The sequence below is a fragment of the Mesonia sp. K7 genome (assembly GCF_003233725.1).
In the GTDB taxonomy this organism is placed as follows: Bacteria; Bacteroidota; Bacteroidia; order Flavobacteriales; family Flavobacteriaceae; genus Mesonia.
Genome location: NZ_QKQV01000002.1, coordinates 1 through 57,671, shown reverse-complemented (window position 1 = coordinate 57,671; position 57,671 = coordinate 1). Strand labels below are relative to the sequence as shown.

General features: G+C 36.8%; 55 protein-coding genes and 1 tRNA gene (1 of these 56 running past the window's edge). 30 read left to right on the top strand and 26 right to left on the bottom strand.

Features of this window, described 5'->3' with window-relative positions; all coding sequences use genetic code 11:
- The 4 genes from DNG35_RS01695 to DNG35_RS01680 form a co-directional block, all read left to right on the top strand.
- On the top strand, positions 1 to 1,327 hold the 3' portion of the coding sequence (locus DNG35_RS01695) for an ATP-dependent RecD-like DNA helicase (RefSeq protein WP_111126031.1). The gene continues 95 nt to the left of window position 1, outside the view; the window shows 1,327 of its 1,422 coding nt (coding positions 96-1,422); the start codon falls outside the window, past its left edge; the stop codon is at positions 1,325 to 1,327.
- A gap of 119 nt (positions 1,328 to 1,446) precedes the next feature.
- The gene (gene kdsB / locus DNG35_RS01690) at positions 1,447 to 2,193 is read left to right on the top strand and encodes a 3-deoxy-manno-octulosonate cytidylyltransferase (RefSeq protein ID WP_233494432.1); all 747 of its coding nucleotides are present in this window, start codon (positions 1,447 to 1,449) and stop codon (positions 2,191 to 2,193) included.
- A 67-nt stretch (positions 2,194 to 2,260) separates the two neighbouring features.
- Entirely contained in the window at positions 2,261 to 3,691 is a 1,431-nt protein-coding gene (locus DNG35_RS01685; protein WP_111126030.1) for an SDR family oxidoreductase, read from the top strand.
- Between the two features lie 20 nt (positions 3,692 to 3,711).
- Positions 3,712 to 4,227 (top strand): hypothetical protein, encoded by a 516-nt coding sequence (locus tag DNG35_RS01680; RefSeq protein WP_146228820.1) that lies wholly within the window; start codon positions 3,712 to 3,714, stop codon positions 4,225 to 4,227.
- Positions 4,228 to 4,468: 241 nt separating this feature from the next.
- On the opposite strand, the gene DNG35_RS01675 is transcribed toward DNG35_RS01680, so the two are convergent.
- Both DNG35_RS01675 and hpf read right to left on the bottom strand, forming a co-directional pair.
- Positions 4,469 to 5,473 carry a M28 family metallopeptidase gene (locus DNG35_RS01675; protein WP_111126028.1) on the bottom strand — a complete coding sequence of 335 codons (1,005 nt, stop codon included), beginning with the start codon at positions 5,471 to 5,473 and terminating at the stop codon, positions 4,469 to 4,471.
- A gap of 74 nt (positions 5,474 to 5,547) precedes the next feature.
- The gene (gene hpf, locus DNG35_RS01670) at positions 5,548 to 5,853 is read right to left on the bottom strand and encodes a ribosome hibernation-promoting factor, HPF/YfiA family (protein ID WP_111126027.1); all 306 of its coding nucleotides are present in this window, start codon (positions 5,851 to 5,853) and stop codon (positions 5,548 to 5,550) included.
- Positions 5,854 to 6,080: 227 nt separating this feature from the next.
- Here hpf and DNG35_RS01665 point away from each other — a divergent pair, with 227 nt between their 5' ends.
- From DNG35_RS01665 to DNG35_RS01655, 3 genes are all read left to right on the top strand, one after another.
- A complete protein-coding gene (locus tag DNG35_RS01665; protein ID WP_111126026.1) occupies positions 6,081 to 7,352 on the top strand; it encodes an MFS transporter in 1,272 nt (423 codons plus the stop codon).
- The gene (locus tag DNG35_RS01660) at positions 7,345 to 8,454 is read left to right on the top strand and encodes an alkene reductase (protein WP_111126025.1); all 1,110 of its coding nucleotides are present in this window, start codon (positions 7,345 to 7,347) and stop codon (positions 8,452 to 8,454) included. The genes DNG35_RS01665 and DNG35_RS01660 overlap by 8 nt, the downstream gene beginning before the upstream one ends.
- A gap of 89 nt (positions 8,455 to 8,543) precedes the next feature.
- Positions 8,544 to 8,628, top strand: a tRNA-Ser gene (locus tag DNG35_RS01655).
- A 253-nt stretch (positions 8,629 to 8,881) separates the two neighbouring features.
- Here DNG35_RS01655 and DNG35_RS01650 read toward each other — a convergent pair.
- Both DNG35_RS01650 and DNG35_RS12240 read right to left on the bottom strand, forming a co-directional pair.
- A complete protein-coding gene (locus tag DNG35_RS01650; protein WP_111126024.1) occupies positions 8,882 to 9,106 on the bottom strand; it encodes a hypothetical protein in 225 nt (74 codons plus the stop codon).
- A 158-nt stretch (positions 9,107 to 9,264) separates the two neighbouring features.
- Positions 9,265 to 9,438, bottom strand: coding sequence for a hypothetical protein (locus DNG35_RS12240; protein WP_199489081.1), 174 nt, complete (start codon positions 9,436 to 9,438; stop codon positions 9,265 to 9,267).
- Positions 9,439 to 9,768: 330 nt separating this feature from the next.
- Here DNG35_RS12240 and DNG35_RS01645 point away from each other — a divergent pair, with 330 nt between their 5' ends.
- Complete coding sequence (locus DNG35_RS01645) at positions 9,769 to 10,056, top strand: GIY-YIG nuclease family protein (RefSeq protein ID WP_111126023.1); 288 nt, start codon at positions 9,769 to 9,771, stop codon at positions 10,054 to 10,056.
- A gap of 114 nt (positions 10,057 to 10,170) precedes the next feature.
- On the opposite strand, the gene DNG35_RS01640 is transcribed toward DNG35_RS01645, so the two are convergent.
- Positions 10,171 to 10,419 (bottom strand): hypothetical protein, encoded by a 249-nt coding sequence (locus tag DNG35_RS01640; protein WP_111126022.1) that lies wholly within the window; start codon positions 10,417 to 10,419, stop codon positions 10,171 to 10,173.
- 186 nt (positions 10,420 to 10,605) lie between these two features.
- Here DNG35_RS01640 and DNG35_RS01635 point away from each other — a divergent pair, with 186 nt between their 5' ends.
- Positions 10,606 to 11,175, top strand: coding sequence for an RNA polymerase sigma-70 factor (locus DNG35_RS01635; protein ID WP_111126021.1), 570 nt, complete (start codon positions 10,606 to 10,608; stop codon positions 11,173 to 11,175).
- Between the two features lie 50 nt (positions 11,176 to 11,225).
- On the opposite strand, the gene DNG35_RS01630 is transcribed toward DNG35_RS01635, so the two are convergent.
- The 3 genes from DNG35_RS01630 to DNG35_RS01620 all read right to left on the bottom strand — a co-directional run bounded on the left by DNG35_RS01630 (position 11,226) and on the right by DNG35_RS01620 (position 15,176).
- Positions 11,226 to 12,950, bottom strand: a complete 1,725-nt coding sequence (locus DNG35_RS01630) for a T9SS type A sorting domain-containing protein (protein WP_111126020.1) — start codon at positions 12,948 to 12,950, stop codon at positions 11,226 to 11,228.
- A 157-nt stretch (positions 12,951 to 13,107) separates the two neighbouring features.
- Positions 13,108 to 13,806: a response regulator transcription factor gene (locus tag DNG35_RS01625; protein WP_111126019.1), complete on the bottom strand. Its 699-nt coding sequence runs from the start codon at positions 13,804 to 13,806 to the stop codon at positions 13,108 to 13,110.
- Positions 13,803 to 15,176, bottom strand: a complete 1,374-nt coding sequence (locus DNG35_RS01620; protein ID WP_111126018.1) for a sensor histidine kinase KdpD — start codon at positions 15,174 to 15,176, stop codon at positions 13,803 to 13,805. Before DNG35_RS01620 ends, DNG35_RS01625 begins: the two co-directional genes overlap by 4 nt.
- A gap of 206 nt (positions 15,177 to 15,382) precedes the next feature.
- On the opposite strand from DNG35_RS01620, the gene DNG35_RS01615 reads away from it, so the two are divergent.
- From DNG35_RS01615 to DNG35_RS01595, 5 genes are all read left to right on the top strand, one after another.
- A complete protein-coding gene (locus tag DNG35_RS01615; RefSeq protein WP_111126017.1) occupies positions 15,383 to 16,300 on the top strand; it encodes a FecR family protein in 918 nt (305 codons plus the stop codon).
- Between the two features lie 89 nt (positions 16,301 to 16,389).
- Complete coding sequence (locus DNG35_RS01610) at positions 16,390 to 19,884, top strand: SusC/RagA family TonB-linked outer membrane protein (RefSeq protein WP_111126016.1); 3,495 nt, start codon at positions 16,390 to 16,392, stop codon at positions 19,882 to 19,884.
- A 17-nt stretch (positions 19,885 to 19,901) separates the two neighbouring features.
- Positions 19,902 to 21,335: a SusD/RagB family nutrient-binding outer membrane lipoprotein gene (locus tag DNG35_RS01605; RefSeq protein WP_111126015.1), complete on the top strand. Its 1,434-nt coding sequence runs from the start codon at positions 19,902 to 19,904 to the stop codon at positions 21,333 to 21,335.
- A 10-nt stretch (positions 21,336 to 21,345) separates the two neighbouring features.
- A complete protein-coding gene (locus DNG35_RS01600; RefSeq protein WP_111126014.1) occupies positions 21,346 to 22,923 on the top strand; it encodes a calcineurin-like phosphoesterase family protein in 1,578 nt (525 codons plus the stop codon).
- A 39-nt stretch (positions 22,924 to 22,962) separates the two neighbouring features.
- The gene (locus DNG35_RS01595; RefSeq protein ID WP_111126013.1) at positions 22,963 to 23,880 is read left to right on the top strand and encodes a glycerophosphodiester phosphodiesterase family protein; all 918 of its coding nucleotides are present in this window, start codon (positions 22,963 to 22,965) and stop codon (positions 23,878 to 23,880) included.
- Positions 23,881 to 24,706: 826 nt separating this feature from the next.
- Here the strand turns inward: DNG35_RS01595 and DNG35_RS01590 are convergent.
- A complete protein-coding gene (locus DNG35_RS01590; protein WP_111126012.1) occupies positions 24,707 to 25,534 on the bottom strand; it encodes an OmpA family protein in 828 nt (275 codons plus the stop codon).
- Positions 25,535 to 25,716: 182 nt separating this feature from the next.
- Between DNG35_RS01590 and DNG35_RS01585 the strand changes: the two genes are divergently transcribed.
- From DNG35_RS01585 to DNG35_RS01570, 4 genes are all read left to right on the top strand, one after another.
- Positions 25,717 to 26,904 carry an acyloxyacyl hydrolase gene (locus DNG35_RS01585; protein WP_111126011.1) on the top strand — a complete coding sequence of 396 codons (1,188 nt, stop codon included), beginning with the start codon at positions 25,717 to 25,719 and terminating at the stop codon, positions 26,902 to 26,904.
- Between the two features lie 23 nt (positions 26,905 to 26,927).
- Positions 26,928 to 27,593 carry a hypothetical protein gene (locus DNG35_RS01580; protein ID WP_111126010.1) on the top strand — a complete coding sequence of 222 codons (666 nt, stop codon included), beginning with the start codon at positions 26,928 to 26,930 and terminating at the stop codon, positions 27,591 to 27,593.
- Between the two features lie 20 nt (positions 27,594 to 27,613).
- Positions 27,614 to 28,180 carry a carbonic anhydrase gene (locus DNG35_RS01575; protein ID WP_111126009.1) on the top strand — a complete coding sequence of 189 codons (567 nt, stop codon included), beginning with the start codon at positions 27,614 to 27,616 and terminating at the stop codon, positions 28,178 to 28,180.
- A gap of 151 nt (positions 28,181 to 28,331) precedes the next feature.
- The gene (locus DNG35_RS01570) at positions 28,332 to 28,697 is read left to right on the top strand and encodes a DUF6686 family protein (protein WP_111126008.1); all 366 of its coding nucleotides are present in this window, start codon (positions 28,332 to 28,334) and stop codon (positions 28,695 to 28,697) included.
- A gap of 188 nt (positions 28,698 to 28,885) precedes the next feature.
- Here DNG35_RS01570 and DNG35_RS01565 read toward each other — a convergent pair whose 3' ends face one another.
- The 5 genes from DNG35_RS01565 to DNG35_RS01545 form a co-directional block, all read right to left on the bottom strand.
- Positions 28,886 to 29,257 (bottom strand): hypothetical protein, encoded by a 372-nt coding sequence (locus tag DNG35_RS01565; RefSeq protein WP_111126007.1) that lies wholly within the window; start codon positions 29,255 to 29,257, stop codon positions 28,886 to 28,888.
- Positions 29,258 to 29,269: 12 nt separating this feature from the next.
- The gene (locus DNG35_RS01560) at positions 29,270 to 29,815 is read right to left on the bottom strand and encodes a DUF4251 domain-containing protein (protein ID WP_111126006.1); all 546 of its coding nucleotides are present in this window, start codon (positions 29,813 to 29,815) and stop codon (positions 29,270 to 29,272) included.
- Between the two features lie 77 nt (positions 29,816 to 29,892).
- Positions 29,893 to 30,591 (bottom strand): OmpA family protein, encoded by a 699-nt coding sequence (locus tag DNG35_RS01555; protein ID WP_111126005.1) that lies wholly within the window; start codon positions 30,589 to 30,591, stop codon positions 29,893 to 29,895.
- A 30-nt stretch (positions 30,592 to 30,621) separates the two neighbouring features.
- Positions 30,622 to 31,101, bottom strand: a complete 480-nt coding sequence (locus DNG35_RS01550) for a lipocalin family protein (RefSeq protein ID WP_111126004.1) — start codon at positions 31,099 to 31,101, stop codon at positions 30,622 to 30,624.
- 101 nt (positions 31,102 to 31,202) lie between these two features.
- Positions 31,203 to 33,125, bottom strand: a complete 1,923-nt coding sequence (locus tag DNG35_RS01545) for a thiamine pyrophosphate-dependent enzyme (RefSeq protein ID WP_111126207.1) — start codon at positions 33,123 to 33,125, stop codon at positions 31,203 to 31,205.
- Between the two features lie 442 nt (positions 33,126 to 33,567).
- On the opposite strand from DNG35_RS01545, the gene DNG35_RS01540 reads away from it, so the two are divergent.
- The 8 genes from DNG35_RS01540 to DNG35_RS01505 all read left to right on the top strand — a co-directional run bounded on the left by DNG35_RS01540 (position 33,568) and on the right by DNG35_RS01505 (position 42,108).
- A complete protein-coding gene (locus DNG35_RS01540) occupies positions 33,568 to 35,304 on the top strand; it encodes a T9SS type A sorting domain-containing protein (RefSeq protein ID WP_158524861.1) in 1,737 nt (578 codons plus the stop codon).
- 136 nt (positions 35,305 to 35,440) lie between these two features.
- Entirely contained in the window at positions 35,441 to 36,403 is a 963-nt protein-coding gene (locus DNG35_RS01535) for an isopenicillin N synthase family oxygenase (protein ID WP_111126002.1), read from the top strand.
- Positions 36,403 to 36,738 (top strand): translation initiation factor, encoded by a 336-nt coding sequence (locus DNG35_RS01530; protein ID WP_111126001.1) that lies wholly within the window; start codon positions 36,403 to 36,405, stop codon positions 36,736 to 36,738. Before DNG35_RS01535 ends, DNG35_RS01530 begins: the two co-directional genes overlap by 1 nt.
- Positions 36,728 to 37,654 (top strand): DUF1835 domain-containing protein, encoded by a 927-nt coding sequence (locus DNG35_RS01525; RefSeq protein WP_111126000.1) that lies wholly within the window; start codon positions 36,728 to 36,730, stop codon positions 37,652 to 37,654. The genes DNG35_RS01530 and DNG35_RS01525 overlap by 11 nt, the downstream gene beginning before the upstream one ends.
- Positions 37,654 to 38,535, top strand: coding sequence for a nucleoside phosphorylase (locus DNG35_RS01520; protein WP_111125999.1), 882 nt, complete (start codon positions 37,654 to 37,656; stop codon positions 38,533 to 38,535). Before DNG35_RS01525 ends, DNG35_RS01520 begins: the two co-directional genes overlap by 1 nt.
- A 5-nt stretch (positions 38,536 to 38,540) precedes the next feature.
- Complete coding sequence (gene ppk1 / locus DNG35_RS01515) at positions 38,541 to 40,586, top strand: polyphosphate kinase 1 (protein WP_111125998.1); 2,046 nt, start codon at positions 38,541 to 38,543, stop codon at positions 40,584 to 40,586.
- Positions 40,583 to 41,434, top strand: coding sequence for a substrate-binding domain-containing protein (locus DNG35_RS01510; protein WP_111125997.1), 852 nt, complete (start codon positions 40,583 to 40,585; stop codon positions 41,432 to 41,434). Before ppk1 ends, DNG35_RS01510 begins: the two co-directional genes overlap by 4 nt.
- A gap of 62 nt (positions 41,435 to 41,496) precedes the next feature.
- Entirely contained in the window at positions 41,497 to 42,108 is a 612-nt protein-coding gene (locus DNG35_RS01505; RefSeq protein ID WP_111125996.1) for a hypothetical protein, read from the top strand.
- An 11-nt stretch (positions 42,109 to 42,119) separates the two neighbouring features.
- Here the strand turns inward: DNG35_RS01505 and DNG35_RS01500 are convergent, their stop codons facing one another.
- Positions 42,120 to 42,785: a uracil-DNA glycosylase gene (locus DNG35_RS01500; RefSeq protein ID WP_111125995.1), complete on the bottom strand. Its 666-nt coding sequence runs from the start codon at positions 42,783 to 42,785 to the stop codon at positions 42,120 to 42,122.
- A gap of 47 nt (positions 42,786 to 42,832) precedes the next feature.
- Between DNG35_RS01500 and DNG35_RS01495 the strand changes: the two genes are divergently transcribed.
- Both DNG35_RS01495 and DNG35_RS01490 read left to right on the top strand, forming a co-directional pair.
- Positions 42,833 to 45,022 (top strand): DNA mismatch repair protein MutS, encoded by a 2,190-nt coding sequence (locus DNG35_RS01495; RefSeq protein WP_111125994.1) that lies wholly within the window; start codon positions 42,833 to 42,835, stop codon positions 45,020 to 45,022.
- Positions 45,019 to 45,435, top strand: a complete 417-nt coding sequence (locus tag DNG35_RS01490) for a thiol-disulfide oxidoreductase DCC family protein (RefSeq protein ID WP_111125993.1) — start codon at positions 45,019 to 45,021, stop codon at positions 45,433 to 45,435. The genes DNG35_RS01495 and DNG35_RS01490 overlap by 4 nt, the downstream gene beginning before the upstream one ends.
- A 224-nt stretch (positions 45,436 to 45,659) precedes the next feature.
- Here DNG35_RS01490 and DNG35_RS01485 read toward each other — a convergent pair whose 3' ends face one another.
- The 6 genes from DNG35_RS01485 to DNG35_RS01460 all read right to left on the bottom strand — a co-directional run bounded on the left by DNG35_RS01485 (position 45,660) and on the right by DNG35_RS01460 (position 49,992).
- Complete coding sequence (locus DNG35_RS01485) at positions 45,660 to 46,433, bottom strand: sulfite exporter TauE/SafE family protein (protein ID WP_111125992.1); 774 nt, start codon at positions 46,431 to 46,433, stop codon at positions 45,660 to 45,662.
- Between the two features lie 33 nt (positions 46,434 to 46,466).
- Entirely contained in the window at positions 46,467 to 47,531 is a 1,065-nt protein-coding gene (gene arsB, locus DNG35_RS01480) for an ACR3 family arsenite efflux transporter (protein WP_111125991.1), read from the bottom strand.
- Positions 47,528 to 48,160 carry a low molecular weight phosphatase family protein gene (locus tag DNG35_RS01475; RefSeq protein WP_111125990.1) on the bottom strand — a complete coding sequence of 211 codons (633 nt, stop codon included), beginning with the start codon at positions 48,158 to 48,160 and terminating at the stop codon, positions 47,528 to 47,530. The genes arsB and DNG35_RS01475 overlap by 4 nt, the downstream gene beginning before the upstream one ends.
- 18 nt (positions 48,161 to 48,178) lie before the next feature.
- A complete protein-coding gene (locus DNG35_RS01470) occupies positions 48,179 to 48,685 on the bottom strand; it encodes a DUF6428 family protein (protein WP_111125989.1) in 507 nt (168 codons plus the stop codon).
- 41 nt (positions 48,686 to 48,726) lie between these two features.
- Positions 48,727 to 49,059 (bottom strand): helix-turn-helix transcriptional regulator, encoded by a 333-nt coding sequence (locus tag DNG35_RS01465; protein WP_111125988.1) that lies wholly within the window; start codon positions 49,057 to 49,059, stop codon positions 48,727 to 48,729.
- Between the two features lie 213 nt (positions 49,060 to 49,272).
- Positions 49,273 to 49,992, bottom strand: coding sequence for a flavodoxin family protein (locus DNG35_RS01460; RefSeq protein WP_111125987.1), 720 nt, complete (start codon positions 49,990 to 49,992; stop codon positions 49,273 to 49,275).
- Positions 49,993 to 50,203: 211 nt separating this feature from the next.
- On the opposite strand from DNG35_RS01460, the gene DNG35_RS01455 reads away from it, so the two are divergent.
- Complete coding sequence (locus DNG35_RS01455) at positions 50,204 to 50,764, top strand: type 1 glutamine amidotransferase domain-containing protein (protein ID WP_111126206.1); 561 nt, start codon at positions 50,204 to 50,206, stop codon at positions 50,762 to 50,764.
- Between the two features lie 17 nt (positions 50,765 to 50,781).
- Entirely contained in the window at positions 50,782 to 51,036 is a 255-nt protein-coding gene (locus tag DNG35_RS01450; RefSeq protein WP_111125986.1) for a Rho termination factor N-terminal domain-containing protein, read from the top strand.
- A gap of 887 nt (positions 51,037 to 51,923) precedes the next feature.
- On the opposite strand, the gene DNG35_RS01445 is transcribed toward DNG35_RS01450, so the two are convergent.
- The 5 genes from DNG35_RS01445 to aroC all read right to left on the bottom strand — a co-directional run bounded on the left by DNG35_RS01445 (position 51,924) and on the right by aroC (position 57,459).
- Positions 51,924 to 52,415, bottom strand: a complete 492-nt coding sequence (locus DNG35_RS01445; RefSeq protein WP_111125985.1) for a DUF4274 domain-containing protein — start codon at positions 52,413 to 52,415, stop codon at positions 51,924 to 51,926.
- Between the two features lie 159 nt (positions 52,416 to 52,574).
- Positions 52,575 to 53,132: a hypothetical protein gene (locus tag DNG35_RS01440; protein ID WP_111125984.1), complete on the bottom strand. Its 558-nt coding sequence runs from the start codon at positions 53,130 to 53,132 to the stop codon at positions 52,575 to 52,577.
- Positions 53,133 to 53,257: 125 nt separating this feature from the next.
- Positions 53,258 to 55,012, bottom strand: coding sequence for an SLC13 family permease (locus DNG35_RS01435; RefSeq protein ID WP_111125983.1), 1,755 nt, complete (start codon positions 55,010 to 55,012; stop codon positions 53,258 to 53,260).
- A 74-nt stretch (positions 55,013 to 55,086) separates the two neighbouring features.
- Positions 55,087 to 56,391 carry a dicarboxylate/amino acid:cation symporter gene (locus tag DNG35_RS01430; protein ID WP_111125982.1) on the bottom strand — a complete coding sequence of 435 codons (1,305 nt, stop codon included), beginning with the start codon at positions 56,389 to 56,391 and terminating at the stop codon, positions 55,087 to 55,089.
- A 9-nt stretch (positions 56,392 to 56,400) separates the two neighbouring features.
- Positions 56,401 to 57,459, bottom strand: a complete 1,059-nt coding sequence (gene aroC / locus DNG35_RS01425) for a chorismate synthase (RefSeq protein WP_111125981.1) — start codon at positions 57,457 to 57,459, stop codon at positions 56,401 to 56,403.
- Positions 57,460 to 57,671: the final 212 nt, after the last annotated feature.

Below are 57,671 nucleotides of genomic sequence, written 5' to 3'. Positions count from 1 at the left end.
TATTACTGATGATGCTGCTGATAGTATTTTTATCCTCAAAGGTTATGCCGGAACAGGAAAGACAACCATTATTGGTACAATTGTAAAAAACTTAAGTAAACTCAGAAAAACACCTATTCTTATTGCACCAACCGGTAGAGCTGCAAAGGTAATGAGCAATTACTCTAGGTATACTGCATTTACCATTCACAAAAAAATCTATTGGCCCAAAAGCAATAAAGGCGGAACTCCAGATTTTACTTTACAAAACAACAAGCATAAAAATGCTGTTTTTATTGTCGATGAAGCCTCGATGATTTCAGACGGCACTCAAGACACCAAGCTTTTTTCTGATGGTTCGCTCTTAGACGATTTGATCGCCTATGTAAACGCAGGAAGTAACTGCAAACTTATTTTTATTGGTGATACCGCACAATTACCTCCTGTACATCAAAGTTTAAGTCCAGCTTTAGATGATGAGAAATTATCGGTTTATTCCCGAAAGAAAATACAAAGCATCGAACTCAATGAAGTGGTGCGGCAACAAACCGAAAGCAACATTCTTAAAAATGCTACGCTACTGCGCGAAACACTGCAAGCTAACTTTTACGACGATTTTAAATTTGAATTTCTAGGTGGTGATTTTGTACGCTTGGTTGACGGTTATGAAATTCTAGATGCGATAACCGATTCCTATGACCAAAACGGACAAGAAGAAACCTCTATTTTGGTCATGTCCAACAAGCGGGCAAATATCTATAATCAGCAAATTCGCTCACGTATTTTATTTCGTGAAAACGAGTTGGATGTAGGGGATTACCTTATGGTGGTCAAAAATAATTACTTTTGGGTAGATGCAAAAAGCGATGCTGGTTTTATTGCCAACGGAGACCTAATTGAGGTCTTAGAGATTTTTGGTTTTAAAGACTTATACGGCTTTCGTTTTGCCGAAGTAAAGGTGCAAATGGTAGATTACCCAAAAATGAAACCTTTTGAAACTGTATTATTACTTGATACGCTTAGTTCGCAAACCCCTTCGCTTAGTTATGAAGAATCTAACCGACTGTACCAAGAGGTTTTAAAAGATTATGCCGAGATTACTTCTAAATATAAGAAGTTTCTGAAGGTAAAAAACAACAAGTATTTTAATGCTTTGCAGGTGAAGTTTAGTTATGCGATTACTTGTCATAAATCACAAGGTGGCCAATGGAATACGGTTTTTGTAGAACAACCCTACCTAAAAGATGGCATTACGCAAGACTATTTACGTTGGCTGTACACGGCTTGCACACGCGCCAAAGAAAAATTGTACCTGATTGGGTTTAAAGATGATTTTTTTGTGGAGTAAAGTGTCATTCCGAACGAAGTGAAGGAATCTATAAAATTGCAAATAGAATATCTGAAATAAGTTTACCTTGCAGTACGACAGGCTCAATGTCTTCGGGAGGCAAATAAATTTAATAAAATATGAACAAACAGAAACTCAAAATAATTGCGATGATTCCTGCGCGTTACGAAGCATCTCGTTTCCCGGGAAAACTCATGCAAGACCTCAAAGGGAAAACGGTGATCACTAGAACTTATGAAGCTGCCATACATACAAAGTTGTTTGATGAGGTTTACGTGGTGACCGATAGCGATATTATTTTTAATGAGATTACGGCTCAAGGTGGAAAAGCCATCATGAGCAAAAAAGAGCACCAGTGTGGTAGCGATCGCATTGCTGAGGCGGTAGAAAATTTGGATGTAGACATTGTCGTAAACGTACAAGGTGATGAACCTTTTATTGCCAAAGAAGATTTAGAACGCGTGTTAAACGTATTTTATCAAGAAGATGCCCAAAATATCGATTTGGCTTCACTCATGGTAAAAATCACCGACGAAGAAGAAGTCAACAATCCCAATGTGGTAAAAGTCATTACCAACCAAAATGATTATGCCTTGTATTTTTCGCGTTCACGCATTCCTTATCCACGCGAAGAAAATATGAATGTACCTTATTATAGGCATATTGGTATTTATGCTTTTAGGAAGCAAGCGATCTTAGATTTTTACCAGCTGCCGATGCAAGTGTTGGAAGCCTCAGAAAAAATAGAGTGCTTACGCTACCTAGAATATGGTAAGAACATCAAAATGGTAGAGACTAATAATAGAGGAGTAGGCATCGACACCCCAGAAGATATCATCAAGGCCAGAAAACTTTGGAACACCTAAAAACTTTAAGATTTTTTTGTTATTCTAAAATTATCATTTCTTTTAAATTGTAAACAAAAATCAATTTTTGAAAAAAATTCTTCTCACCGGAGCTACAGGCTACATAGGCAAAAGATTATTACCTGCTTTACTGGAAAATAACTATAAGGTCATTTGCTGTACTCGAGATAAATACCGGTTGAAGAAACCTGACAATGATTTTGCCGAGCATATAGAAATTATAGAAGTTGATTTTTTAAAACCAGAAACCCTTAGCGCAATACCAGAAGACATCGATGGGGCTTACTATTTGATGCATTCGATGAGTGGGGCTAAAAATTTTGAAGATTTAGAACAGCAAACCGCTATCAATTTTACAAAAGCTATTTCAAAAACCAATTGCCAGCATGTGATTTACCTCACTGGAATAGTAAACGAAAAGCAACTTTCAAAACACTTAGCTTCTAGACTAAAAGTAGAAGAGGAGTTAACAAAGGGAAATTTTCATTTTACGGCATTAAGGGCAGGGATAATTATAGGTTCGGGAAGTGCTTCTTTTGAGATTATAAGGGATTTAGTAGAAAAATTACCAATCATGATTACGCCTAAGTGGTTGCACACCAAATGTCAACCTATAGGGATTGCTAATGTTTTGGATTTTTTAATCAAGACTTTATTTTGCGAAAAAACCTACGATAAAAATTTTGATATTGCTTCCCCTGATATCTTAACTTACAAAGAAATGTTGTTAGGATATGCAGAAGAAAGAGGTTTAAAGCGTTACATTTATACGTTACCTGTGATGACGCCAAGACTCTCTTCTTATTGGTTGTACTTTATCACCTCAACAACATATCGCTTAGCAGTTGCTTTAGTAGACAGTATGAAAATAGCGGTAGTGGCAAGAGATCAAAAAATTAATGAGTTGCTAGCGGTTCAACCCTTTGGGTATAAAGAAGCTATAAAACGTACCTTATCAAAGATAGAAGCCCATGAAATTGTCTCAAGCTGGCGCGATAGTTTTGTAAGTTCTTTAAGCCATAAAAATTCTTTGGAACAATTTATGGAAGTACCTAAACATGGTTGTTTTGTAGATTTGAAATCTAAAACCTATCAAAACAAACAACAAACCATAGATCGCATCTGGAGTTTAGGAGGCAGGCAAGGATGGTACGCACAACGCCTATGGAAACTTAGAGGATTTATCGATCAAATTTTTGGAGGTGTTGGTCTAAGAAGAGGAAGAACACACCCTACCAAATTGGCTGTAGGAGATGCGCTGGATTTTTGGCGGGTGTTGTATGCCGATAGAGAAGAAGGTAAATTGCTGCTTTTTGCAGAAATGAAACTTCCAGGAGAAGCTTGGTTAGAATTTAAATTAGAGAATAACAAGCTGAGACAAAAAGCAGTTTTTAGACCCAAAGGAATTTTAGGGAGGTTATACTGGTATACCGTATTTCCTTTTCACGGAATCGTTTTTAAAGGATTGGTTAATTACTTAGCAACAGGAAATAAATAATAACTTAAAACAATAATCAAATGAAAAAACTACTTATCTTATTGGTCATGCCATTTATTTTTAATTGCAATGGCACTAAAAAAGTAACTGAAAACGCAAGACCATTATCAGAAAACCTAAAACCGCTTTCAGAATGTTGGAAAAATGCGGTTTGTACTTTTGAGGTGATGGAAAACACGACGATGACAATAGACAGGGATGATGCAAATATCCTTTACCCTAAATTCGAAAAGAAAGAAGGTGTAAAAGTAATCAAGTATCGAGCTGCAGAAAACGAAGACAAAATGCATGTAGATGGTCACTACATCGAAGAAATTTTATTTGAAGTGGGTAATGAGGTAACCGAATTGAATTTAACTGATGCTGATTTAGCAAGCGTAAAAATGCTTTTCGGGAGACATTGTTTCTGTAAAGGAGCAGCGGGCTATTTTGAAGTAAGAAAAGGAAGTTTGGTGATGAAAGATGGTAAACTAACCATCGACATTCAAAACGAACAAGTGCCACAACGCTTAGAAATAGTAACAGGCGCTTTTTAAGTTGAATTGAAAATAAAAACGCAAAAAAGCTGTCTAAAAAGTTAATTTCTGTCAACCTGAACTTGTTTCAGGTTCTCATACTATTTGTAAACCAACAATGGTGAGATTCTGAAATAAACCTGTCTGCCGACAGGCAGGTTCAGAATGACGTTTTTCTAAACTTTTTAAACAGCTTTTTCTGTATCATAGAATTTTTACATGATAAAAAAATCCCCTCGTTTAGAGGGGACTTTTTTGTATGCTATTTTGCTTTATCAACGATAATGCGTTGGTCACGGTTGGCTATTTCCCAAGCGGTATAAAAAATAAGTTGGGTACGTTTTGCCAATAAATCGTAATTAATTTTTTCTGGGGTATCGGTAGGTTTGTGGTAATCGGCATGTACGCCATTAAAATAAAAAATAATTGGGATGTTGTGTTTGGCGAAGTTGTAGTGATCACTTCGGTAATAAAAACGGTTAGGGTCATTATCATCGTTATAAGTATAATCGATGTCTAACTGAACATATTTTTTATTTACTTCTTCCGATAGGTTGTGTAAATCTGTACTTAACTTATCACTTCCGATAAGGTAAATGTAGTCTTCTTTTCCTTCGTGTTTTACATCAATTCTACCAATCATATCGGTATTTAAGTTAGCCACGGTATTTGCTAAAGGAAAAATTGGGTTTTCTACATAAAACTTAGAACCCAACAAGCCTTTTTCCTCACCGGTAACGTGTAAAAACACCACCGATCTTTTGGGTTGATAACCATCTTTTACTGCTTTTTTAAAGGCTTCTGCAATTTCTAATAAAGCAACACTTCCCGAGCCATCATCATCGGCACCATTATATATTTCTTCTCCTTTTTTTCCGACGTGGTCGTAATGTGCCGTCAGAATGACCACTTCATTTGGCAACTCTTTTCCTTTGATAAAACCAATCACATTCTCAGAGTCTTTATACTTATTATTGAAATAAGCAGAAGGGATTTCCTGAAAGTAATCTCCTTCGGCAATAGGCGAGCCTATGGCTTCTTTTTCATAATAGTTTTTTATGTATTGGGCAGCTTTTTTCTGTCCTTCTTCACCAGTGTCCCGACCTTCAAACTCATCAGAGGCAAAGGTGTACAGGTGATCTTTGAGTTCTTGTGAGGTGATGGTATTGGCATAGTTCTCAGGGTTTACTGCAGTTGCAGTAACTGTTTTTTTTGGCGCGTTGCAGGCACAAACAGCAAATGCCGGAATCAATAAAAGGTATTTCATATCCTTAAGGTTTTGTTAGAAATAAAAAAGCGTGTATAAAACACGCTTGTAAAATTAAAATATTATTTGATGTATTAGGTATGTGACATCATTTTTTCTTTTCTTTTTTGTAACTGAGACCTTACTTCACTTACACATTTATTGATGGCTTGATCGAAATTTTCTTGATTGGAAGCGGCAAAAATTAACGGTCCAGGAAGACTTAGTTTTATTTCACAAATTCTTCCTTTTTCGTTGCTAGACGAATTTTCCGTTTTGAAAAAAACCTCAGCAGCAACCAAAAAGTCATACCGCTCTTTGAGTTTATTGAGTTTGTCTTTGGTCATTTCTTCTAAACGACTACTTGCTTTTACGTGTACATAATTAAAATTTACATCCATAGTAATCTGTTTTTATTTTCAATCAATAAGAGTTTAAACTTTTGATCGAATGGTTAATAAATAGGTTAGGTAGAAGTGTTCCGATAGAGTTGGTTTAAATACTTTTATTGAATGATTAAAGTAAACAATTTTTTAATAAAATGCCTAATTTTTTATCATTATATTAAGGAAAATTTTTACTTATAGAAATGTATCTTTGCAAAGCCAAATGATAAACTTTCCCTATTTTGGAAAAAAATGACCCTTACGCTGCGCTCAAATTTCGAGAGTTCAACCTTTTTTTATTAGTTCGTTTTGCGATGGTATTTGCCTGGTCGATGCAGTTTATCGTCATCGAGTGGGAAGTTTACAGCATTACCAAAAATCCACTGTCATTGGGAATTATTGGGTTGATGGAGGTAATCCCAGCGGTTTCGATGGCTTTGTTTGCAGGTCATGTGGTCGATCAGAAAGAAAAGAAAAGCCTTTTGATCAAATGTTTGTTGGGGTTTTCTGTCATTAGCCTAGGCCTATTTCTAATTACCAAACCCGATATCACGAGTACCTTATCAGAAAACACGGTGTTATACACCATCTATGCTTTGGTATTCTGTGGTGGAGTTGTACGTGCTTTTATGGGGCCTACCATCTTTTCGTTGTTTGCGCTTATTGTTCCTAAAAAAGTATACCCCAACGCTGCGATTTGGAGCAGTTCGGTTTGGCAATTAGGAGCCGTAGTTGGCCCTGCTTTAGCAGGCTTTTCCATTCATTGGATTGGGGTCAACTGGACGATGTTCTTTATTTTTGGGTGTTCGCTTACCGCGTTGATTGCGTTATCGCAAATCAAAACCAAACCCATTCTCAACCCCAATAAAGGAGAAAAAGTATTTAAAAGCTTACGCGAAGGCATCAGTTTTGTTTTCAACACGCGCATCATTCTGGGGGTACTTTCCTTAGATATGTTCGCCGTTTTGTTTGGTGGTGCTGTGGCTTTATTACCCATTTTTGCACAGGATATTTTAAAGGTAGGTCCCGAAGGCTTTGGTGTTTTAAGAGCTGCCCCAGCCGTTGGCGCTCTAATTATTATGTTTACCTCGGCCTATTTTCCTTTAAATAAAAAAGCAGGAATGAAGCTTTTTACCGCAGTGTTCTTTTTCGGGGTATCCATTATTGGTTTTGGTTTATCATCTATCTTTTGGCTTTCGGTTTTCTTTTTATTTATGAGCGGTGTGACCGATGGCATTTCGATGATTATACGCCAAACCATTTTACAATTACGTACGCCAGACGAAATGCGGGGTCGTGTCGCTTCCGTCAACTCGATGTTTGTAGGCTCGTCTAACGAACTTGGCGCTTTCGAGAGCGGAGTAACTGCCAAGCTTATGGGAACTGTAAATGCCGTAGTATTCGGAGGAACCATGACTTTGCTGACGGTATTGGGAATAGGTTTTAAATTCCCTAAACTTCGAAATTTAGATTTAGAAACAGACCTTGAAGAAAATAATATCAAAAATGAGTAAACAGCCTTTATTAAAACCTTTCGATCTTAACGGAATCTCTTTAAAAAATAGGGTAGTGATGGCTCCGCTTACGCGAAATCGAGTCGACAATACAGAAATGTTAGTCAGTAAAGATCTACATGGTAAATATTACCAGCAAAGGTATTCTGCAGGTTTAATCATTACCGAAGGCGTAGCGATATCACCAAAGTCGGTAGGTTACAGTCATATCCCGGGAATATTCACTAAAGAACAAACAGAAGCCTGGAAAGAGGTGACAAAAATGGTGCACGACAAGGGAGGGAAGATTTTTATGCAGTTATGGCATGTGGGGAGAAACTCGCACCCCGATTTTCATGACGGTGAATTGCCTTGGGCACCCTCAGCCATCAATCCCAACATTGTGATGCGAACACCCAACGGAAAGCAGCCTACGGTAACCCCTAAAGAAATGACTTTAGCGGATATCAAACAAACCATAGAGGAATATAAAACAGCCGCTGTAAACGCCATGGCTGCAGGCTTCGATGGCGTAGAGATCCATGCGTCCAATGGGTATTTACTACACCAGTTTTTTGTGACCTCTTCCAATCACCGTAACGATATGTATGGCGGTAATGAAGAAAATCGAAGCAGAATTTTGTTTGATATTTTAAAGGAAATCAAAAAAGAAGTTCCGTTACAAAAAGTAGGAGTGAGGCTTAACCCAAGTTTACACGGTATTTTTGGTATCGATTTAAACATAGACACCATCCCGACTTTCGATTACATCATCAAAAAGCTAAATGCCTATGATTTGGCCTATTTGCATTTATCAGAACCCTTTAATGACGTGAGCGAAGTACCTTATGCCATCACCCAAATTGCAGAACGTTACCGTCCGATTTATAAAAGAAATTTGATGATCAATGCCCATTTTGACCAAAAAAAGGGCAATGAAGTGCTTCAAAACAAGCTTGCCGATCTAGTTGCCTACGGGAAAGCTTTTATTTCTAACCCCGATTTGGTCGAGCGTTTTGAAAAAAACATTCCGTTAACCCATTGGGACACAAACACTTTTTATACCCTAGGCAAAAAGGGTTATACCGACTATCCCATTTTGGGGAGAAAAGAAGCGAAGTAAGTGTAAAAAAAGTAACATTTATTTTTCAATAAATTAAAAAGGTTATTATATTTGCACCCGCAACGAGCAATTGTTGCAACGTATTGAAAGGAGAAATGGCAGAGTGGTCGAATGCGGCAGTCTTGAAAACTGTTGAGGGTCACACCTCCGGGGGTTCGAATCCCTCTTTCTCCGCAAAAGAAAACCCACAACAATGTTGTGGGTTTTGTGTTTTCAGAAATGACCTAAGCTTGCTTTAGGTAATGTATGAAAATGCAAAACAGACAAGCGAAGCTTGTTAAGTTTTTATGCTTGCTCAGGATTACTTTCTGGGATCATAGCATATAATCTCTTTCATCACCATGAAACAATTTTTAGATGTGGAATAAAAATAGCCGTACCTCCATAAAAGGAGTACGGCTATTTTACCAAACAGGTATATGTAAACCTATTTAGATTTGTTCTCCTCATCGTAAGGAGATTTCTTGATTCTCTCCTTTTTGCTGTATCCAGCTGGGTCGTTTGCTTCTGGCATCTTTTTAGAATCATTCTTCTCTGGTTTTTTATCCTTGGGCTTAGAGTTGGGTTCTCCTGGATAGTCTTCGTTTTCTATATTTTGCTCATTCTCTAGATCTTTATCTAGTAATGGAGCTCTTTTATTTTTGTCGTTCATAATCTTAAATTTTAAACTGTTTACTTCAATCAAGTTGTCTTATTCTGATCTCCATACTGGTTGATTTTTATCTTTTTGCGGACCTTTAAGGTTTTTAGGATCTAAACTTTCTGGCTTTTTATCTTTCTTATTTTTATCGTTTTCCATATTCATTTATTTTAGGCGCTATCCCTAGGTTGATGTTTTTCTCTGCGCTTCTTTTCTTGGTAGTTGATTTCTTTACTATCGGCCTCATTAGCCTTATGATTGATAGCACTGTCTTCTTTGCTTTTCTTCTCGTCTTGTCCTGTTTTCTTTTCGTCTTGTCCTGGAATTTTATTTTTATCACTCATCATACTATATTTTTAAAGGTTTCCTAAATTTAAGTAATGAATTCTCATTTTTTGTGAAGATTAATACACATTAACAGTGTTTGTTAAACCTATCCTAAAGATCGTTCGGCGTTAATTAGGTTATGTATTGGTTCGCAATGACGTGTTGCCCCACGTCATTACGAGGAATCCCGAGTACTCGGGATGACGAAGTAATCCCATCACGTGTTCCCCCACGTCATTACGAGGAGTGTAACGACGAAGTAATCCCATCATCAACCCCTGGATTGCTTCCCGATTCGTACCTCGCGGTCCCAATGACGTGTTGATAAAAAGTAGTAGCTTTATACTATGAAAACTTCCCATGTTTATATGATGACCAATGCAAGGAATACGGTTATATACATCGGTGTAACTACTCATCTGACACAACGCGTACACCAACATAAGACCAAAAAGTATAAAAGGAGTTTTACGGCAAGGTATAACTGTGATAAATTGGTATATTTTGAAAGGTTTTCTTCGATTGTAGATGCGATAGCAAGAGAAAAACAGCTAAAGGCAGGAAATAGAAAAGCAAAAGAAGCCTTGATTAATAAAGTAAACCCAAATTGGGATGACTTGAGTGAAACCATTTAATTACCTATGCCTAGATTGCTTCTCGCTCGTACCTCGCGTTCGCCCCACGTCATTACGAGGAATCCCGAGTACTCGGGATGACGAAGTAATCCCATCACGTGTTACCTTACGTCATTACGCCTCATTCTCCAAACGGTTGCGTTTGATCTCAAACTCTTCAATCGCTTCGTTGATGATCTCGAAAGAACGCGTGGCTTTTTTCATCACTTTATCCAACTCTTTATCTAGATCGTCTGATTTAATCTCGAATAAATCGACTTCTACTTGGCCTATCTTATTGATTAAACTTTGCTGGGAGTTTTTGATGTCTTCCATTTTGTTTAATACGGCATTCATTTTTTCTATTTTTGCTTGTGTGTCCATAATATGATATGATTGATGATAGGGTAAGTTAATAGATTGCTATTTATCTCTGGTGCATATTTAAATAATTTTAACGCTTCGCTACCTATTTTACAAGTTTAATGCTAAGCTAACCTAAACTTAAAATTGGCTTTTCTGGAATAAAGCAGGGATTTTCTTTTTTTGTAAAAAAGTGAAGAAAGCGAAATGAACCCTGATTTTTCTAGTTTAGAAGATTCTGAATTATTGCAACTGGCTACTGGAAACAGAAAGGCATTTGAAGCAATTTTTGATCGCTATTGGAAGCGTCTATATTCCTATGCCTATAAAATTTACCAAGAAGAAGCGGTTTGTGAGGATATTGTACAGGAGGTTTTTATCAGTCTCTGGGATAAAAATAAAGCTTCTAAAATCTTAAACCTGGAAGCTTACTTATTGAAAGCGGTAAAATATAAAGTGGCCAACCATATACGAAGTTTAAAATTTTCGACCGCACAAATCGAGTACCTCGAAAGCATTCCCGATGAACCCAACCATTCTTTGGAGTACAAGGAATTTGAAAAGGCAATGATGTCCCACATAGAATTGTTGCCCCAAAAATGCAAAGAAGTGTTTAAACTAAGTAGAATAGAGCAGAAGAGCAACAAAGAAATTGCCCAAGCACTCAACCTCTCGGCGCGCACAGTAGAAACCCACATTAGTAATGCGTTGAGCTTTTTGAGAAAGCATGCTGGAGTTTTTGAAATAGGGGTGATAGCTTCCCTTATATGCCTATAATAAAAAAAGGATGGTATCAACGACCACCCTTTTCTCTCTGCTTGTTTTTGTTATTGCTTGATAAGCTTCTTGCTCATTTTATTTCCTTCTGCAGAAGATAAAGTAAGTAGGTAAACTCCTTGTGGCAAAGTAGAAACATCGATACTGTTATTAGACAGAGGTTCTTCTTGAATAAGTCGACCCGTAAAATCATTCAATTGATAATGCGTAAAAGTATGATCTGACGCTATAGTTACTTGATGATTTGCTGGGTTAGGGTATAAACTGAAATTCTGAATTACCCTGGCTTGACTTGTCGAAGCTAATGATTGTGTAGTAAACCTAGAAATGTAAACATCTCTTACTGCAACATTGTTATAATTATCTGTTCCAGAAAATGGGTTTAGGTCTATAGGATTACTTTGGTATGAACCAATAAGTAAAACCTGATCATCTTTGTTGATTTCAAAACCTGTAAAGTCTTCGTTATCACTGTTTCCTAAAATCACATGGTCTTGATAGGCACCAGTAGCGTCCAATTCTAATAAATAGGCATCAAACCCACCAAGAGCAGTGCTATTTGCTGTATTGGCGTTGTCGTTATCAAAGTCTACTGTTCCAGCAAAATTTCCTGAAACCCTAACCGTGTTATTGTGTTCTTTTATTGCGGTGACTTCTTCGAGTCCTACATCATTCCCGCCAACAACATAAGTATAAACATAGTTACCAGAAGTATCCAACACATTCACAAAACCATCGGCATCTCCTAGAGGAGTTATAGAAGAGGTGTTGCTGCTAGGATCAAAATCGGTTACTCCTGTAAAATAACCACCTACATAAACTCCTGAGGTGCCCACATGAATAGTATTTGGAGTGTCATTGGTGATGCTTCCATAAGAATTACCCCATACAAAATCTCCGTTGCTATCGAGTTTAAGTGAAAAGATATCATAACCACCTACAGATGTATGCATGCTAGATGCTGTATTAGAGGGATCTAGGTCGACGGAGCCTTCAAACTGTCCTGTAAGGTAGAAATTATAATTTGCATCAAACTGCATATCGATAATTTTTGTAAAACCAGAACCAGGTAATGTTTTTACCCATACAAATTCTCCATTGTTGTTTAATTTTAGTAAGAAGGCATCAGGGCCATTCGCTCCATTGTTGTTAGCAAATTGAATTTCGTCGCTATTAGGATCAGGATCAAAATCGGCATAGATAAAAGATCCGGCAATATACACATTACCCATATCGTCTACTAAAATGGTTGGTGTATCTTCATTTGCAGCACCTCCAGAAGGGTTACTTACTTGTTTTGCCCAAACAAAATCAGCATTGCTGTCTAATTTGATGGTAAAACTATCTCTACTGGCAATAGGAGATAACTGTTCTAAGGTATATACCCCGGATCCTGGGTCTGCATCAAAAGCATTAGAACCCGCTCCTTGAAAATAACCAGTTAAATAAATATTATCTTCACCGTCGATAGCAATCCCTAAAATTACATCATCTAAATTACCTCCGACACTTTTTACCCAAAGCGGGTTGCCATTGCTGTCGTGTTTGGTAATAAAACCATCGGCATTGCCCCCGACAATATTTACCGTAGAACCTCCCACAGTAATAGAAGTCTGAAATAAACCAACGGTGTATAAGTTGCCCTCACTATCTTGTGCGGTATCATATACCACATCTAGACCTTGGCCCCCAAAGACAGAGCCTGAATAATATTGTTGCGCCATACTCATACTGGCACAACACATCAATAAAAGAAAGAGTTTCATTTTTTTCATAAGTTTTGTTTTTATTATTAACTATTTGGTAATTGTTTGTAGATCGAAACTTATTTTCTCGATGGTTATAAAAATAAAAGATATGTTATAATAAAAGACTCACTTCCTTTGCGTTAACTTTACGTTAACCTAAAACTATAGAACAGATTTAAGCTTATTATTCTACAATAAACTCAAGACCAATCCCTCTGATGCTGTTGATAGCAATGCTTTGGTCTTCCTTAAAATATTTTCTAATTCTACTGATAAAGACATCCATGCTTCGGCCCGTAAAAAAGTCGGTTTTATTCCAATTTTTTTGAAGAATCTCTTCTCGAGGAATAAGGCTGTTTTTATGGAGGTATAAAAAGTAGATGAGATCTGTTTCTTTTTGAGTGAGTTTGTAGGTCTGTGTTGGCGATTGAAGTTCTAACTGGTGGGGCATAAAGGTATAACTACCTAATACTATATGCTCTGCGGGGATGTGACTGCTTATTTGAAGTGATTTTTGTTGGGTTGTTCTTTTGATAATGTTGTGCAGTCGAAGTACCAATTCTTCTACGTCAAAAGGCTTAACTATATAATCATCGGCGCCTAGTTTTAAGCCTTCTATTTTACTTTCTTTTTCGTTTTTTGCCGTTAAAAAAATAAAAGGAATCATGGGTTGTTGTTTGCTTATTTTCTTGGCAAGCGTAAAACCATCCATCTTTGGCATCATCACATCTAGCACCCCAATATCGTAGGTTTTAACTAAAAATTGACGGTAGGCTTCTTCGCCGTCTTTGGCCCAAAACACCTCAAAACCATGCAATACCAAGTAATTTTTTAGTGAAACTCCTAAATCATGATCATCTTCTGCTAATAATATCCTTTTCATAAAGTGGGTAATTTGATGAGAAAACTGGTCCCCTTGGTGAGTCGACTTTGCACTTCTATAGTACCTTGATGTGCTTTTATAATTTGACTTGTATAGTACAAGCCCAAACCTAAACCTTTATAATTGTGAACATTCTTCTCACTCACTCGATAAAACTTATTAAAAATATGTGGTTGATGCGCTTTAGCAATACCAATTCCATCATCTTCAATCGAAATAAGGTGCATATCTTTTTTTACCTGGTAGGTAATGTTTATGGTTTTTCCTTCATACTTTACCGCATTATTCAGTAAGTTAACTATGGCAGTGTTCAAGAAAAACTTATCTCCGTAATAGGATGGAGCAGTAGTCTTAGATTTTAATTGGTAGATAAGCTTAATTTCTGGTGCTAAATGAATTTGGTAGTCTTTGAGGATATCGGTTAACAATTGGTGTAAATTTATGGGTTCTTGATGAAGCTGGATTTCCTGATAACCAAGGCTATTGTCAATTACTTGATCAATAAGTCTTTGTAGCCTTACATTTTGTCGGTTGATCACTTGGATGACCTCATCTGCTAGGTGTGCATTTTGTTTGGTGTATGTACTCGTGAGGGTTTTAGTGGCAATGGCTAAGGTTGATAATGGTGTTTTTAACTCGTGCGTAATATTGTTGATAAAATCTGATTTAACTTCTGATAAACGTTTTTGTTGGTTAAGGTTTTTGATGGAAAGGTAAAAAAGGGCGGTTACAAATAGAAAGAGTAAAAAGGACAGAATAAAAATAAAGAGCATCTTTCTAAAAATACTGGTTTCGATGTTGACGAGGTTCATATGTATTTGCGTCTTAAAGACCAATTGAAAATACATTTCTTGACTATCTTTTGTATAAGTATGTTCTTTATTCCAGGTAGAGTTATTGATAAGAATTCCGTTTTCTTCTTTAAAATTATCGCCTAATAGAAAAATAGGAAGTTCGTTAGGCGTAATCAAATCTTCTACATCATTGTTAGAGTCGACTAATTGAATCAAACTGACCGATTTTTTAAAATCGATGTCTAGCTCTTTTTCTTCGGGTAAAAAAGCGTTCTGATATGCTTCGGTAAATAAAGGATTAATCTCTGAAGTTTTTTTCTTTAGCTCGTTGAGAAGTATTTTTTTATCGATTTTTTCTTCCTTATACAGACGAAGCTTTTCTAAAAAATCATTTCTATACAACCACATAATCGAGTCGATGGTAGGAGTATTATAAATCCTCGCCACGGTTCTATTAGCATCTATTATGAGGGTTCTTTTTTTTAATTGGTAGGTGTTGTACACCAAATAACTCTGAATGAGACTCAAGGCTATAAGGCTGAGGATGGCTAATATTTTTAATGATTTTAGTTTCATTACTTCATTTGGGAATTGCGCTTTGCAAGGCTCAATATATCATTTATTGTATAAAAATAATTGAAAATAATGCTTATTCGTATCTAGCATTAGGTAAAGATTACCTAAAAGTTAATGTAGGAGCATGTAAATTAACAAAGCGTTAAACTGTATTTATTGCTTACGTGTAAATAGGTTTTTTGGTGACTTGTAGTAAAACAAGCACCTTGAAGAAAGAAGAATTTATACAACTTACTGAAAAATATGCACAAGGAAATTGTGCCCCAAATGAGATTAAAATAGTGGAATCTTTTTTTGAGGCACAACAAGAGCTAGCAATTGTACCAATGTTGTCACCGGTAGAAAGCAAAAAGCTATACCAGAAAATTCAAAACCAACTTCCTTTACCAAAGAAGCGTACCAAGATCTATCCTAAGGTGGCTGCTATTGCCGCAGTGGTGTTGATATGCTTTTTGGGATATCGGTTTTTGACACCTACACAGCTCATTACCCAAATAGCCCAAAAAGGAGAAAAGAAACAGATTGTTTTGCAAGACGGTTCGGTAGTGATGCTTAATGCCAATAGCTCGATTACTTATCCTAAAGATTTTACTACCAATAGAAATATAAGATTGACAGGACAAGCCTTTTTTCAGGTCACAAGAGATAAATCAAGCCCATTTATCGTAAAAACCAATCAGATGGAAGTAGAGGTTTTAGGAACTTCTTTTGATGTCAACACCAATACCCATCAGAAACCTACCGTAAGTGTAGTCTCGGGTGTGGTAAGAGTGAGTGAAATGAACAATAAGCAACATCAAGTTGTCCTACACAAAAACGAGCAAGCAAGCTTACTGAACCAGCAACTTGTTTACCATAAAACCAATGCAAAAGATGATATCGCCTGGACAAAAAACGTCATTCTGCTGCAGAATCATACCCTAAAAGAGACAGCGGAAATTTTAGAGAATTGGTATGACATCCAAATCGATTTTGAAAATGAGACGTTGGAAGAATTGACCATTTCCGGAAAATATAAAAATGAAAAAATAGAAAATATCATGCAAAGTATTGCTTTGCTAAAAAACTTACACATAGACACACTAACCTCAAAACACCTACTTATAAGAGCAAATAAAATTTGAAAAAGCCAATTAAAAAAAATTGCCCGCCACTGCTGCAACAGCGACGGGCTTTCAAAATGAAGACTATAAAATAAATCATAGCCAATAAAATGAATACTAAACTACAATTTTTTTTAAAACTTAACTTAAGGGAGCTAATGCTATTTGCATTATTACTGACTGGTTTTGTAGCAAACGCAAGTCGTTTGACTCCAGATGAAAACAACATCACTTTAAATTTATCGGGTGTAAACTTGACGGAAGTTTTTTTGAGCATCGAAGAGAAAACCAATTACACCTTTGTTTTTGACCAAGAGGTCATCAACAATAAAAAACGCTATAGCTTAAAAACAGAAAACAACTCTATCGTAGAAGTCTTAAGCTTACTTCAAGAAAAAACAGGTTTTCGTTACGAGTTACTCAACCATACCATTACTGTACTTTCACCTGTTTTTCAAGAAAGTAGCATACGGGGTAAAATTACCGATGATCAAGGAGTTCCGTTACCTGGGGCAAGTGTGGTAGAAAAAAGCACTTCTAAAGGAACCACCTCAGATTTTGATGGAAATTATAACTTTCCGGTAGAGAGCTTTCCGGTAACGCTTGTCATCTCTTATATGGGTTTCGAAACGCAGGAAATCACCTTAGACCAACCCCAAATTCTAAATATCGTTTTGCAACAAAGTGATAATGCTTTAAACGAAGTGGTGATTACTGCATTAGGAATGAAGAGAGAAGAGAAAAAACTAGGATACACCCAACAAACCGTTACTTCAGAACAACTTACCGATGCAAGACCCAATAACTGGTCTGAAGCACTTCGAGGAAAAGTACCAGGGTTAAATATCAATGGGTTGGGAGGTCCAGTGAGTTCCCAACAACTGATCTTGCGTGGAAATGCTTCTTTAGATCCTTCTAACAATGGCGCCTTGATCGTGATTGATGGCGTGCCTATCCAAAATGAGTTTCCGGGTTCGGGAGCTACCAATGGTTATATGGGAGGAAGCGCAAATAATGATACTCCAGTAGATTTCGGAAATGCAATTTCTGACCTTAATCCAGAAGACATCGAGAGCATTACGGTATTAAAAGGACCTGCTGCTTCTGCTTTATACGGTTACCAAGCTGCTAACGGCGCTGTCATCATTACCACGAAGAAAGGAACTATACAAAAAGGTTTAGGCGTCACTTATTCTTCTAACACAAAGCTTGATGTGATCACGCGTTGGCCCGATTGGCAATATGAGTATGGCCAAGGAAGTGGAAAAGGAAGTTACTTAAAACCAGATACCGATGAAAACGGAAATCCGGTTCCTTATAATGATCGCTTGTATTACAGTTATGGAGCTTCTGAAGACGGCAACAGTACGGCAGGTAGTAGTAGCGCTTTTGGTCCTAGGTTTGACGGGCAATACTATTATCAATACGATCCTAGCGTAGAAGGACAAGGAGCAGCGCGAACTTTATGGAGACCCTATGAAGATAACCGTACAGACTTTTTTGAAACGGGCATTACCCAAACCCATAACCTCTCTGTGCAAGGAGCTAATGACAATGGGGCGATGAGATCTTCATTAACACATACCAAAAATGAATGGGTGATGCCCAACACGGGTTTCGAGCAACTTTCTTTATCCTTTAATGGAAATCAACAAATTTCGGATAAAATAAAACTAAATGCAGTAGCAAATTACCGCCATAAAACCAGTGACAATCTACCGGGGCAAGGCTACAACAACCATTCGATTGCCTATTTTATGATTTTCCAAAACCCTAATGTCGATTTAGATTGGTACCGCCCAATTTGGAAAGAAGGACAAGACCAGATAGATATGATTAGGCCTTATAGTAGTTATATCGACAACCCATTTGCGATGGTTTATGAAATACAAAATGCTTTAGACCAACATGCGGTTACGGGTAATATGAGTGCAGACATAGCGCTTCACCCCAATTTAAATCTGATGCTTAGAGGAGCTTTAAATATGTACAATAAAAACATGGACCAAGAAAGACCTTATGACATCAACCGCTATGCAAGAGGTTATTACAGAAAAACCAATGTCTTTAAAAAAGAAACCAATGTAGATTTCTTGTTGACCTATGATAAGTCTTTTGGAGATTTTGACCTTACCGCTAACCTTGGCGGAAACCGTATGGATTATAGCTATTTAAGACAAGATTCTTGGGCAGAAGGCTTAGAGATACCAGGACAGTACAATTTGGTAAACGGAAGCCAGTTGTTTACAAGCCAATACGATGGGTATAATAAAGTGAACTCCTTATATAGTTTAGTAAGTCTAGGATGGAAAGATCAAGTATTTTTAGACATCACAGGGCGTAATGACTGGAATAGTATTTTGCCAGAAGGTAATCAATCTTATTTCTTTCCCTCTGCAAGTGCCAGTTTTCTGTTGAGTGAAATGTTTGAGATGTCAAAGCCTATAAGCTTTATGAAGCTAAGAGCATCGATAGCCCAAGTAGGAGGAGCTGGACAGTATGACAACAGGTACAGAACAAGAAAGTATTATGGTAGATCAGACTTCTCAGGTTCTGCCGTAGCTCCAACCTCATTGTACAACACCGATTTAAAACCAGAAATCACTACAGGAAAAGAGCTGGGTATTGATTTTAGAATGTTTGACAATAGATTAAAATTAGATGCTACTGTATATCAAAACAATTCTAAAAATCAGATTCTTTCTACACCTTTACCAAGATCTTCCGGATATAATAGCGTGTTGATCAATGCTGGAGAAGTAAGAAACCAAGGGGTTGAACTTCTATTGAACGCGACCCCTATCAAAACCAATAATTTTACTTGGAATACCACATTGACATGGGCCAAAAATGAAGGGAAAGTTTTATCACTGCACGAAAATGCAGAAGAAGGAAGGCTTGAAATGTTAAGTTCTTCTGGAGCACGTCTAGTCGCAGTAGAAGGAGGCTCTCCAGCAGCACTTTACGGACGTGCTTATTTAAGAAATGATGACGGTCAGATTATCTACGACGAAAACGGAATACCACAAATGACCGATGACATCGTTTATATTGGCGATACACAACCAAAGTGGGTAGCAGGCTTTATCAACTCTTTTCAATACAAAAACTTACGTTTGAATGTCGTGATTGACGGAAAGTATGGCGGAACCATCTATTCGCACTCGCACCATAAACTTACCCAACAAGGTAAATTAGGACATACCCTTAGAGGTAGAGATACAGGAGAGTTGGTAGGTCAAGGTGTCGTAGATAATGGAGATGGAACTTATTCACCCAATACAACGGCGTTACCAATTGCAGATTATTATAATTTACACTACCCATTAGCCAACACCGAAGCCAATTCTTTTGATGCTTCTTTTGTAAAACTAAGAGAGGTCACCTTAGAATATAGTTTTTCTAAGAAATTTTTAAAAAGAACATTTTTAAACGATTTGGTCTTATCGGTTTATGGAAGAAATTTAGCTGTGATTTCAGACTTTCCGATCTATGACCCTGAAGTGGCAGGTTTAGCAGGAGGAACCAATATGCACCCAGGTGTAGAAGTAGGACAAATGCCTGTACCTACCGAATTTGGAATGAATATTAAAATAGGATTTTAATTTAAAAATACATCAAAATGAAAACACTTAAATACACGATACTTATGGTATTTTCTTGCTTATTAATACTTTCTTGTACTGCTGAGTTTGAAGAAACCAATACAGATCCTAATAAACTTACAGAGATTACCGCAGGTAGTGCGCTTAATCCTGTCATCTACGAATTAGCTAAGCGAAATGCTATTGAAGTGAGAAATATAGGAGCTCCTATGATGCAAATGTTTATACAAACCAGCGATTACATCAATGCGCCTTTTCTATATAGCTTTACGCAAAATGTGGGGGCTTCACTCTGGAATACCTATTACCTGCAATTGTATAACCTAAAAGAAATGGAAGCGGCAGCTTTAAGAGATGAACTGCCCAATTACGAGGCTATTGCCTTGACCTTAAAGGCCTATGCTATTTCTATGTTAACCGATACTTTTGGAGATGTTCCTGTAAACAATGCCTTGCAAGCAGAAGAAGGAGAATGGTATCCAGCATTTACACCTCAAGAAGAAATCTACCTACAGTTATTAGAAGATTTAGAATATGCCAACGCTTTATACGATGAAGAGTCAGGATTGCCATATGTAGAAGACATCTTGTTTCAGAATGATGTAACGAAGTGGCAAAAATTTACCAATTCACTTCATTTACGGTTGTTATTGAGAATCTCTAACCGTCCTGAAACGAATGCGTTTTCAAAAATGACTTCGATCATCAATAACCCCACACAGTATCCTGTTTTTACAAGCAATGATGACGATGCGGTATTGGAGATCACAGGAGTTGCTCCTTTGTTGTCTCCTTGGGATCGTCCGCAAGACTTTGGAACCTTTAGGTTTTACACCCAGTTTTTTATCGATCGTTTAAACGAATGGGATGATCCGCGTAGGCCTATTTATGCCAATACGGCAAAAGGGCAAGAAGGCGAAGACTATGGCTACATTGGTGAGCCTATCGATTACATCAACGAATCGCTGCCCGATAGTGTGGCGACGGCTTCGGGAGTTAAAAATAGTTTAGCAGAAGCTCCGCTTATTATTCCGATGATGAGTTATGCAGAATTGGAGTTTATCAAAGCAGAAATGGCTCAACGAGGCTTTACCGGTAATGCCCAAGAGCACTATGAAAATGGAGTTGAGGCTGCAATGGAAATGTGGGGCACCGAATTACCAACCGATTACTTTAGCAACCCAACAGCCGCGTATGATGGTAGCCTAGAAAGAATCATGGTGCAAAAATATTTTGCTTTGTTTTTTACCGATTACCAAGCTTGGTTTGAACACCGCAGAACAGATTTACCGGTATTGCCAACCACCACGGCCATGGAAAACAATCAGGAAATGCCTTCACGATTGTATTATCCTATTGATGAAATAGACCGAAATTTTCAAAATTACCAAGAGGCAGTCAATCGTATGGGAGGTGATGAGATTAATGTAAAAGTATGGTGGGACCAATAAAAAAACAAAAATGAAAAAATTTGTGTTAGGTGGCTGTTTAGGGTTGGCGTTAGCGTCAGCCTTATCAGCTCAAAATAGTGTAGAAGGTTATGTGTATGAAGACACTAACCAGAACGGAAAGAAAGAGCGTAGCGAAAAAGGTATCGCTCAAGTAGCCGTGACCAATGGCGAAGAAGTGGTCTTGACCGATCAAAAAGGAAAATACACCCTACCAATAGGTGACGATCAAATCATTTCGGTGATCAAACCGCGAGATTATCAAGTGGCAGTGAATGCAAATAATTTACCGCAATTCTTTTATATCCATAAGCCTAAAGGTTCACCCCAAACCGAATTTAAGGGAGTTGCAGCTACGGGTAAATTACCAAAATCGGTCGATTTTGGGTTGATGCGTATGAAAGAGAAAGAAGAATTTACCGCTCTTATTTTTGGTGATCCGCAACCGTACACCATCGAAGAAGTAAATCATTATACCAAAGGAGTAGTCAACGAATTAAAGAACAGTAAAAATATAAGTTTCGGTTTAAGTTTGGGTGATTTGGTAGGAAATGATCTATCGCTTTTTAACCCCTATATCAAAGCTACCCAAGCCATAGGAGTACCTTGGTATAATGTTTTAGGAAACCATGATTTGAACTTTGACGTCAACGAAGATGTATTTTCTGACGAAACTTACGAAGCTCATTTCGGACCAGCTAACTATGCTTTTAATGTAGGGAAAGTTCATTTTATCGTTTTAGACGATGTACTCTATCCGGATCCTAGAGATCAGAAAGGCTATTGGGGTGGTTTAAGAAAAGATCAATTGACTTTTATTAAAAACGATTTAAAACACGTGCCAAAAGATCACTTGATTGTGTTGGCATTTCATATTCCACTTTCAGAGCCTGACGGTGATGCTTATCGTGACGAAGATCGATTAGCCTTATTTGAACTCCTCAAAGATTACCCCAACACTTTATCACTTTCGGCACATACCCACATCCAAAAACAAGATTTTTTTGGTAGGGCAGAAGGGTGGTTACAAGACGAGCCACACCATCATTACAATGTAGGCACCACTTCGGGTGATTGGTATTCGGGAAAATTAAATGAAAAAGGAGTTCCAGTTTCCACTATGAGAGATGGTACCCCAAAAGGTTATGCTTTTATACACTTCCGTGGAAACGAATACCAAATAAAATACCAAGTTGCGGGTCAACCTGCTGACTACCAAATGGAAGTTTTTCATCCCAAAGTGGTCGAAAAAGACAGGCGAAATAAATCGGGTATCTACGTTAACTTTTTTATAGGGAGTGAGAAAGACAGCGTCATGTACCGTGTGGATCAAGGCGACTGGAAACCTATGAAAAACATCAAAGCGCAAGACCCAGCTTACGAAGTTTCGCTATATGAGTGGGATTTGTCTGACGAACTTCTTGCCGGTAGAAGAGGAAGCAATGCTATTGAAAGCACTCATCTTTGGTACGCAAAAATTCCAACAAAATTAGAGGTGGGCACTCATACGATAGAAATACAAGCAACCGATATGTTTGGCAATACTTATACTCATAAAAGCAGTTATCGGGTAGCTTTACCAAAACAATAATCCATGCCCGACAAAATTTGTCGGGCTAACTTTTTAAGCATGAAAAAATCTTTAGAATTTATAAGTTTAGTTTTCTACGTTTGTTGTATTTTTTCTTGCATCAATCAAGACAACCAAACCAAGCAAGAGATGCAAGCGCAACAACTAAAATCGGTAGCCGTACAGGGTCATCGTGGCGACAGAGGAAACTTTCCAGAAAACAGTATTCCTGGGTTTTTAAGCGCTATTAAAAAGGGTGTTGAAGTTATCGAGTTGGATGTGGTGATTTCAAAAGATCATCGCGTAGTGGTCTCGCACGAGCCTTTTATGCATCACTTATATATGTTACAACCTGATGGACAACCTATCCCTAAAGCGAAAGAAAAATCGTACAATCTTTATGAGATGCCTTATGATTCCATTCGTCTATTTGATGCGGGTTCTAAAGGAAACGAAAAGTTTCCGCAACAGCAAGCCCAAAAAACCTATAAACCCTTGCTGAGTGATGTTATTGATTCGGTTGAAAATTACATCAGACATCACGATCTAAAAGAAGTAAAGTACAATATCGAAATCAAATCGAAGCCAGAAGAGTATAACATTTACCAACCGCAACCCAAAGAATTTGTTGACTTGGTGATGCAAGTCGTAAACGAAAAAAATATCCGAGACAAAGTCAACTTACAGTCTTTTGATGTACAAGTGTTGGAAGTGATTTACCAAAACCACCCAACTGTTGAAATTGCTTATTTGGTGTCAGAAGGAACTATGGAGGAAAATCTTCAAAAGTTAAGTTTTCAACCTGAGATTTATAGTCCATATTATAAGCTAGTAACCGATAGTGCTTTTGTTAAAAAAGTACATCAGAAAGGGATGAAACTAATTCCGTGGACGGTTAACGAGCAACAAGATATCGATCGCATCAAAAGTTTGGGTGTCGATGGGATTATTACCGATTATCCCGAACGTGCTTTATAAGAAGTACCTACAGTGAGAAGAAACCTTACTACGTACTACGAACGAAGTGAAGTAGTCTGTACCTATGAACTGTCAGTTCGAGTGATTTCGCATTAGCGAAATTGTATCGAGAACTAGACTGTTATTTCGATATGGTAGTAACAATTTGGTTTTGTCACTTCGAGTGACCAAATGCAGTGAGGTTGTACCTGCCTGCATTTCGACAAGCTCAATGACAACGGCAGGCAAGTCGAGAAGTGTTACGCAACAATTTACAGCGACTTTGTGCTATCTCTTCATTTTGCCTTGATGCAAAACGAAGCAAAAGATCAAGACTTAAGTTTCTTATTGACCCATCACGCTTTGTAGGCTAAATTAAAAGAAACTTGTTCACATAGCGAACTTCAAACAGCTTTTAATTTTTTACGCCTACTTCAGCTATGGGTGCCCCAAGGCGAAACTTAGGTCGGTTGTAAAGTCAATACAAAATAATCTTTTTAGAAGGTAGATAAAAGAGCTCATATGAAGTTGAATATATAACAACCCAAAAGCGGCCTACTTTTAATTTCTGTAGATATTGCTAAAACGATTCGCAGCAAGGGAGAAGAGCAAGGGACGAGTGAAACGGTTTCCCTTGCGTACGTAAAGGATGGTTTTGTAGTAATTTAAAGAAATTAAAATAAGCCTAGATTTTTTGTATACTTTTTCATCAATGGAAAAAGCATATTTATAAAGTTTAAAGTGATTGTTATTTTACTGATTATTCAAAATGTGCTTTAATAGAAGTGATGTTAAAAATCGAAAAATCCGCCCAAGAGCGGATTTTTCTTCACCAAAATTCTAAATCTTAAGCTTTGTCTTCTAACATCGCCAAAAATTTATCTAAGTTCGGTAAGATGATAATTCTTGTTCTTCTGTTTTTCTCACGCCCATCACGACTGGCATTATCGGCAATCGGTTGAAAGCTCGATCGACCAGAAGCAATCAATTGTTTCCCATCTACCCCAAACTTATCTTCCAAAATTCTTACGATAGAAGTCGCTCTACGCACACTTAAATCCCAGTTGTCTTCTAAATAAGAATCTTCTACAATGGTTTGCGAATCGGTATGTCCTTCGACTAAAACTTCCATTGCCGGTTCAGATTTTACCACATCAGCAATTTTCCCTAAAAGTTTGTGCGCCTTAGAGTTTACCCAATAGCTACCACTTTTAAACAATAATTTATCGGATATGGTAATCATTACCACGGTTTTATCGACATCGATATTGATGTCATCGGTATCTTCGCCAAAAGATTTAGACAAATTATGCGAAACGGCTAAATCGATAGAGTCTTCTATAGTTTTTGCTTCCGCTAAAACCGCAGGATCTACATTTTGGAGTGTTTTGCGCATGGCTTCTTTCGACTTTTTAGAAATTGCCGCAACATTGTTCACCATTTCTAACTTGTTGTCGTTCTCTTCTTGTAAAGCATTGATTTTTGCATAGTAGTTATCTACTTTTTCCTCGATGGCTGCATACTTTTCTTGACATTCTTCTTTTTCGACACGTGTTTGCATCAACACACTTTTGGTGTCATTAAGTTCGGTTTCAAGCTCGGTATATTTCTTTTTAGAAACACAAGAAGTGAGTACCGCAGCAGAAATGCAAGTGAATAATAAGGTCTTTTTCATAGTTTAAAAATTTTTGTGTTTCGTTTTAAAACAGTTCAATTGCTCGATTGTTATGTTAAGAGTGCTATTGTTTTGTTAAAAAGCGTCAACAAAATCCTAAAGAAACACCTAATATTTTGATTTTTAGCAGATCTGCTAATTTTAAAAAAGAGCTTATCTTTGACGAGCTTCAAAAATACCTTATGAAACACCTGTGTTGGTTTTTACTTTTGCTTTCCAATTTCCTTTTGGCACAAAATCAAGATCGAAACTTGGATCACTTGAGAAACTTTTATGTGTGTGCCAATTTAGGTTTGATCAATTATAATTATGGAGAGGAAATTTTGCCCGAAAACACTTACGTGGAAAGCATTACCGCAAAAAATACTTTTGGGGGTAGGTTTGCGTTTGGTTTCCGTTTAGGTGAAAACTATCGAGCACAATTTAGTGTGATGCGACCTGCCGCTTGGACGTCTTACAATAATGTAGACCATACCGAATGGAACAAAACCGTATGGACGAACATCTGGGCGATTTCTGCTTTACGGGATTTTAGAATTTCTGATAAATGGGACCTTTTTTTCGAAGCTGGAATTAGTAATGTAACACGAGTTGGTTTTAGCATAGACGACCGAGAATATGTGGAGAGTTTACATTATATCTATCCAATTGGTGGAGCAGGAGTGGCATATCATCTCAGCGATAAATTCGATTTAACACTAAATGCGACGTATTCGCCACCTAAAAGTAGTGACAACCAACCTAGCACGTACCTTATTGCTGCCGGAATGAATTTTTATGTCCCTACCTTGTCAGAAGAAAAAAAACAAGCCGTTTTGGAGAGTCCGTATTATTTTCCTAAAAACCAGTTGTTGTTTGGTTATAGTTCCGATTTTATGGGCTTTAACATCAATCGCCAATTTTCTAGTGGACTCCAAACGAGTATTCCGATGTTTTGGTTGGGTGATGTTTATGCCGAAAACGGATTTTGGCTAAGTTACCAACGTACGGTTTTTCAGACTAAAAAAACTTTTTCATTAGAGTTGGGAACGAGTTTTAGTTATTACAACACCCGAGGAGGAGATGATTTTTGGGCACTATCGGTTTACCCGAATGTCAAGTGGTGGTTTTTACGAACCCAACCGGTAGATTTTTATTTTAACTACTCGCTTATCGGGCCAACTTATTTATCTGATGCTACCTTAGACGGAATTGATACCGGAGAAAAAGCAACTTTTCAAGATTTTATGGGTTTAGGTATGATTTTTGGTGATGAAAGAGCATATCAATTAGATTTTAAAATTGCACATTATTCTAACGGAAATATATTTACTGAAAACCCAGGAGTAGCTATTCCGCTCACTATTGGATTCGGATATTCTTTTCCGTAAATTTGTGTGAAAAGTTTTTTATAATGAAAATAAATTCACTTTTAGGTATACTTTTTTCGTTGAGCGCTTTTGGTTTTTGCCAAGCACAGCTCGACAGCAATACGCTACCTTCGGGAACTTTAGGTGGTTCAACGATGAATACAGGCGGTTTTGCGCGTTCGACACCGGGTTTAACCCAAAAGAAAAGTAACTTGTTTTTGGAGACGACAGAAGATGCCAAACTAGAAGGTTCTGCCAATGAAATGAGCATTCGCGAAGACGAAGAATTTTTAGACCCCCATAAAAAATTTACACCAAAATATTTAGCTAAAAAAGAAGGCGAGAAGGGAAGAGGAGAGAAGTATCAAAAAAATCAGGATTTTGGGGAATTTAGAAATAACGGAAAGTTTGTAAAAATAACCTGTCGTGACCATATGGCGGTTGATGGTGATTTAGTACAAGTAATTGTCAATGGCAAAGTACAAGTAGCACAAATTTTTTTAGACGCAACCTATAAAGTGGTCAACGTTTTCCTTGAAGAAGGATTTAATAAAATAGAAATAAAAGCTTTAAACCAAGGAGAATCTGGACCCAACACCGCCGAGTTCAAGGTGTATGATGACCAAGGAAATATGATCTCGCAAAACGTATGGAACCTAGCTACGGGTTACAAAGCGAGTCTTATGGTAATCAAAGAAGGAGAAAATTAAACTAAAACTATATAATAAAAATGACGAAAAACGAAGTACTCAGTAGATTAAAAGAAGGAAACCAAAGATTTGTAGAAGATAAACTTGACGGAAAGTTGCAAAACAGCTCAAGAAGAGACGACTTGACGGGTGGACAACAGCCATATGCCATTATTTTGAGTTGTGCAGACAGTAGAGTTGTTCCTGAGTTGGCCTTTGATACCGGTTTAGGTGAATTATTTGTTTGCCGTGTCGCTGGTAATATAGCTAACAGTTCGACCATTGCGAGTATAGAATATGCAGTAGCACACCTCAAAACCAATACCATTGTAGTGTTAGGTCACGAAGCTTGTGGTGCGGTAACGGCAGCCATTAATGGTGGTGATAACGGTTACAACTTAAATCATTTGGTGTCACACATAACGCCAGCTATTCACAAGAGTGAAAACAAAACCGATGTGAATACCGTGGTAAAAACCAACGCCAAAGTAACGGCAGAAGAATTAAAAAGCAGATCAAGCATCATTGGTAATGCTGTTAGCAATGGTGATGTGCAAATTGTTCCGGCGTATTATAACTTAGGTAGCGGAAAAGTAGATTTTTTATAAGATAAACTTATATAAATGATTTAAAAGCTCTTACAAAAATGTAGGAGCTTTTTTATTGGTATTAATTAAGAGTTAAAAAAGATTAGGTTTTAATGATTGTTATTTAGAATAATTCTAATTAAATTTGAATAACGAATTCAGCAGCTTAATTATGGAAGATATACAAACTATTTACTACAACCAATTTGGAATCACATTTCAATGGAAACGTGGTGATCTTGCCCAAATAAATAAAATACAATTGGTTTTTAGAAAAACAGGTTTATTATTGACTAAAGATGAAGTTGCTGAATTTTACCATCAAATTCAATTGGCTATTGAGCATTCACATAAATGCCAATGCTGTCCGAAAAATAAGCAAGAGAAATCTTTTTTATTGAATACACCACAAGAAAATTTAAGTTTTGCAATGACGCGAGAAGAATTATCACAAATACGTGATTTAGTTCATGGAACTTTGTTTCAGCTTGATTTAGATGATTTTTTAGGGGATATTGCTGTAGGTTATAAAGAATAGCTCTTTGTTGGCGGTTTTGTTTTTTACATCATATATGAAGAATAACTGTAAATAGTTATTATTTTATAAAGTTTTATAATTTATATTATGTAAAATAGAATATTTTGTACTTTAGAAGATTAAATAGTCTTATACTCCTTTTTAGTTTTTTTACTACACGGAAAATGGATTGTGTTAATCAAAATAATTTAGTCAATATAATATTCAGAGTGAATCTTAACAACTTTATTATTCTCTAATATGACATTTCTTTTTCTGTAATTGAGTGAATTTGGTGACATTGAAAACCAAAGTAAATAATTTTCATTTTCTTCTTTATCTTCTCTAATTGGTGTGCCTAGAATGTCATAAACCTGATCAAGACTCATTCCTTCTTTTATTTCTAGAAATTTAGAATCAAAATATTGATTTGAATAAACAGTATCGTCAGTATTATATAAAAGTCGTTTGATATTCCCTGAGTAACCATCTAACTCTAAAACAGGGTTCAGTTGTTTTAAGATTATGAGAATTATAATTATTACTAAAATATTTAAAATTGTAATTTTATATTTTTTCATATTTATAAACTTTTACTCTTCCAGCGCTTGGATATACCCATCGTAACTGATTCCTCTACGTTGTGTGCTGTTGATATTTAAATACACTTTTTTGTTGGGAAAGATTTCCATGCGTATTTGATAGTTTTCATTTGACTCTACTTGGTCGATATCAAAGGTAATTTGGTGTGTTTGTTTTTTCTCGTTAAAGGTGACCTGATAATTTTTTGGGATTCCATTAAATTCTATTCCACCTGAATTTAAATTGTTTACCACTTGTCTTTCGCCATAATAAGGTAAATAGCCTATAATGCTATCATTTGTCATTTCTACATAACTTGTGGAACCCATTAGACTGATACTATTGGCAGTATTTCCGAGTGCTAAAACACCACTATTGGCTACTTGTTGCATTGCATTAGTGACTTGTGGATTGGCGTGCGTTAGCTTAATATGATATTCGTTTTGTTTCAACCAATCTTTGATCTGAGCGACATCAGCAGGATTGATATCTTTTGGAGTACCACAACTACTTAATACGCAACCTAAAATGACAAGGTATAAATATTTCAATTTCATAAACTTAAAGATAAAAAAAGTCTGGACAATAGCCCAGACTTTTCATAACTAAAAATATAAACTATCTATTTTCTAAATTAGTTTCCTGTTTGTTGTTGTGCTTCTTCTTTTAACTCTTCATTGGCAACAATCGCTAACTCTACTCTTCTATTTTTTGCTCTTCCTTCTTCAGTAGTGTTATCGTATTTTGGTTGGGTTTCTCCGTACCATTTTGTCGTAAATCTACCATTGTCTAAACCACTAGAAGTTAAATAATTGGTTACCGACATCGCACGTTCTTTCGATAAAGTCATATTGTATGCTTCAGAACCAGTGCTGTCTGTATGCCCTTCGACCAATACATTGGTTTGTGGGTATTCTTTAAAAATTTTCACCAATTTGTTTAAGGTTTCTTGTGATTGTGCATTGATGTCTGACTTGTTTGTTGCAAAATAAACACCACTATTTTCATCGAAAGTTACGTTAATCCCTTCACCTACTCGAGTAACTTCAGCACCAGGGATTTCGTTTTCAATTTCTTGTGCTTGTTTGTCCATTCGGCTACCAATATATGCACCAGCAGCTCCACCAACAACACCTCCAATAATGGCTCCAAGAGCAGTGTTGTCACCATCTCCTACGTTATTTCCTATCACACCGCCAATTACAGCTCCACCAGTAGCTCCAATAGCACCTCCTTTTTGAGCGTTATTTGCATTTTGTATTGATTCGCAGCCAGCAAAGATAAAACTTAAAGCTACTACAAGGGCGATAGATTTATTGATATACTTTTTCATTTTTGTTTGTATTTTAGATAAGTTAATTGATTATAATTTTGTGAAGTTCATTCTGATTATGATAGGCTCGCCTTCATAATAAGCTGTTTGTTCCCAAGACATGGTAGTTTCTGTTAGGCTTGCTAATTGTACTCTAAAACCAGTGTCTACTTTTCTTGCATTTTCACCTTCAGCTACTACTTTTAACAAAAACGAATAAAGTCCTGTAGAAGCATCTACTTCTTGTACAGACCATACAATACTTCTTGGTGTGTCATCACAACCTGCTCCTGTTAAAGAGTAATTCCCCTGGTTATTGTTTGGTACAAAATTCCAATTAGAATTTTCAAAGCATTTCGCTGTGGCGTCTCTAAAAAGTGTTGATTCTACAAATGTAGAACTGTTTGGATAAGTTATACTTGTAAGTGTCCAAACTCCTTTAAAAACTCTTTCAGCTTGTCTTTCTGTTTTTGTGGTGTAACACGAAGTTAATGTTGCTACAGCCAACAATAAAAAAACTATTTTTTTCATAAACTAAAATTTGGTTAATGTTCTACCAAAAATAAACTCGAAAACTTGAAAATATTTTTTATTAAGAATGTTTAACGATTTTATGTTAAAGAAAACTAAATTTAATAGGCCTGTAATTCTAACAAAGCTTTTTCAAACCTACTTTTAGCTAAATAATTATTTTCCAAAGACTTGTTAAAAGGTATAGGGGTGTCTAAACTCCCTACTCTTTTGACCGGAGCATCGAGGTACTCAAAACAATTTTCGTTGATCAAAGCCGCTAGATCTGAAGCGATTCCGCCAAAAAGTGAATCTTCTTGTAAAATAATTACCTTTCCGGTTTTTTTTACGGAAGTATAAATCGTTTCGGTGTCTAAAGGTTGTAATGTCCTTAGATCTATAAGATCAACATCTTCTAGGTTTAGTTTTTCAATGGTTTCCAATGCCCAATGAACTCCAGCTCCATAAGAAATAATGGTCATACTGCTACCCTTTTTCAGTAAACTTGCTTTGCCAAAAGGAATCGTATAATAATCTTTTGGAACATCACCTAAAACACTTCGGTAGAGTGCTTTATGTTCAAAGAACAGTACTGGGTTTGGGTCTTCGATGGCCGTTAACAATAAGCCTTTGGCATCGTATGGAAAAGCAGGATAAACCACTTTTAAACCTGGAGTTTTGGTAAACCATGCCTCGTTGGTTTGACTATGAAAAGGTCCAGCACCCACATTTCCACCGCAAGGCATTCGCAGGACCACATCTGCTTTTTCTGCCCAACGGTAATGTACTTTGGCAAGATAATTTACAATCGGATTAAAACCCGAAGAAACAAAATCGGCAAACTGCATTTCGACGATGGCCTTCATGCCTTTTATGGAAAGCCCCATTGCTGTTGTCACAATCGCCGACTCACAAATTGGAGTGTTGCGTACACGTTCTTTTCCAAAAGTGTCTACAAAACCTTCGGTAATTTTAAAGACACCTCCATATTCGGCAATATCTTGCCCCACAATGACCAAATTATCGTGCTTTTCCATGGCTTGGTATAAACCCTTTGAAATCGCATCGATAAATCGCATTTCTTCTTTTTCTTGAGATGAAGTTTGTATTTCTTCAAAATCAAAAGGAGCATAAACATCGTTTAGTTCCGTTTCTGTGTGGGCTTCTATAACAGGCTCGTCATCTGCTTTTTGAAGATGTAGTTGTATTTCTGCTTTATAGATATCTTCCTGATGTGTAATCTGTTCTTCTGTAAGAATATTGTTTTCCAACACATAGTTTTTTAATTGCTCTACAGGGTCTTTCTCAGCCCAAAACTGTAACAATTCCTGCGGAACGTATTTTGTTCCGCTAGCTTCTTCGTGACCACGCATCCTAAAGGTTTTAAACTCCAATAGAACTGGACGTGGATCTTCTCTCATCGATTCGGTGATGGTTTTTACTTTTGTGTAAACCTCAAGTGCATTGTTACCGTCAATGATATGACTTTCCATGCCGTACCCTACTCCTCTATCGGCCAAGTTCTCGCAATTGTATTGTTCAGAAGTTGGCGTTGACAAGCCATAACCATTATTTTCGATACAGAACAAAACTGGTAACTTCCATACCGAAGCTACGTTAAGTGCCTCATGAAAATCGCCTTCGCTTGTAGCTCCTTCGCCTGTAAAAACAGCGGTGATTTTTTTTTCATTTTTCAGTTGATGCGCTAGCGCAATACCGTCGGCAACACCCAATTGTGGACCAAGATGCGAAATCATGCCGACGATTTTGTATTCTTGGGTACCAAAATGAAAACTACGGTCTCGACCTTTGGTAAAACCAGCAGCTTTTCCTTGCCACTGCGAAAACAAACGGTATAAAGGAATATTTCTAGAAGTAAAAACACCCAAATTGCGATGCATCGGAAGAATATATTCATCGTGCTGCATACACATCGTAACACCAACAGCAATCGCTTCTTGTCCTATTCCGCTAAACCATTTGGATATACGTCCTTGACGAAGAAGAATAAGCATTTTTTCTTCGATAAGTCGTGGTTGAAGCATTTGAAAGAGTAAATTTTTTACTTCTTCTTTAGAAATATTAATATCAGTTGATATGGATCTTGAATTCATGGATTTATAAAAGCTGTTAGTTATACGAATTAAAAGTAATAAACATTTTATTGAAAGCTTAATTTGAATTCTAAATTTTAAAATTTAATACATAATAAAATGAAAAAAGTATGAGTTCAATATTTTTTTTTGTATTTTCATTTATTAATTTAACCGTTTATGTATTAACTAATTAAACTTTTAACATATGAAAAGAATTTACTTCACTACTTTTTTTTTAATGTTTACGCTTTTTGCTACCGCACAATATAGCATAGACTTTGATACCTTTACGACGGGAGATGTGACACAAGATCCAAATATCGCCCCTTGGCCGGGAGCTACAGTTTTTCCGCAAGTTACTACAACACAGGCTTTTTCAACACCACATTCTATGTATGTTCGAGATAATAATCTTGATGACGTGATTTTTAAATTAGGAGATAAGAATAGTAATTATTGGGCTGTATCTTGGATGATGTACGTTCCATCTAATAGTACAGGATACTGGAACATTCAGGAGCATGAAACCTTTACGGCAGGTACTTGGAATGCTGATTTTAATCTAAATGCTTCTGGAAGCATTACACACGACCAATCTACGCTTTCGACTACTTATCCTACCGATACTTGGTTTGAAGTTATTATCTCGCTTGATTTAAACGCCAATACTATTTCAGTTAAAATTGATGGAAATCACTTTGTCATAAATGAACCCTATCCGGGTCAGCAGTTGGGAGCCATTAATTTTTATTCTATCGATACAAATAATAGATACTATATTGATGATTTTGAACTCTATGAAGACTGTTTGCCAGCAAGTAATGTAAGTGTCTCTAATATAGGGAATGATAGTGCAGACTTTAGTTGGACAGCATCACCTACAGAAACCAATGGCTACACTTGGTACGTGATGAATTCCGGTGAAATTCCTTTAATTGATTCCCCTGTACAAACAGGAACGGTTGCTACAGGTGTTACAAGTGTAAATGTAACAGGTTTAAATCAAGAAACAACCTATGACTTTTATGTAGTTACGGATTGTGGAGTGCGAACTAGTGATACAACTAATTTAACTACGTTTACTACTTTAACCGCATGTTTAGCTCCTACCGCATTAACTTTAGATAGTATTACAGATACAACAGCTCAGATCTCTTGGACTATTTCTCCAGATGAGACTAATGGTTACGAATGGTTGGTTTTTAATCTTGGTGATGACCCAGAAACAGCTACCCCTATTTCTAACGGCACTGTTTCAGCTGGCAGCACAAGCGCCAATATAACTGGTTTAACCACTATAACTTCTTATGATGTATATGTACGTGCAGATTGCGATACAAATGGTTTTAGCAGATTAGAAGGTCCTTTGGTAATTACGACAGACTGTGCACCTTATGCTAACTTTCCATTTATAGAAGATTTTGAAAGTACAAGTGCATCTTTAGGCTGTTGGTCACAAATTATGGAAATTGGAAATGCAGAATGGACACTACATGAAGGGGCAACTTCGGGTAATATTTCAACAGCACATGGAGGTACACAAAATATTTCTTTTGTCGGCGTCCCAGGTGTTGGAGATCCAGTTACAAAATATGTAAGTCCTGTGTTTGACCTTAGTGCCTTATCTAATCCTGGATTAAGGTTTCATTATGCACAAGAAAGTTACGATGGTGATTATAATGAGCTTAAAGTATATTATAGAGTAAGTACTCAAGATCCTTGGGTAGAGCTAATGTATTACAACAGTCCTCAAGATAGTTGGACTGAAGCAACTTTAAGTTTACCTAACCCATCTGCTACGTATCAATTAGCTTTTGAGGGGATCAACTATTTTGGCTATTCTAACGTGATTGATGATGTTACTGTTGCTAACAATTTAGCTACAACGTATTTTGGAGCTTCTCAAATTAGCTTATATCCAAACCCTACGAATGGCATTTTAAATATTTCTTCTGAGAATACTATCGACAAATATCAAATTTTGGATATGACTGGAAAAGAAGTATCGCAACAATCAACTCATCATAAAGATGTAAGTATTGATGTAAACTCACTACATACAGGAATCTATTTTATTACATTGAGTTCAAATGGTTCAACTAAAACAATGAAATTTATCAAAAATTAAATCTTAGCAAATTTTTATTGTATTTTTGAAAAGGACGATTTTAGCATCGTCCTTTTTTTATTATTTAAAGTAAAATTAACAGCATTATTTCAAAGCAAATAGTAATTTTAGTCTTTGTAATCAAACAAAAACACAAATGAGTTTAAACAATATACCAAGTGTCGATTTAGCAGACTTTTTATCGGAAGATTCAGATAGAAAAAATAAATTCGTCAAAGAAATAGGTAAAGCTTACGAAGAAATAGGTTTTGTTTCTTTAAAAAACCATTTTTTAAGTGACGAATTAGTGGACGAATTATACAAAGAAGTAAAAGCTTTTTTTGACCTTCCACTAGAAAAGAAAAAAGCTTACGAAATAGAAGGACTTGGCGGACAGCGAGGCTATATTTCCTTTGGAAAAGAGCATGCAAAAGGAAAAAAAGAAGGTGACTTAAAAGAATTTTGGCATTTTGGTCAAGAGCCAAGCCCAGACGCAAACCTTATCGAAGAATATCCGAAAAATATCATCGTAAGCGAACTTCCAGATTTCAATAAGACAGGAATGGAAGCCTACAGAATGTTAGAGAAAACAGGTATTTACGTGTTGCGTGCCTTGGCACTTTATATAGGGCTCGATGAACATTATTTTGACCATTGGGCAAGTAACGGAAATAGCATTCTAAGGCCTATTCACTACCCTCCCATTACCGAAGAACCAAAAGGGGCTGTTCGCGCAGGAGCTCACGGCGATATCAACTTGATTACGTTGTTGATGGGAGCCTCAACAGGTGGATTACAAGTTTTGCGAAAAGATGGCGAATGGATTGATGCGATTCCACAGGAAGACGAATTGGTGATCAACGTAGGAGACATGTTAGAACGTCACACCAACAATAAGTTGCGCTCTACGATTCATCGTGTCACGAACCCACCAAGAGATAAATGGAACGAACCTCGTTATTCCATCCCGTTTTTTATGCATCCAAGAAGTGATATGAAACTCAATTGCTTGGAAGAATGCATAGACGAAGAACACCCAAAACAGTATGAAGATATTACGGCAGGTGAATTTTTACGTCAGCGGCTTATAGACATAGGATTGATTAAAGAAGAAAAGTAATGGATTTAAAAGATCAGTTGCAACAATTATTTCCAGACCATCAACCTGAACCTGATAATAATTCTGAAAACAAGAAAGAATCGGTAGATTTTTGGTTACAAGACGAGCCTTTATTGTGTAAATATGAAAAACGAAAAGGCAAACCTACAACCATTATTGTAGGTTATAACGGCGCAAACGATGATTTTAAAAAATTAACCAAAGAGCTCAAATCCACTTTAAGTGTTGGTGGAAGCTATAAAAACGAAGAAATTATCCTACAAGGTGATTATCGTGATGAAATTATGGAAATGTTGAAAACATTTGGTTTTAAAGTAAAAAGAGTTGGAGGATAAGATTTTACATATTATCAATGGGGATGCCGCACTACCCTACGTTCAAGCTTTGAATTTGGGAGGTGAATATTTTGTTTGGCGTGAGATGCTTTGTGTAGGGCCATCGAAAATGCATTTACTTCACCCAGAGTTTGAATCTATAAGAAAAAACTTTCTAACCTCTTATTATCAATTAGAAGTACAAGATTATGGCGATAAGTTCATTGAACCGCTAAAAAAACTTCAGCATTTAAATCAAGAAACGAGAGTCGTTTTATGGTTTGAAGACGATTTGTATTGCTATATCAATATGTTGGCAGCTATTCAGTTTTTATTGGATATAAAATTAGACAAAGACATTAGCCTTGTTGCTGTGGGAAGTAATTCTGAAAAAACGACTCCAATCACAAGCTTATCTCAAAAACAATTGGAAAAGTTTTATAAAAAAAGAGTACGACTCACCTTAGACGACATCGAATACGCTTCTTTAGTCTGGAGTGTCTATTGTGAAAGTAATCCCTTAAAAATTAAAATCCTTTCAGAAATAAAGTCAAGTTTTAAATATTTACCCGAGTTGTTAAAATTACATCTCAAACGTTATCCAGGAGCAACAACTGGGTTAAATGCTTTAGAAAAAGAATTACTCAATCTCATCGATACCAACAAAGTAGCTAGCCAAGAACAATGGCTTCAGTTGGCCATAGATTTACCTCATAAGTATGGCTTTAGCGATGTTCAGTTAAATAAAATCATTTCAAAACTTACACAGTTTACGACAAGTAAAAATAAAAACTTGGTTTTGAATGAAAACGGATTGAAAGTGAAAAACAAAACCCAGAACTTTTACCGAGACATGAAAGACGAAATGAAGTTTGGAGGTTCAGAAAAGTATCAATTTCTCTATATCGCAGAGCAAGGTAAACTCATGAAACTATAATGAAAATTCCAGCTTCAGAATTAATTCTTAATCCTGACGGATCGGTCTACCACCTCAATTTATTGCCCGAAAACATTAGCAAAACCATCATTACGGTAGGTGATCCTGAACGTGTGGCGATGATTACCCAATATTTTGATAAGATTGAATTTTCGACACATAAACGCGAATTTAAAACCGAAACAGGGACTTATAGAGGTAAAAAAATCACGGTGATTTCTACTGGAATTGGCACTGATAATATTGATATTGTTTTTAACGAATTAGATGCCTTGGTCAATATCAATTTGAAAACCCGTGAAGTAAAACCAGAAAAACAATCGTTAAACTTTATTAGAATTGGTACTTCTGGTGCCATTCAAAAAGACATTCCTATCGATAGTATTCTGGTGACTCAGAAAGCCATTGGTTTTGATAGTTTGTTGCATTATTACCAAGCAGAACATATTTATGACAAAGCTTTCGCTGAAAAGCTGTCAACACACCTCAATTTAGACCCTCAATTCCCGAAACCTTATGTGATCCAATCCGACGAAGGTCTTTTTCAACTTTTCGAAAAAGAAAACAATTTTATTTCCGGAATCACAGCTACCAATGTGGGTTTTTATGCGCCACAAGGTCGTTTTTTAAGAGCACGACCTTTTATGTCTCATTTTATCGAGCGATTAAGTTCGTTTGAAAACAAAACAAAAATCACTAATTTAGAAATGGAAACCAGTGGTATTTATGGTATGGCAAGATTATTGGGTCATAAAGCCGTGTCACTAAATGCTATTTTGGCCAATCGTACCAACAATACCTTTAGCAAACAGCCAGAAAAAATAGTTGACGATTTAATTCGGTTGACATTAAACAAAATAGCCACAGAAGAAAATTTATAAGATTGATGACAGAAAATTCAGAATATCCTCTTATCCACAGAGATCTAGATTGGTTGAACTTTAATTATAGAGTTTTACAAGAAGCAGAAGATACTTCTAATCCCGTTTACGAGCGACTTAAATTTTTAGCCATCTTCTCCTCTAACCTCGATGAATTTTTTAGAGTACGCGTATCACAACTTCGACAAATTAAACAAATCGAAAAAAGTTTACGTAAACGTTTGGCATTAAAGCCAAATAAATTGGTAAAACAAATTATTGCCAAAGTTGAGAAACAACAAACCCAATTTGGAGAGATTTTTAACGATTCGATTATTCCTGAACTCAAGAAAAATAATATCTATATTATTGGTCATCGTGAATTTAATAAAGCACAGGTTAAAGAAGCTGAAGCGTTTTTCGAAAAGGAAGTTTCAGCTTTGCTACAACCTCAGCTGGTAGATTTAACCAAGAAAAAGGCCGTTTTTTTAGAAAATAATGCCATCTATTTTTGTGTGCATTTTGAAGAAGAAAATAAAGCAGGTTTTATCAATATTCCTGTCAAAGACTTAGGTCGCTTCTATCAGTTTAAAGCAGACAAAAAACATTACATTACTTTTTTAGACGATATTGTAAAAATGCATTTAGAAAGTATTTTTCCAGGACGAAAAATAATAGGTGCCTACCAAATAAAAATATCACGTGATGCAGAACTTTACCTCGACGAGTTTGAAGGTGAGTTAGCTGAAAAAATATACGAGTCCTTAGAGCAACGTTCCAGCGGCCAACCCACGAGGTTATTGTATGACGCAAGTATTTCAGATGGTTTTTTAAAACTTATACGAAAATACCTCGGCATCGGAAAAATAGATTTAGTTCCTGGTGGCGAGTACCATAACTTTAGAGACTTTTTTGGTTTCCCGAACCCTTACAAGAATAAATTAGTCTATAAAAAACTCACACCAATCAAACATCCAGCTTTCGAAAAAAGTAAAGATTACTTTGCAACAGTCAGGAAAAAAGACAGAATGGTACATTTTCCTTATATGTCTTTCGATTATGTTGAGAAGTTTATTGAGAATGCTGCCAACGATAAGCATGTCACCAAGATAAAAATTTCGTTTTACCGTGTGGCCGACGAGTCTAAACTCACTTCTTCCCTACTCAAAGCTTTAGAAAACGGGAAGAAAGTAACTGTTTTTATTGAAGCCAAAGCGAGGTTTGACGAAGAAAACAACATTAACTGGGGAAGAACATTCGAGAAAAAGGGAGCAAACGTTATCTACAGCTATCCAAAGATAAAAGTACATTCTAAAATCTTTTACGTCGAGCGTACTGAAAATGATAAGAAAAAGCGTTATGCCTATATTGGTACGGGTAATTTTAATGCCGAAACCAGTAAAATCTATTGTGATCACGGTTTATTTACTGCCGATAAACGGATCACCAAAGATTTAGATCAAGTATTTCGCGTTTTAGAAGGCAGGTTGATTATTCCCAAACCTAAACATTTATTGATTTCTCCTTTCAACACGCGTAAAGAATTCGAAAAAATGATTTTACAAGAGATGGACAACGCCAAAAAAGGTTTGAAAGCAGAGATTCATGTAAAAATCAATAGTATGGAAGATCAAGATATGATTAAACTTCTTTATAGAGCTTCCAAAAAAGGCGTGAAGATAAGGATGTTGGTCCGTGGGTTTACTTCGCTTATTAGCGGAAGGGAAAATCTTTCCGATAACATTTATATGACAAGTATTGTCGATCGATTTTTAGAACACGGACGAATTTATAAATTCCATAACCATGGTGAACCAACCATGTATTTTGGAAGTGCCGATTGGATGAACAGAAATCTCGATCGCCGCATCGAAGTTTTAGCTCCAGTATTAGACAAAGACATATTCAAGGAATTGGATGATATTTTTAAAATTCAGCTGGCAGACAATGTAAAAGCGAGAATACAAGATTATAAATACCAGAACGAGTATGTAAAACCAGCTAAAGGCGAAAAGAAAATTCGTTCGCAATATAAAATTTACGAGTACCTGAAAGAAAAACACAGTACATGAAAAAGATAAAAGTAGGCGGTGTTCCAGAGCATTTCAATTATCCTTGGCACCTCGCCTTAGCAGATCAATTATTTCAGCAACAACATATAGAAGTCACCTGGAAAGATTATTATGGCGGAACAGGCGAAATTAGCCGAGCGCTACATGCCAAAGAAGTAGATGTAGCTTTGGTGCTCACCGAAAGCATTATCAAAGAAATAGAAGACGGAGCTCCTTTCAAAATTATACAGGAGTACATTGCCACGCCTCTGCTCTGGGGCATTCACGTTGCCGCCAATTCTAGTTATCAAGATATAGACGATATCGAAAAAACCACTTCTGCCATAAGCAGGTATGGTTCTGGTTCGCATTTGATGACGATTATCAACGCCGAAAACCAAGATTGGGATACCGACGATGTTAAATTTAAAGTGGTTAAAGATTTAAAAGGGGCTTTACAGGCTTTACCTAAAGACGAAGCGCAATATTTTATGTGGGAACATTTTACAACCAAACCCTATGTTGATAAAGGTATTTTTAGACGAATTGCCAATTGCCCGACACCTTGGCCTTGTTTTGTGATTGTAGCTCACCAGGATTTTATTGATGAAAACAGCAAAGAGATCAAACAGATGTTATCGGTTATCAATAAACTCACAAAAGATTTTAAAACCATTCCTTCGATAAGTAAAAAATTAGCAGCAGCTTATCAACAAAAAGAAAAAGACATCAAAGAGTGGCTAAAAATAACCGAATGGAGCCAAAAGCAAATTGGTGAGCAAGAAGTGAGAAATGCGCAAGAGCAATTGTTTGAACTCGGTTTGATACAGCAAATCTCTGACTTCAATAAAATTTGTGAAAAAATATAGGCATACTAAAAGCAACCCTTTTACGTTATTGCATCTATAGAGAAACGAACAAGATTATTCAGATGAAAATAAAACTTTTATATTTTAGCGTTTTACTTTTAGCAAGTTTCCATCTTCAGGCACAAGAAGACGAAGACGACTATCGTGTACCAGATATCGAACAAGATAATGTACGTGCCACCGGAAACAATGAACTTTCTCTCAACGCATTCAATCTTATTGTATTTGCTGCTTTAGATGCTAGTTATGAGCGTATTCTTAACGAAAACACTTCTGTTGAGCTAGGTGTTTTTACAAGGTTTAAAGACGTTAATGATGATATTGAAACCGATGAAATTTTTGCAAAAGAATTTTCGGTTACAGGTAGTTATAACTGGTTTTTTAGCGAAACTAAACGAGCAAGAGGTTTTTATATGAAAGGTTTTATGATGTATTCTTCGGGTGAGTATGATGAGTATATTCACTATTACTATGATGAAAATGGTAATTATCAGGAAGAATATGAAGGCATCGAATATTCAGATTTGGCTATTGGTATTGGTGTTGGAGGCAAATTTATGCATAAAAAAGGCTTTTTTACCGATTTACATTTCGGAATAGGAAGAAACCTTTTTAACGATGATTCTCCAGAAATTATCGCTCTTTTTGATGTCAACTTAGGCTTTAGGTTCTAATAGTTAAAAACCTACCAATCAATAGGTTTTAAGTTTATTTTTTTTAAAAACTCATTAGCTTTACTAAAGTGTTTGTTGCCAAACCAATAACCTCTATTGGCACTTAAAGGGGAAGGATGACCTGAAGTCAAGACGTGATGTTTTTGGGTATCGATTAACTGAATTTTCTTTTTGGCAAAACCACCCCAAAGTAAAAAAATGATATTTTCTTTTTCTGTAGAAATGGTTTTAATCACTTCATCTGTAAAGGTTTCCCAGCCCTTGTTTTGATGGCTTCCGGCTTGTTGAGCTCTTACCGTTAAAGTAGCATTAAGTAACAACACTCCTTGTTTTGCCCAACGTTCTAAATTTCCGCTCGACGGAAATGTTTTACCTAAATCTTGTTCTATTTCTTTAAAAATATTGACCAACGACGGCGGAAAAGCAACCCCTTCTGGTACCGAAAAGCACAAACCATGGGCTTGGTTAGGACCGTGATAAGGGTCTTGACCGATTATGACCACTTTGGTTGTATCCAAAGGACATAAGTCAAAGGCCTTAAAAATGTCTTGACCTTTTGGGTAACAGGTATAAGCTTGGTATTCTTGTTTTGCAAATGCTACTAAGTTTTTAAAATAAGTTTTTTCAAATTCGGGTTGTAAATGTTTTTTCCAACTTTCTTCAATGTTTACCGTCATAAAATAATGCTTAAATTTGCTTGCCTGAACTCGGTTTTTGATTTGAAATGATAAAGATAACAGAAAAAGCACTTCTCGATTTAGAATTTAACACGGTTTGCCAACAAGTAGAAAAATTCTGTACGACAGAATTAGGAAAAATACTTGCTTTACAACAAAAGCCCTTTGCCAAACGCCAAGAAGTAATAAGAGCACTAGAACAAACCAACGAGTACCTGTCTTCTGAGTTACAGGAAAAACCTATACCCAATCATTATTTCGATAAAATTGAAAAAGAGATACATCTACTTTCAATAGAGAATAGCACCTTAGACGTTTTGGGTTTTAGAAAAATAGCGGCTATTTCGGAAACCACAAATGCATTAATTCTTTTTTTTAGAAAGTATAAAGAAATTTATCCCTACTTATATCAATTTTCAAATGAAGTAGAATCCCTCACCGAGATCAGCGAACATGTGGGTGTGGTCATCAATAAGTTTGGTGAAATAAAAAACGATGCCTCTTCCCTACTTTTTCAATTACGAAAAGAATTAGACGAAGTAAAAGAGCAAATCAATAAGAGTTTTGAGGTCGATTTAAACCGCTATCAAAAGCTGGAATACCTTGATGAAATCAAGGAAACGGTGGTCGATCACATTCGAGTCTTGGCAGTGAATGCAATGTATCGGAAAAAAGTAAAAGGTGCTGTTCTTGGCACTTCCAAAACAGGAAGTATTGTGTATATGCAACCTGAAAATACGGTACATTTTACTAGAAGACTGACACAATTGCAATATGAAGAGAAAAAGGAAGTGCAACGTATCCTAAACGAACTAACACAGCGGATCAAGCCTTACCGTCCGTTATTGATAATTTACCAAAACTTTCTTTCGCAAATGGATGTAATTGCCGCAAAAAAGAATTACGCCAAGCAAATAGATGCGGTATTACCGAAAATTACTTCCAACCGAGAAATAGAACTCAAACAGGCTTATCATCCCCTTTTATTTTTATCGAATAAAAAAACCCATAAAAAAACTTTTCCGCAAGACATTATCCTGAACAAGGATAATCGGATCATTGTGATTTCAGGTCCCAATGCTGGAGGAAAAAGCATTACGCTTAAAACCGTGGGTTTATTACAAGTGATGCTACAAAGCGGAATGTTGATTCCTGTTCACGCGCATTCACGGGTCTGTTTGTTCAATAAGGTTTTAACCGATATTGGTGATAACCAAAGTATCGAAAATCAGCTAAGTACTTATTCTTACCGTCTCAAGAATATGAAATACTTTTTGAGGCATTGTGATGAAAACACCTTGTTTCTCATCGATGAATTTGGTACCGGAAGTGATCCAGAATTAGGTGGCGCTTTAGCGGAAACTTTTTTAGAAGTATTCTACGAAAAACAATCCTTTGGGATTATCACTACACACTACGCCAATCTAAAAAAAATGGCACAGGAAACCGAAGGTATTATCAATGCAAATATGCTTTTTAATAGTCACACTTTTGAACCGATTTATAAGCTGCAACTTGGTGAAGCCGGAAGTTCATTTACTTTTGAAGTGGCTCAAAAAATTGGGATTCCTTATAGTCTCATCAACCGTTCTAAAAAGAAAGTAGAACGCGGTAAGATCAATTTCGATAAGAACATCGCTAAACTACAACGTGAACGGTCTAAACTTGAAAAAACTACAAAATCACTCAAGAAAAAAGAGCAGAGTGCCGAGAAAGAACAAGAAAAGCTTACCCAAATCAATACGAAGATACAAGAGAAATTAGAAGGTTTTCAGGAGTTGTATGATGCTAACCAGAAATACATTCATATTGGTAAAAAGATAGATCAATTGGCATTAGAATTTTTCCAAAAGAAAAACAAGAAAAAGCTGATGATCGAGTTACAAAAAATAGTTGCGGTAGAAAACAGTAAACGGGAGGCTTCTAGAGCCTTAGCCTCCAAAAAGGCGAAAGCAGAAAAAGCTAAAAAGGAAAAAATACAACAAGAGGCTATCCAACAAATTGAGGTAATTCGAGAAAAGAAAAAAGAAGAAAAAGCGCAACAAAAGGTAAAGGAACAAGAAATTAGGAAAGAAAAAATTGCTAACTTTAAAGTTGGTGATACTGTACGTATAGAAGGTAGCCGAAGTAACGGAACCATCGATAAAATAGAAAAGAAAAAAGCAATTGTTAACTACGGGATGTTTACCACCGAAATTGCTTTAGACCAACTCGAACTGATTAAAAAAGCAAAATGACCACACTACCTGAAGATAAACTGATCATTCTTTTTGATGGCGTTTGCAACTTGTGCAACAACACCGTAGATTATGTTCTACGAAAAGATAAGAAAGATATTTTTAGGTTTGCTTCTCTACAGAGCGAACTCGGACAGCAACTTTTAAAAGAACGTGGCATTGACCCTAATGAAGTCGATTCTATTGTGATGATAGATCCAGGCAAGGCTTACTATGTAAAATCTACAGCAGCCCTTAAGATTGCTCAGCAGCTCGGTGGAGGGATTTCTTTTTTACACAACTTCATATTTTTACCGGAAAGCTTTCGGAATGTGGTCTACGACTTTGTGGCGCGAAATCGCTATAAATGGTATGGCAAACGGGAAACTTGTCGTATGCCTACAGCTGAGGAAAAGACGAAGTTTTTGGAGTAAGTGGGTTCTAAGTTGTAAAGTTTTAAATTTTAATAGATATAAACGTAGATGAATTTTGTCACTTCGAGTGGCCGAATGCACGAAAAGTGCTACGCAATAAGGGGCTGTTCTCGATACTTTTTCTTTTAGAAACCTGCCTGTCGCAATGACTGAAGTATTCTCAGCATCAGAAACTGCGATTTAAAAAACTTTGTAACGAAGCGAGTTATGTTAGTTTCAACTTTTTAAAACAGTTTTTCTAGTTGACCATAAATCAAGAAAACACCACTGATGACCATCAACGCAATCACCCATTTTCTGAAGGTACTACTCTTCATAGAAGCCAAAAACTTTTTCCCTATCAAATTTCCTAATGTGGCTCCTATGCCTAGTGCTATTCCGTATACCCATAACTGGTCGTGTAGTAGTCCAAAGAAGGTATAGCTGCCTATTTGTGAGAGTCCCATGAGAAAGGAATTAGCTGTCTTGGTGGCAATCAGTTCTTCTTTGTCGAGTCCTAAATTTAGGTAAAACGGGTTGAGCACAGGACCTAAAGCACCAATAATGGTTCCTAAGATAGAAATGACAAGTCCTAAAGGAATGAAATACCATAGCTTCATTTCAAAAGACTTAGCTTTCTTTCCAAATTTAAACTGCCAAATCGTGCTGATTAGAAAAAGCCCAACGACTATTTGCAGCCACGTGATTTTAAAATTACTAAACAACCAAGCCCCTAACCAAGCTCCAATAATCGCTGTTGGTGCATAATAAAGGCAAACCTTCCATTTGATATGTTTCCAGAAGATAATAAGTCTGGAAGGACGCCCTATAAAAGTACCTAAGTTAAGTACTGGTGCGGTATTATTGACTCCGATGATCCAATCTAAAACAGGCACCAGGACTAATGCTCCACCTCCTCCCGAGATTGTTGAAAGTACAAAAGCAACCAATCCAAGTATAAATAGCAAGAGAACAACGCCTAACTCTACTTCCGAAAAAAGTGAAGTCCACCATTCCATAAGCCTAATATTGTTTTATAAATTTAGAAAAATTTACTTGACTTGGGAGGAAGCGTTTACTGTTTTACCGTAATATTTTTTACGCAACCAAAAAGATACTTTCACGAGTAAAATCAATGCGGGTACTTCTACTAAGGGGCCAATCACGCCTGCAAATGCTTGCCCTGAATTGAGTCCAAATACCGCAATAGCCACAGCTATTGCCAATTCAAAATTATTACCCGCAGCGGTAAAAGCTACCGAGGTGGTTTTATCATAATTGGCTCCTACAGCCTTGGTCATGAAAAAACCAATGATAAACATCGCCGTAAAGTAAAGCAGTAAAGGTATTGCAATAAGTATCACATCCATAGGAATGCTTACGATGAGCTCTCCTTTTAAAGAAAACATTACCACAATGGTAAATAACAAAGCAATCAAGGTGATGGGGGAAATAGCTGGGATAAAGTTATGGGTGTACCACTCCTCTCCTTTTAGCTTTACCAGTAGTTGTCGGCTGAGTATTCCCATAAGAAAAGGAATTCCCAAATAGATCGCTACACTTTCGGCAATGGTGGCTATCGAAATATCAATAATAGCTCCTTCAAAACCTAATAAAGGAGGTAGTTTGGTGATAAACAACCACGCATAAAAACTATAGGCAAATACTTGAAAGATGCTATTTAAGGCTACTAATGCAGCACCGTATTCACTATTACCTTCCGCAAGATCATTCCACACCAATACCATGGCAATGCAACGGGCTAAACCTATCAAAATTAGGCCTACCATATACTCGGGGTAATCACTCAAAAATAGAATCGCTAGCACAAACATGAGTACCGGACCAATTACCCAATTTAGGATGAGCGAAATTGAAAGTATTTTGGTGTTTTTAAAGACTTTTGGCAGTAATGCATAATTGACCTTAGCTAAAGGAGGATACATCATAAGAATAAGTCCTATGGCAATGGGAATATTGGTAGTACCTTGATTAAACGAGTTGATCATATCAGGAAAGCTTGGAATAAAATAACCTAAAGCTATTCCTATTGCCATAGCAACAAAAATCCATAAAGTGAGGTTTCTATCGAGAAAACTTAATTTTTTTGTACTCATTGTTTTTTGGGGTTGATTTGAGAGAAAATGTAATACAACTCTGTCGCAATTTGTAAGCTTCTTTCTTCGTATTTTTCTGCTTGTTGTGGTGAATCATCAAAAGCTTTTGGATCTTCAAAGGTAATAGGAATACGTTTTTCTGCCCCTGCAATAAAAGGGCAACCTCCATCGGCTTGAGAACAAGTCATAATCGCGGCAAAACCAGTAGCTGGATTAAACTCATGGTCCAGTTTTTTTGAAAAAGCAATAACAGGATGAACGCTATCGGCATATTTTATAGTGTAAATAGGGTTGTCTCCCGCAGCGATGGTCGTGATTTTAAACCCCGTATTTTGTAAGGTATTGGCTACCATTGGGAAAAGCGCCGTTGCTTCAGTGCCGCCAGAATAACAAAACACGTTTTTGATTTTAAACTTATACGCCATGGCTTGTGCCCAGACCTGTGACAAATGGCTTCTTCTGGAATTGTGTGTACAAATAAAATGAAGACGAACTTCTTGATGGTTGCTAACTTTGGCTTGTATAAAATCAATCAGCGGTTGTAGAATAGCTTTACGCGGTGCTGTAATGGACGCTAGATCTAATTGCTCTATGCTTTCTTCTATTTTTGGGAACAAAGAATTAGTCATGAGGTATTTAATTTAGGTTTAACAACAATTACTTTCTGGCGTACAGCAAGAGGTACTGCTTAACTCCGCTAAAGCTATTTTTTTCTTCTGAGTAGGAACTCCACATTGGTCTTTTGCCAAGCAATCGGTCTGTTGTGGAGTGAGTAAAAAGTGTGTGCCGTCAAAAGCAAGACCAAACTTCCCAATAGTATTGAAGTTTTGTGCTATCGAGCTTTCTTGTTTGTGACTTTGCATTTGGTATTCTACTTCTATTTCCAAGTCGGTTATTCCCAATACTTCTTCCGATAACTGAATGATCTTTAAAAGCTTTTCGGGATGAAGTCGATGGTCGTAGTCGTTGGCACTCCATAATTGGAAATTCACCACTTCTTCGTGGCGCACTTGTCCTCCACAATCGATAAAATGCTTGGTTACCTTGCCTACCTCTGTCACATGGAAGTGACGGGGAACCAACTCTCCATGTGGTAGTTGAAAAGCGATGGTATCTAATGCTTTTAATGCCTTTTTTACTTCTGATAATTTCATTTTTTTTATTGTAATTATACGATGAATAAGTTTAAATTTTTTTAGCAGCAATCTCCTTGTTGCTGTAGGTCCTGATCGAGAAATTCAAGCATCACTTTTTTCATATGTGTCCAATTTTCTTTATGAATACAATAGCAAACACTCGTGCCTTCTACGTTTCCCTTTATTAAGCCTAAGGTTTTGAGTTCTTTCAGGTGTTGGGATATGGTAGGTTGTGCCAATCCGATTTCATTTACTAAATCACCACAAACACAAGTATCGATTCTAAACAAGTGTTGCAAAATAGCCACCCTTGCCGGATGTCCGAATACTTTCGCATAAAGCGCTATTTTGTTTTGTTCATCGGTAAATATTTCGGTTTTTGCGAGTCCCATAGGTTACTTCTATTAATACATTGCAATATTACGATTAAATATATTAACCTCAAAATATGGTGACATATTTTTTTAATATTCATTCTACATTTTGGTTCAAACCAATTCCTAAATTGTCAGTTCGAGTGATTTTTTATAAAAAAATCATATCGAGAACTATTTCAATTACTAAAATTGATTCAATTGCTATAAAGCAACTTAATCTTTTGAAGGCTATTCAAAATTCCAGCGGTTACCATCGTCCCAACCTTTTCTGGAGTTTCCGTATGCAGAGTAGCCGTTATGTGATTTAAGCATACTCGCTAGGTGTAATAAGTTATAGGTCATAAAGGTGGTATTTCTATTGGTGAAATCACTATCAAAACCTACAGGTTTTTCTAGCTTTTTTCCATCCCATTCTTGATCACCATAACTTGGCCCTGGTCCTACTTCACCTATCCACCCACAATCGGCTTGCGGCGGAATGGAATAACCGATATGTTGCAGGGCATATAAAATACCCATAGCACAATGCTTTACCCCATCTTCGTTTCCGGTAATGATACAACCTCCTACTTTCCCGTAATAGAGGTATTGCCCTTTTTCGTTGGTTTCGCTGCTCATCGCATAGAGTCTTTCGATGAGTTTTTGAGCTACCGATGACTTCTCGCCCAACCAAATAGGTGTTCCGATAATAAGGATGTCAGCGGCAATTACTTTTTTAAACAGCTTTGGCCATTCGTCTTTGCTCCAGCCTTCTTCCGTCATATCGGGGTAAACTCCAGGTGCGACTTCGTGATCTACCAACCTGATATTTTCGACCTTAACGCCTTCCCTTTCCATAATGTTTTTGGAGACGTCCATTAAAGTTTGGGTGTGGCTTTTTTGCGGCGATTTTTTAAGCGTACAGTTGATATAGACGGCTTTCAATTTACTGAAGTCTGGTGTTCTCATCTTTTAATTTTTAATTCGTGAAAGAGTTTTACGATACCTATAAAGGTATTAAAAAGAACGGATTTCTAACTATACTAGCTGCTATGTTCTTTTTTAAGATGCTTTAACATAGGCTACTAAACTTAGGTTAAACCGATTGTCTTTTTTGGTAGGAAGCCCATGCTTTGATAAATTAGAGGAAGTAAATTATTCATTAAAAAAACAATATACCATGGAAAATTTAAATAAAAAGAAGGTTGCCATCTTAGCAACCAACGGATTTGAAGAAAGCGAATTAAGCTCCCCTAAAGCTGCTTTGGAAAAAGCTGGAGCAGAAGTACATATTGTATCAGAAGACTCTGGGAAAATCAAAGGATGGAGCGAAGGCAATTGGAGTAACGAATATACGGTAGATAAGACCTTAGACAGTGTAAGCCAATCCGATTATCACGCTTTAATGCTTCCGGGCGGCGTTATTAATCCGGATAAGTTGAGACGTAACGAAAAAGCCGTGCAATTTGTCAAGTCGTTTTTTGAAAACAAAAAGCCAGTCGCCGCTATTTGTCACGGACCACAACTCTTGGCAGAAGCCGATGTGTTGCAAGGAAGGAAAATTACTTCTTTTGATTCTATCAAAAAAGATATGCTGAATGCAGGAGCCAATTGGGTAGATGAAGAAGTGGTCGTTGATGAAGGTTTAGTCACTAGTAGATCACCTGAAGACCTTGAGGCTTTTAACCGTAAATTGGTAGAAGAAGTTTACGAAGGAAAACACGAAGAGCAAACGGCTTAACCTAAAAAAACATAGTTATGATACCACAAAAAGACCATGGGCCGAGCATCAAGAACGATGAGCGCTATGAGGCCTTACGACGAGAAGGCTACAGCAAAGAAAAAGCTGCACGTATTGCCAATTCTAAAAACCCTGGTAAAAAGGGAGGAAAAGCTAGTACCTATGAAGAAAGAACTAAGCAGGAGCTTTACGATAAAGCAAAAGATATTGGTGTTGAAGGACGCAGTAAGATGAACAAAAAAGAATTGATACATGCTTTGCGTAACCACTAAATTAATTACGAAGCGGACACTGAGGCTCCTAAAGTGTTAGTCTGTTTTTTTATGTATATTACATGTTCATTTTTTTCATTGATGATGTTTCGGTTATAACTCAGCACACGAAAGCTTTTTGGGAGACGTGAGTAACATAGGTGGATTTTGTCACTTCGAGTGGCCGAATGCAGTGAGGTTGTATCGAGAAGTGCTACACAATAAGGGTCTAGTTCTCGATACTTTTTCTTTTAGAAAAAACTCGAACTGACTGGAGTATTCTCAATATCAGACACTGCCCTTCGAGTAACCTCAGGGCTCAACACAATCTCGGACACTGAGGCTCTCGAAGTGTCATTTTATAGATACAAAGCTTATAAAGAAAGGTTATCTGTTTCTCTTGAATACACAAAATTGTAAAGATTGGTTTTTTCTATCATACTTTTTCATCAATGGAAAAAGTATAGTTGTAAAGTTTGACGTGACTTAGATTTTATATCTTCATTTTGCCTTGATGCAAAACGGAGCAAAAGATCAAGACTTAAGTTTCTTATTGACCCATCACGCTTTGCAGGCTAAATTAAAAGAACTTGTTCACAGAGTGAACTTCAAACAGCTTTTAATTCTTGACGTCTACTTCAGCTGTGGGTACCCCAAGGTGAAACTTAGGTCGGTTATGACGTCAATATGAGGAATTCTTTTTTTTAAAGAGTGATGCAGTATTCTTATCTCGGACGCTGAGGCTTCTAAAGTGTCGAACATAGAAATGTTCTCAGCACCAAAACTGCTTCCATAAGTGGACATTTTTTTTATTTTTCTAACCACATACAATGATTTAATGATGAACAATAGCCTCAAGCAAAGCATTATTGTTTATAGGTTTTGTTGTATCTAGTGCTTTTCATTTTTCAGAGTCCGAATCTGAACGGCTTTTTTCCTTTCGTTGCTGTTTTTAATTCTGCTGGTATTTCCCAAATATCTAATTCAGTTTTCCAGTCAGTTTTATACCCTTCTTTTATTGGGTCAAATTTGAGTTTGCTATTCTTAAATCCGTTTTCTCTAAATTTTCTCACAATCTTTTGTAATAAATTCCAAACAGGTTTTTCAAAATCATCGATTGTTTCTGCTGTATAATCAAAATAGAAGTCAGGTTCTGCATGCCAAAATATTAATGAGGCAGTTCCTTTGTCACATTTATGACTTTCAATAATCCAATCCAACACTATTGTTCCATCATCCCAGTTGTATTTATCTGCAAGAAAATATTGTTCTGCCGAGTTTAGCGTTTTAAATTTTTCAAAATCAGGTATAATTTCAACATCGTCATCTTCGTCTCCATTAAATGAAAATTCAATGAAGTTTTTCTTGATCAGTGCTATTTTATTCGGTCGAACTATCATATTTTTTACATTAAGCACAACGGACAGAATATCAATTCAAGTTCCGTTAGGTTTGGGTCTAAGATAGTTAAAAAGCGTAAAATAGGTTGAGCTTATGGGGTTTTATCCGTGGGAATAAATTTGGAGCAATTTGAGATTTATGTTGTTGCCTCACGTTTTTTATTCGCTCAATATTTTATCAATTAAGGTTTTTAATTTTTTCCTGCCGTTTTTGCTCAATCCACCGTATTTCATACTTGGCGAAAATGGTTCTGATTCTGTCATTCTACAAGATTGTAAGCAGAACCAAATTTTCCCAATTACTTTATTTTCTTGATTATAAAATCTAAGAATATATTCAGATTCAGATAAATCCCAAGTAGTTTCGGACCAATCAAAATTACTTGGATTATTAAAAAATTTTATTATGCTAATTTTGTTTGTTTCTGAAATTGTTGTTGATGTTAATCGGCTTATTAAAAAACTATTTTTAAATAACTTTACTTTAGAAACTTTTTTTCTTGGGAATCTATACTTTTCGTTATTAAAATGATCTTTGTAAACATCTCTATGGTCTTGATATTCATCATAACCGTCTTTCCACATAAAAATTTTTAACTCTTCTTCTGGAGTATATTTTGAATAGTATTGATTTCTGTCAGCTATATCAGAAATAATTAAAATTCCTAAAAAAATTAGAATAACAAATATTAAAACTATTTTTAAAACAATTTTCAATTAGTAATATGATTTTATTGTAGTGTGGCAACTCGTTATAACCAAACGAATATAAGTCTTTTTAGGTTATCATAGCTAGCAAGCTTTGGATAGTACGGTATCAAGGAATAAAGTGGTATGTTTTTTTATAAACGCCAAAAGAAAGGGACCAATGCCATGAGTATAAGAAAAAGTAGTAGTGTCAAGGGAAGTCCTACTTTTAAAAAGTCAATGAATTTATATTTTCCGGGACCAAAAACCAATATGCAAGAGGGTTCGAAGGGAGCAATAAGCGAAACAGAGGCTCCCAGCATAATACCTATAGCAAAAGTACGAGGGTCTGCATTGAGCATCTGGGCAGTATCCAAGGCTACCGGAAGGACAACCAATGCGGCAGCGGCATTGCTCATGGGTTGGGTGAGTAAGATTACTAAAATCACAAAACCGCCAAGTACGTACATCGGACCAAAATCGCCTAAAAGATTGGTAATATTTTCTGCGAGGTATTTTGAAGCTCCTGAATTTTGCATAGCGGAACCAAAAGCAGTCATTCCTCCTATAAGAATGAGTAATTTCCAATTGATGATTTCATAGGCTCGGTCTACATGTATGGCTCCAGAGAGCACTGTTAATAATGCTGCGGCCATAAAAGCGATAGAAAGTGGCGTCCAGCCGAAGGTTCCTGCGATGATGGCAAGCAGGAAAACAATAGCAGTAAAAATACCTTTCTTTTCCTTAAACATGTTTACCTTAAAATCGCCAACTACCGAAAACTGCGTGGAGTTTCGGTTTTTATCGATATCTTCTTGGGTTCCTTGTACCAATAAAGTATCACCTATACGCAGCTTGATATCTCCGATTTTTTGCGACACTGGTTCTCCAAACCGCTGTATGGCCAGAACAACCAAATCGTAGTTTTGTCGAAAGCGCGATTTTTTTAAGCTACGGTTAATAAGTTTGGAACTTGGAGTAATGAGTAGTTCTGCCATTACTACTTTTTCGTTGGGCTCTTCTTTTTGGGCAATGGTATCGGCCAATACTTCGAGCCCGGAAGCTTCTTTTATTTTGATGACATCTTCGATACTACACTCTACTAGCAGAATATCATTGGCTTGTATATAAGTAGAAGATCTTGGAATAAAGGCTTCTTTATTGCGTATAATTTTTAGTATACGTATTTCCTGTTTAGCCAAATCGGAATAAAAAGCTACCTGCCCTACTAAACTAGACTCTGCTGAAACGACTACTTCAGAAAGGTATTGTGCAATTTCGTAGCGTTCGTTATACCCCCCATGTTGGTAATTAGGAAGTAGTTTTTTATAAAAAATAAGAATAAAAACAACCCCTGTTACTAGAAAAACAAGACCAATCCAAAAAATCTCAAAAAAGTAAAGAGGTTCCATGCCCGATTGGGCAATATAACCACTAACAGCCATATTGGTAGAAGTACCGATAAGCGTACAGGTTCCGCCAAGAATAGATGCAAACGCCACAGGAATCAATACTTTGGAGGGACTTAAATCGAGTTTTCTGCACATACCAATCACGGGGCCCGTAACCAAAGCGGTAACCGTAGTGTTGTTCATAAAAGCAGAAAGTGCACCAGTTACTAACATCGTGTACCCCACAAAAAGCGTTTTGCTTTTTACGACTTTTATCATCTGTGAACCTAGTTTATCGAGTAAACCTGTTTCGGAGAGTGCTCCAGAAATGATAAAAATAGAGGCTAGAATAATGATAAAGTCGCTACTAAAACCTTCGAAGGCTTCTTTCGGACTAATGATTCCAAATAGGGTGAGCAGAACCAACATCCCGATGGTCACCACATCTACCGAAAACTTTTCGCTGGCAAAAAGAATAATCACAACCACAAGAAGACCGATGACCAAAGCAATTTCCATAGTGTATTTTTACACTAAAATACGTAAAAGGAATATACGAAAAGTAAGAGACTATTTTTTTAAGAGTTATTTTTTTAAGCTTTATAATTATCATCCCAATTCTTTACAATTGGGAAATCCCTTAGTTTCCCTACTGCTTTTCCTACCATCATCGATACGGCTCCATCGCCCGTTACATTTACGGTCGTCCTACACATGTCTAAAGGTCGATCGACGGCAAAGATAAGGGCTAGACCCGCCTCAGGAATTCCTGCTTGGGCGAGTACAATCACCAACATGACCATTCCTGCTCCAGGAACCGCCGCAGAACCAATCGAGGCTAAAGTTGCGGTCGCTATAATACCGAGTTGCGTAGCAAAATCAAGATTCATTCCAAAGGCTTGTGCAATAAATACGGCAGCAACCGCTTGGTATAAGCTCGTACCATCCATATTAATGGTAGCTCCGATAGGCAGCACAAAACTCGAGACTTCTTTTTCTACTCCCAAATGCTCTTCTACCCTTTCCATCGTTACGGGCAAGGTAGCGGCACTCGAACTGGTTGAAAAAGCCAATAACTGCGCAGGCGATATTCCGTTGATAAAAAAAGAAGGAGTACGTTTGGTAAAGATCCAAACCAACAAGATATAAACCCCTATCATCAATAATAAACCTGCTACGACACAGAGTGAATACATCGCCAATGCGGCAAAAAGATCTGCACTTGGTGCTTCTACCACCAAAGCTGCCAATAGTGCAAAAACACCATAAGGTGCAAAAAGCATAATGATGTCAATCATTTTTAAAATAACTTCGTTAAACCCGTCGAAAAAGGCTTTGACGGGCTCGGCTGTTTTCTCAGGAATGAGAATTAAACCTATCCCAAAGAATATCGCAAAGAAAATCACTTGCAACATATTGCCATTGTTAGAGGAAGCTCCAATAATATTGTCAGGAACAATATCGACCAAGGCTTGTAAAGGCCCGGATTCTTTTTGTTTTTGGGCGTCCTGACGTTTCGACTCTGCTTCACCTCCATAACTTTGTACCAGTTCCTCGCGTGTGTCTTCACTAATGGTTTTTCCGGGTTGCACCAAATTGACAACTGCCAAACCAATAGAAACAGCAATCACTGTTGTGGTCACATAAGTCAATATAGTTCTAAAACCCATTTTAGAGAGCTGTGAGATGTCTTTTAGATCAGACACCCCTTTGATAAGGGAAGCTAATATTAAAGGAACTGCAATAAGCTTTAAGGCATTGATAAAAATGGTTCCGAAAGGTTTGATCCAATCTTCTATAAAACCTGGTCCCCAAGTAAAGTTGGTCATCAGAAGTGCAAATACCACTCCAAGTGCCATTCCTAGTAATATTTGCCAGTGCAATGCTAATTTTTTCATACTTATTCTCTATTGATTGATTTTTTGTAATAAATAGTAATCTGCTAATACCAAAGCTGCCATCGCCTCTACAATTGGTACGGCTCTAGGAACCACACATGCATCATGACGGCCTTTGCCCATCATTTCTACTTTGTTACCTTTTTTATCGATGGTTTGTTGGCTTTTCATAAGGGTAGCTACAGGTTTAAAAGCCACACGAAAATAGATTTCACTTCCGTTGGAAATACCGCCTTGTATTCCGCCACTGTAATTGGTTTGGGTCGTTTTATCGGTATTGAATAGGTCGTTATGTTTGCTACCTTTCATTTTTGTGCCTTCAAAACCGCTTCCGTATTCAAACCCTTTTACCGCGTTGATGGAAAGCATCGCTTTCCCAAGTTCTGCGTGGAGCTTGTCAAATACCGGTTCGCCTAAACCCGTAGGCACGTTAGTAATATGACAGAATATCACGCCCCCAATACTATCGCCCTCTTTTTTGGTGGCAAGGATATGGGCTTCCATCTGTTGTGCAACGACCGCATTTGGGCATCGCACATTGTTGTTTTCGATTTCGCTAAAGCGGATTTCATCACCTGAAGATAAACCCACTTTTCCAACCGATTGTGTATAAGCCGTTATCTTTATTTCCGGAATTACCTGTTTAGCAACAGCACCCGCTACAACACGACAAGCGGTTTCGCGAGCGCTTGATCTTCCGCCACCGCGATAATCCCTAAATTTATACTTTTCGTCGTAGGTAAAATCGGCATGGCTTGGCCGATACACCTCTTTGATATGACTGTAATCTTTCGACTTCTGGTCGGTGTTTTTGATAAGAAAACCGATAGGAGTTCCTGTCGTCGTTCCTTCAAAGATTCCTGAGAGAAATTCTACTTTGTCGTCTTCCTTTCGTTGAGTGACCAATCGGGATTGTCCGGGTTTACGACGGTCTAAATCTTCTTGGATTTTCGAGAAATCGATGGCAATACCTGCAGGGCAACCTTCTATGATTCCGCCAATGGCTTTTCCATGCGATTCGCCAAAAGTGGTTAACTTAAATATTTTACCGAAAGAATTGCCCGCCATAGATTGATTTTCAACAAATGTAATTTTTTCGGTAGACAATAGAAAATTTGATGATATGATAATGTATTAATCTGCTAGTGTGTTGATGTGAGAAGTGAGAAGTGAGAATTGAAATTGTGTACGTCCCTGATATAGGTTGACCACTAAAGTCAATTTATATGAAAGCTAATTTAAAATTAATCAAGAAACAACGTAAGTTTTCCGAAGCATTT

Excerpts from the sequence above, each read along its gene's own strand:
- kdsB (WP_233494432.1), top strand. The coding sequence starts at position 1,447 with ATGAACAAACAGAAACTCAAAATAATTGCGATGATTCCTGCGCGTTAC.
- DNG35_RS01680 (WP_146228820.1), top strand. The coding sequence starts at position 3,712 with ATGAAAAAACTACTTATCTTATTGGTCATGCCATTTATTTTTAATTGC.
- DNG35_RS01675 (WP_111126028.1), bottom strand. The coding sequence starts at position 5,473 with ATGAAATACCTTTTATTGATTCCGGCATTTGCTGTTTGTGCCTGCAAC.
- hpf (WP_111126027.1), bottom strand. The coding sequence starts at position 5,853 with ATGGATGTAAATTTTAATTATGTACACGTAAAAGCAAGTAGTCGTTTA.
- DNG35_RS01660 (WP_111126025.1), top strand. The coding sequence starts at position 7,345 with ATGAGTAAACAGCCTTTATTAAAACCTTTCGATCTTAACGGAATCTCT.
- DNG35_RS01650 (WP_111126024.1), bottom strand. The coding sequence starts at position 9,106 with ATGAACGACAAAAATAAAAGAGCTCCATTACTAGATAAAGATCTAGAG.
- DNG35_RS12240 (WP_199489081.1), bottom strand. The coding sequence starts at position 9,438 with ATGAGTGATAAAAATAAAATTCCAGGACAAGACGAAAAGAAAACAGGA.
- DNG35_RS01645 (WP_111126023.1), top strand. The coding sequence starts at position 9,769 with ATGAAAACTTCCCATGTTTATATGATGACCAATGCAAGGAATACGGTT.
- DNG35_RS01640 (WP_111126022.1), bottom strand. The coding sequence starts at position 10,419 with ATGGACACACAAGCAAAAATAGAAAAAATGAATGCCGTATTAAACAAA.
- DNG35_RS01635 (WP_111126021.1), top strand. The coding sequence starts at position 10,606 with ATGAACCCTGATTTTTCTAGTTTAGAAGATTCTGAATTATTGCAACTG.
- DNG35_RS01630 (WP_111126020.1), bottom strand. The coding sequence starts at position 12,950 with ATGAAAAAAATGAAACTCTTTCTTTTATTGATGTGTTGTGCCAGTATG.
- DNG35_RS01625 (WP_111126019.1), bottom strand. The coding sequence starts at position 13,806 with ATGAAAAGGATATTATTAGCAGAAGATGATCATGATTTAGGAGTTTCA.
- DNG35_RS01620 (WP_111126018.1), bottom strand. The coding sequence starts at position 15,176 with ATGAAACTAAAATCATTAAAAATATTAGCCATCCTCAGCCTTATAGCC.
- DNG35_RS01610 (WP_111126016.1), top strand. The coding sequence starts at position 16,390 with ATGAATACTAAACTACAATTTTTTTTAAAACTTAACTTAAGGGAGCTA.
- DNG35_RS01605 (WP_111126015.1), top strand. The coding sequence starts at position 19,902 with ATGAAAACACTTAAATACACGATACTTATGGTATTTTCTTGCTTATTA.
- DNG35_RS01600 (WP_111126014.1), top strand. The coding sequence starts at position 21,346 with ATGAAAAAATTTGTGTTAGGTGGCTGTTTAGGGTTGGCGTTAGCGTCA.
- DNG35_RS01595 (WP_111126013.1), top strand. The coding sequence starts at position 22,963 with ATGAAAAAATCTTTAGAATTTATAAGTTTAGTTTTCTACGTTTGTTGT.
- DNG35_RS01590 (WP_111126012.1), bottom strand. The coding sequence starts at position 25,534 with ATGAAAAAGACCTTATTATTCACTTGCATTTCTGCTGCGGTACTCACT.
- DNG35_RS01585 (WP_111126011.1), top strand. The coding sequence starts at position 25,717 with ATGAAACACCTGTGTTGGTTTTTACTTTTGCTTTCCAATTTCCTTTTG.
- DNG35_RS01580 (WP_111126010.1), top strand. The coding sequence starts at position 26,928 with ATGAAAATAAATTCACTTTTAGGTATACTTTTTTCGTTGAGCGCTTTT.
- DNG35_RS01575 (WP_111126009.1), top strand. The coding sequence starts at position 27,614 with ATGACGAAAAACGAAGTACTCAGTAGATTAAAAGAAGGAAACCAAAGA.
- DNG35_RS01570 (WP_111126008.1), top strand. The coding sequence starts at position 28,332 with ATGGAAGATATACAAACTATTTACTACAACCAATTTGGAATCACATTT.
- DNG35_RS01565 (WP_111126007.1), bottom strand. The coding sequence starts at position 29,257 with ATGAAAAAATATAAAATTACAATTTTAAATATTTTAGTAATAATTATA.
- DNG35_RS01560 (WP_111126006.1), bottom strand. The coding sequence starts at position 29,815 with ATGAAATTGAAATATTTATACCTTGTCATTTTAGGTTGCGTATTAAGT.
- DNG35_RS01555 (WP_111126005.1), bottom strand. The coding sequence starts at position 30,591 with ATGAAAAAGTATATCAATAAATCTATCGCCCTTGTAGTAGCTTTAAGT.
- DNG35_RS01550 (WP_111126004.1), bottom strand. The coding sequence starts at position 31,101 with ATGAAAAAAATAGTTTTTTTATTGTTGGCTGTAGCAACATTAACTTCG.
- DNG35_RS01545 (WP_111126207.1), bottom strand. The coding sequence starts at position 33,125 with ATGCTTCAACCACGACTTATCGAAGAAAAAATGCTTATTCTTCTTCGT.
- DNG35_RS01540 (WP_158524861.1), top strand. The coding sequence starts at position 33,568 with ATGTATGTTCGAGATAATAATCTTGATGACGTGATTTTTAAATTAGGA.
- DNG35_RS01535 (WP_111126002.1), top strand. The coding sequence starts at position 35,441 with ATGAGTTTAAACAATATACCAAGTGTCGATTTAGCAGACTTTTTATCG.
- DNG35_RS01530 (WP_111126001.1), top strand. The coding sequence starts at position 36,403 with ATGGATTTAAAAGATCAGTTGCAACAATTATTTCCAGACCATCAACCT.
- DNG35_RS01520 (WP_111125999.1), top strand. The coding sequence starts at position 37,654 with ATGAAAATTCCAGCTTCAGAATTAATTCTTAATCCTGACGGATCGGTC.
- ppk1 (WP_111125998.1), top strand. The coding sequence starts at position 38,541 with ATGACAGAAAATTCAGAATATCCTCTTATCCACAGAGATCTAGATTGG.
- DNG35_RS01510 (WP_111125997.1), top strand. The coding sequence starts at position 40,583 with ATGAAAAAGATAAAAGTAGGCGGTGTTCCAGAGCATTTCAATTATCCT.
- DNG35_RS01505 (WP_111125996.1), top strand. The coding sequence starts at position 41,497 with ATGAAAATAAAACTTTTATATTTTAGCGTTTTACTTTTAGCAAGTTTC.
- DNG35_RS01500 (WP_111125995.1), bottom strand. The coding sequence starts at position 42,785 with ATGACGGTAAACATTGAAGAAAGTTGGAAAAAACATTTACAACCCGAA.
- DNG35_RS01495 (WP_111125994.1), top strand. The coding sequence starts at position 42,833 with ATGATAAAGATAACAGAAAAAGCACTTCTCGATTTAGAATTTAACACG.
- DNG35_RS01490 (WP_111125993.1), top strand. The coding sequence starts at position 45,019 with ATGACCACACTACCTGAAGATAAACTGATCATTCTTTTTGATGGCGTT.
- DNG35_RS01485 (WP_111125992.1), bottom strand. The coding sequence starts at position 46,433 with ATGGAATGGTGGACTTCACTTTTTTCGGAAGTAGAGTTAGGCGTTGTT.
- arsB (WP_111125991.1), bottom strand. The coding sequence starts at position 47,531 with ATGAGTACAAAAAAATTAAGTTTTCTCGATAGAAACCTCACTTTATGG.
- DNG35_RS01475 (WP_111125990.1), bottom strand. The coding sequence starts at position 48,160 with ATGACTAATTCTTTGTTCCCAAAAATAGAAGAAAGCATAGAGCAATTA.
- DNG35_RS01470 (WP_111125989.1), bottom strand. The coding sequence starts at position 48,685 with ATGAAATTATCAGAAGTAAAAAAGGCATTAAAAGCATTAGATACCATC.
- DNG35_RS01465 (WP_111125988.1), bottom strand. The coding sequence starts at position 49,059 with ATGGGACTCGCAAAAACCGAAATATTTACCGATGAACAAAACAAAATA.
- DNG35_RS01460 (WP_111125987.1), bottom strand. The coding sequence starts at position 49,992 with ATGAGAACACCAGACTTCAGTAAATTGAAAGCCGTCTATATCAACTGT.
- DNG35_RS01455 (WP_111126206.1), top strand. The coding sequence starts at position 50,204 with ATGGAAAATTTAAATAAAAAGAAGGTTGCCATCTTAGCAACCAACGGA.
- DNG35_RS01450 (WP_111125986.1), top strand. The coding sequence starts at position 50,782 with ATGATACCACAAAAAGACCATGGGCCGAGCATCAAGAACGATGAGCGC.
- DNG35_RS01445 (WP_111125985.1), bottom strand. The coding sequence starts at position 52,415 with ATGATAGTTCGACCGAATAAAATAGCACTGATCAAGAAAAACTTCATT.
- DNG35_RS01435 (WP_111125983.1), bottom strand. The coding sequence starts at position 55,012 with ATGGAAATTGCTTTGGTCATCGGTCTTCTTGTGGTTGTGATTATTCTT.
- DNG35_RS01430 (WP_111125982.1), bottom strand. The coding sequence starts at position 56,391 with ATGAAAAAATTAGCATTGCACTGGCAAATATTACTAGGAATGGCACTT.
- aroC (WP_111125981.1), bottom strand. The coding sequence starts at position 57,459 with ATGGCGGGCAATTCTTTCGGTAAAATATTTAAGTTAACCACTTTTGGC.